The following is a 52,681-nucleotide window of genomic DNA, read 5'->3' as shown; positions in this document are numbered from 1 at the left end:
CCGTCGGCCGCGGGTGCGGCTCAGCGTCCCTCGCGCTTGCGTCCGCCGCGGCGCAACCGGCGCCCGAGCGCGAGCAGCGGGTCGAAGTGGCGGTCGGCGATCCGCTCCTTCATCGGGATGATCGCGTTGTCGGTGATCGTGATGTGCTCGGGACAGACCTCCGTGCAGCACTTGGTGATGTTGCACAGACCGATGCCCTGCTGGTCACGGGCAATCTGCGCCCGGTCCGTCCGGCTGTCCAACGGGTGCATCGCGAGCTCGGCGGCGCGGATGAAGAACCGTGGTCCGGCGAAGGCCTTCTTGTTGTCCTCGTGGTCCCGGATGACGTGGCAGACGTCCTGGCAGAGGAAGCACTCGATGCACTTGCGGAACTCCTGCGAGCGGCCGACGTCGACCTGCTGCATGCGGTACTCCCCCGGCTCCAGTCCCGGCGGGGGCTGGAACGAGGGCAGCTGGCGCGCCTTCTCGTAGTTGTATGACACGTCGGTGACCAGGTCCCGCAGCACGGGGAAGGTCCGCATCGGGGTGACCGTGATGGTGTCCTCGGGCTCGAACAGGTTGAGCCGCGTCATGCACATCAGCCGCGGGTAGCCGTTGATCTCCGCACTGCAGGAGCCGCACTTGCCCGCCTTGCAGTTCCAGCGGACCGCCAGGTCCGGCAACTGGGTCGCCTGCAGTCGGTGGATCGCGTCAAGCACCACCTCGCCCTCGTTGACCTCGACGGTGTAGTCGACCAGCTCGCCTCCCTCGGCGTCTCCCCGCCAGACCCGGAACTTCGCGTCGTAGCTCACCGCTGTCCCTCCTCCGCCTGTGCCTCCGGGCTGGGCGCCGCGGCCCCCTGGCCGTCGGGGGCGCCGAGCGCGGCCATCTCCGTCGGCGTGAGGTACTTGCCGAGCTCGTCCCGCGTGAACAGCGCCAGCAGGTCGGCCCGGATCTCCGGCACCTGCTGGTGCACCAGCTCGACCCGTCCGTCCGCGCCGACCCGGCAGGCGAGGTTGACCTGTCGCCACGCGGGGTCCATCGCTGGGTAGTCCTCGCGGGTGTGCCCGCCACGGCTCTCGGTGCGCTCCAGCGCGGACAGCGCAATGCACTCGCAGACGGCCAGCATGTTGCGCAGGTCCAGGGCGAGGTGCCAGCCGGGGTGGAACCGGCGCTGGCCCTCCACGTGCACCCTCTGCGCGCGGGCCCGCAGCCCCGCGAGCGCGTCGAGCGCGTGACGCATCTCCTCCTCCCGGCGGATGATGCCGACCAGGTCGTTCATCATCTGCTGCAGCTCCTGGTGCAGCCCGTAGGGGTTCTCGCTCTCGGCCCCGTGCTCGTCGAACGGCGCGAGCGCGACCCGCGCCGCGCGGTCGACCTCCTCGTCGGCCAAGTGCGGCCGGCCCCCGGCCGCGCTCGCGTAGGCCGCCGCCCCCGCTCCGGCTCGCCGGCCGAAGACGAGCAGATCGGACAGGGAGTTGCCGCCGAGCCGGTTCGAGCCGTGCATCCCGCCCGACACCTCGCCCGCCGCGAAGAGACCGGGAACGCTCGTGGCTCCGGAGTCCGCATCAACCTCGACGCCGCCCATGACGTAGTGGCACGTCGGGCCGACCTCCATCGGCTCGGCGGTGATGTCGACGTCGGCGAGCTCCTTGAACTGGTGGTGCATCGAGGGCAGGCGGCGCATGATCTCCTCGGCCGGGAGTCGGCTGGAGACGTCGAGGAACACCCCTCCGTGCTCGGTGCCCCGACCGGCCTTGACCTCGTTGTTGATGGCACGGGCCACCTCGTCGCGCGGCAGCAGCTCGGGGGGTCGCTTGTTGTTGTCCGGGTCGTCGTACCACCGGTCCGCCTCCTCCTCGGACTCGGCGTACTGCCCGCGGAAGACGTCGGGGACGTAGTCGAACATGAAGCGCTTGCCCTCGGTGTTGCGCAGCACCCCCCCGTCGCCGCGCACCGACTCGGTCACGAGGATGCCCTTGACCGACGGTGGCCAGATCATCCCGGTGGGGTGGAACTGGACGAACTCCATGTTGATCAGCGAGGCGCCGGCGCGCAGCGCCATCGCATGGCCGTCGCCGGTGTACTCCCACGAGTTGCTGGTCACCTTGAACGACTTGCCGATCCCGCCGGTCGCGAGGACCACTGCCGGAGCCTCCAGCACCACGAACTGCCCGGACTCGCGCCAGTAGCCGAACGCCCCCGCGATGGTGCGGTTGCCGCCGGGTCCGGTGCCGTGCAGCAGGTCGACGATGGTCAGTTCGGGGAAGACCCGGATCCGGGCGTCGAGGTCGCCGAACTCGGCGAGGTCCTCCTGCTGCAGGGAGACGACCTTCTGCTGGAGGGTCCGGATGAGCTCCAGGCCGGTCCGGTCGCCGACGTGCGCCAGCCGGGGGTACTCGTGGCCACCGAAGTTGCGCTGGCTGATCTTGCCCTCGGGTGTGCGGTCGAACAGCGCGCCGTAGGTCTCCAGCTCCCACACCCGCTGTGGTGCCTCCTTGGCGTGCAGCTCCACCATGCGCGGGTTGTTGAGGAACTTGCCGCCGCGCAGGGAGTCGCAGAAGTGGACCATCCAGTTGTCGTGCGGGTTCATGTTGCCCATGGACGCGGCGATGCCGCCCTCGGCCATGACGGTGTGCGCCTTGCCGAACAGCGACTTGCACACCACCGCGGTGCGCAGGCCGTACTCGCGTGCCTCGATCGCCGCGCGCAGGCCGGCTCCCCCGGCGCCCACGACGATGACGTCGAACTCGTGCCGCTCACATTCCGTCATCAGTTGATGAACCTCGGGTCGGGGAACACCCCGGCGGCCACGAACGCGATGTAGGCGTCGGTGACCGCGAGGGACAGCAGGGTGAACCAGGCGAACTGCATGTGGCGGCCGTTCAGGAGGCTCACCTTGCCCCACGCCCAGTAGCGGATCGGGTGCTTGGAGAAGTGGCGCAGCCGCCCCCCGACGATGTTGCGGCAGCTGTGGCACCCCAGCGTGTAGCACCAGAGCAGGATCACGTTGGCGATGAGGATGAGGTTGCCCAGGCCGAAGCCGAAGCCCCCGCCCTTGCCATGGAAGGCGACGGCCGCGTCATAGGAGTTGATGCCGGAGAGGATCACGGCGGCGTAGAAGAACCAGCGGTGGAAGTTCTGCAGGATCAACGGGAAGCGCGTCTCGCCGTGGTAGGTGCGGTGCGGCTCGGCGACTGCGCAGGCCGGCGGCGCGAGGTAGTAGGACCGGTAGTAGGCCTTGCGGTAGTAGTAGCAGGTCAGCCGGAACACCAGCAGGAACGGCAGGCTGAGGATCGCGTAGGGCAGCAGCGGTGGGAAGTTGCCGAACGGCGTGCCCAGGTGGCTGGAGCCGGGCGCGCAGGACGTCGTCAGGCAGGGCGAGTAGAACGGCGACAGGTAGTGGTAGTCCGCCACCCAGTAGTTGCGCTGGAGGGCCGTGCGCACCACGGCGTAGATGACCCACAGCGACAGCCCGGTCACCGTCAGCACGGGCTGGAGCCACCAGCGGTCGCGCCCGCCCCGCAGCGTGCGCACGCCCACCCGGGCACGGCCGACCGCGCCCACGCCCTGGCTGAGGTCCGCGCTGCTCATGTCAGCGCCCCGTGTGCCCGATGCCCTCGTCGTCGGCATCCGCCCACAGCGACGGGTCGTACTCGGTGTCCGGGATGTAGACGACGTCCTGCTGCCCGGTGCCCGGTTGCGGCGGCTGGCCCGGTTGCGGGTGGCCGCGGTGGCCGAGCAGCTCGAGGTCCGCGCCGACCCGGCGCACGTCCTCCTCGAGGCGGCGCACGTCGACCGTGTCGCCCATCGCGTGTCGGAGGCCGGCGGTGATGGTGCGCAGTGCCGCGACGTGCTGGCCGGCCGAGGTGAGGTGCTCGCCTGTGCTCATCGGATCCTCCGAAGGCGTCGGGTGGACGGCGGATGCCGCCACATGCCCGCGTGTCCTGCCTCACACCATAGGGCACCTGCGTCGCCTGCGGCCGGTTGTGCGCCGCTCACCGGGAAGCCGGGTCGTTGCCACGGCCGGTCCAGAGGCACGTCCGGTATGCCGGGACGCCGCGTCCCAGCGCGGCAGTCAGACCCGCACGGCGGGCTTGGTCGACGCCCAGGCGCGGTGCGCCCCGGACACCTCGCGCAGGCGCTGGAGCTGCTCACGCACACGCACGGGTGCCGTGCCACCCTTCGCGTCGCGCGAGGCGAGTGAGCCCTCCACGGTGAGCACACGGCGTACCTCGGGCGTGAGGTGCGGGGAGACGGAGGCGAGGGTCTGGTCGTCGAGGTCCCACAGCTCGCAGCCGCGCTGCTCGCACTCGCGGACGCAGGCCCCGGCGACCTCGTGCGCCTCGCGGAACGGAACGCCCTGCCGGACCAGCCACTCCGCGACGTCGGTGGCGAGTGAGAACCCTTGGGGCGCGAGGGAGGCCAGCCGCTCGGTGTCGAAGGTGAGGGTGGCCACCAGGCCCGTGAACGCGGGCAGCAGCACCTCGAGGGTGTCGACCGCGTCGAACACCGGCTCCTTGTCCTCCTGCAGGTCGCGGTTGTAGGCCAGCGGCAGCGCCTTGAGGGTGGTGAGCAGGCCGGCCAGGTCGCCGACGAGGCGGCCGGCCTTGCCGCGGGCCAGCTCGGCGACGTCGGGGTTCTTCTTCTGCGGCATGATGCTCGACCCGGTCGACCAGGCGTCGGCCAGCCGGACGAAGGAGAACTCCTTGGTCGCCCAGAGGATGACCTCCTCGGCGAGGCGCGAGATGTCGACCGCCGCCATCGCCGCCACGAAGGAGAACTCGGCCACGAAGTCGCGCGAGGCGGTGCCGTCGATGGAGTTCTCCACCGCGCGCTCGAAGCCGAGGTCCGCGGCCACCTGCTCCGGGTCCAGGCCCAGCGAGGAGCCGGCGAGCGCGCCGGAGCCGTAGGGCGAGCTCGCGGTGCGGGCATCCCAGTCCCGCCAGCGCTCGACGTCGCGCACCAGCGCCCAGGCGTGCGCCAGCAGGTGGTGGGCCAGCAGCACCGGTTGGGCGTGCTGCAGGTGGGTGCGTCCCGGCATGGGCGAGTCCTGGTGCTGCTCGGCCTGGACGGCGAGGGCGTCGACGACGTCGAGCACCAGGGCCGCGACGTCGCGGACGTGGTCGCGCAGGTACATCCGGAACAGCGTGGCCACTTGGTCGTTGCGGGACCGTCCGGCGCGGAGGCGGCCGCCGACCTCGGGGCCGACCCGCTCGATCAGGCCTCGCTCCAGGGCGGTGTGCACGTCCTCGTCGCCCGGCGCCGGCTGGAAGGCGCCGGACTCGACGTCGGCAGCGAGGTCGGCCAGCCCCTGCAGCAGGGCCGACAGGGTCGCGTCGTCCAGGAGCCCGGCGCGGTGCAGGACCCGGGCGTGGGCTCGGGACCCGGCGATGTCGTAGGGCGCCAGCCGCCAGTCGAACTGGGTGGACTTCGACAGCGCCGCGAGGGCCGCGGCCGGGCCGCCCGCGAAGCGGCCACCCCACAGGCTGAGCCCGCTGCCCTCGCGCCCGTCGTGGTCGGCGGCGCCGTCTGCCATGGGTGCTGCTCCTTCGGTGTGGCGGTCAGTGGTCGGTGCGGGGCCGGCGAGACGGCCGCTCGTCCTCGGACCCGCTCAGTCCGAGGAGCCGCTCGGCGACGGCCGCACCGTCGTCCGGACCGGCGGTGATCACGAGGATCGTGTCGTCGCCGGCGATGGTGCCGATGATGTCAGGCGCGTTGGCGTGGTCGATCGCCGAGGCGAGGTACTGCGCGGCGCCGGGCGGGGTGCGCGCGACGACCAGGTTCCCCGAGGACTCGGCGGTGACGAGCAGCTCCTCGAGCAGTCGGCTCAGCCGGTCGCTGGGCCCGGTCCCCTGGGCCGCCACCATGCTGCGGTCCCCGCCCTCGCCGGGCACGGCGTAGACCAGCTCCCGCCCACGGCGGACCTTCGCCGCCCCGAGCTCGACGAGGTCGCGCGAGAGGGTCGCCTGCGTGACCTCGAAGCCGTCCCGGGCCAGGTGGTCGAGCAGCTCCAGCTGGGAGCGGACGCTCTCGCGGGTGAGGATCTCGATGATCCGCTGGTGGCGGGCCGCGCGGGTCTGGGCGATCACGACTGCTCGACCAGCCAGGTGAGGACGGCCTTCTGCGCGTGCAGTCGGTTCTCGGCCTGGTCCCACACCACCGACTTCGGGCCGTCGATGACGTCGGCGGTGATCTCCAGCCCGCGGTAGGCCGGGAGGCAGTGCAGCACGATCGCGTCGGCGGCGGCCTTCTCGAGCGCCGCCGCGTTGAGCGAGTACGGGCCGAACAGGCTCTCGGCACCGGTGCGCGCCGAGCTCTCCGCCTCCTGCCCCATCGACACCCAGGTGTCGGTGGCGAGCACGTCGGCCGCCTCGAAGGCGGTGCCCGGGTCGTCGGTCACGAGCACCGACCCGCCCGTCTGGTGCGCGAGCTCGGTGGCCCGCTGCACCACGACGGGGTCGGGCTGGTGTCCCGCCGGTGCGGCGATGCGCACGTTGAGCCCGGCGAGCGCGCCGCCGAGCAGGTAGGAGTGGGCCATGTTGTTGGCGCCGTCACCGGCATACGTCAGGGTGAGTCCGCTGAGCCGGCCCTTGTGCTCGCGGACCGTCATGAGGTCGGCGAGGACCTGGCAGGGGTGGAACTCGTCGGTGAGGGAGTTGATGACCGGCACCGAGCTGACCGAGGTCGCCGCCTCCAGCCGCTCCTGGCCGAACGTGCGCCACACGATGGCGGCGCACTGCCGGTCGAGGACCCGGGTGGTGTCCTCGACCGCCTCACCGCGGCCGAGCTGGCTGGTGACCCCGTCGATGATGACGGGCACGCCCCCGAGCTGGGCGACGCCCACGGTGAACGACAGTCGGGTCCGGGTGGAGGGCTTGTCGAAGACCAGGGCGACGGCGAGCGGTCCGGCGAGCGGCTGCTCGGCGAAGGGGGTGGCCTTCATGGCGAGGGCGCGGTCCAGCAGCGCCGCCTGCTCGGCGGAACTGACGTCGTCGTCGCGCAGGAAGTGGCGGGTCACGGGAGCTCCTCCGATGCGGTCGGGTCCAGCAGCGCAGGGAGCGCCGACACGAACGTCGCGAGCTCCTCGGCCGTGATGATCAGGGGTGGGGCGAGACGCAGCGCCGACGGGGTCACCGGGTTCACCAGGAAGCCCGCCTCCCGGGCGCGCTGGGCGACCGCCGCCGCCCGGTCGTCGGCGAGCTCGATCGCCTGCAGCAGTCCGCGTCCGCGCACGTCGCGGATGGCCGGGTGGCCCAGCTCGCGGACCTGGCGCTGCAGCTCCTCGCCGGTGCGCCGGACGTGGTCGAGCAGGTGGTCGCGCTCGATCGTGTCGAGCACAGCGAGTGCCGCCGCCGCGGCCAGCGGGTTGCCACCGAAGGTGGTCCCGTGCTGCCCGGGCGTCAGCAGCCCGCTGACCCGCGGGCCGTAGGTCAGCAGCGCCCCGATCGGGACGCCCCCGGCCAGTCCCTTGGCCACGGTGACCCCGTCGGGGGTGACGTCGGCGAACTGGTGGGCGAACCATTGCCCGGTGCGCCCGATCCCGGTCTGGATCTCGTCGACGACCATGAGCGCCCCGCGCTCGGCCGTCAGCTCCCGCACCAGCTGGAGGTATGCCGGGTCCGCCACCCGCACGCCCGCCTCACCCTGGATGGGCTCCACCACGACGGCCGCGACGGTCTCGTCGACCGCGGCGCGCACGGCCTCCTTGTCGCCCAGCGGCACGTGGGTGATGCCCGGCAGCAGGGGGAGGAACGGCTCGCGGTAGGCGGGCTTGTGGGTCAGGGCCAGGGCGCCGGTGGAGCGGCCGTGGAAGGCACCCTCCATCGCGACGATGCGGGTCCGGTCGGTGCGCCGCGCGAGCTTGATCGCCGCCTCGACCGCCTCGGTCCCCGAGTTGGTGAGGAAGACCGCCGAGCCCTCCGGCGCGCCGGCCACGGCGAGCAGTCGCTCCGCCAGCTCCACCTGGGGCTGGGTGGTGAAGAAGTTGGAGACGTGGATGGCCCGCGCAGCCTGTTCGCTGATCGCGGTCACGAGCGCCGGGTGCGCGTGCCCGAGGGAGTTCACCGCGATGCCGGCGAGCAGGTCGAGGTAGCACCTGCCGTCGACGTCCCAGACCCGGCAGCCCTCCCCGTGGCTCAGCACGGCGCCGGGGCGGCCGAAGACGCCCAGCAGCGAGGCCTGGTAACGGTCCAGCAGGTCGGCGGAACGGGTCATGCGGATGCTCCTTCGGGTGTCACGACGCCGGCTTCGTCGCCGCCGTCGCGCGTGATCATGGTGCCGACACCGGCGCCGGTGAAGACCTCGAGCAGCAGCGAGTGCGCTGCCCGGCCGTCGATGACGTGGGCCGCGGGGACCCCCGCGCGGACCGCGCGGGTGCAGGCCTCCAGCTTGGGCACCATCCCGGCCTCCACCCGGGTCAGCAGGGACTCGGCCGTCTGGAGGGAGGCGGTGGCGAGCAGGCTCTCCGGGCGTGGCCACTCGGCATACACCCCCTCGACGTCGGTGAGCACGACCAGCTTCCGGGCGCCGAGGGCGACCGCGAGCGCCGAGGCCGCGGAGTCGGCGTTGACGTTGAGCACGGCCCCCGGCTGGTCCAGGTCGGGGGCGACCGTGGACACCACCGGGATGCGGCCGGCGTCGAGCAGGTCCTGCACCGCGGAGGGGTCGACCGTCTCGACGTCGCCGACCAGCCCGAGGTCCACCGGCTCGCCGTCGACGAGCTGCCGGCGGCGCCGGGCGCCGAACAGCCCGGCGTCCTCCCCGGACAGGCCCACGGCCAGCGGCCCGTGGGTGTTGAGCAGGCCGACCAGCTCGCGGCCGACCTGGCCGGTGAGCACCATCCGGACGACGTCCATCACCTCCGGGGTGGTGACCCGCAGCCCGCCCCGGAACTCGCTGGCCAGGCCGAGGCGGTCGAGCATGGCGCCGATCTGCGGACCGCCGCCGTGGACGACGACGGGGCGGAGCCCGGCATACCGGAGGAAGGCGACGTCCTGGGCGAAGGCCGCACGCAGGTCGGGGTCGCCCATGGCGTGGCCGCCGTACTTGACCACGACGAGGCTGCCGCGGAAGCGCTCCAGCCAGGGCAGCGCCTCCACGAGCACGGCCGCCTTCTCGGCCGCGAGGGCGAGCTCGGCGCGGTGACGCGGGGTGCCGGCGGTGCGGGTCCGGGTGCTCATGAGGAGTACGCCGAGTTCTCGTGGACGTAGTCGTGGGTCAGGTCGTTGGTCCACACGGTCGCGCCCTGCTCCCCCGCGTGCAGGTCGACGAGGAGGTGCACGTGCCGTCCGGACAGGTCCACCAGGGACCGGTCCTGCCCCACCGACCCACCGCGACAGACCGGTATGCCGTTCATGGTCACGTCGAGTGCCTCCGGCGCGAACGCCGCCGAGGTGGTGCCGACGGCGGCCAGCACCCGGCCCCAGTTGGGGTCGCCGCCGAACACGGCGCACTTGACCAGGTTGTTGCGCGCGATGCTGCGGGCCACCTCGAGGGCGTCCTCGACGGTGGCGGCCGAGCCGACCTCGACCTCGATGTCGTGCTGGGCGCCCTCCGCGTCGGTGATGAGCTGGCGGGCCAGGTCGGCGCACACCTCGGTGAGGGCGTCGGTGAAGGCGCGCGGGTCCGGGCTGGTTCCCGAGGCGCCCGAGGCCAGCACGACGACGGTGTCGTTGGTCGACTGGCAGCCGTCGGAGTCGACCCGGTCGAACGTCAGGGCGGACGCCTCGCGCAGCGCGGTGTCGAGGGCGGAGGGCTCCACGACGGCGTCGGTGGTGAGCACGACGAGCATGGTCGCGAGCGCGGGGGCGAGCATGCCGGCGCCCTTGGCCATGCCACCCACGCTCCAGCCGTCCCGCTGCACCAGCGCCTGCTTGCTCACCGTGTCGGTGGTCATGATCGCCTCGGCGGCGAGGGGGCCGCCCTCCGCCGCCAGCTCCTTGGCGGCGGCGCTGACCCCGTCGAGGAGCCGCTCCATCGGCAGGAACTCGCCGATCAGGCCGGTGGAGCACACGAGCACGTCGCCCGAGCTGATCCCGAGCCGTTCCGCGGCGTGCTCGGCGGTGGCATGGGTGTCGGCGAAGCCGCGCGGACCGGTGCAGGCGTTCGCGCCGCCGGAGTTCAGGACGACCGCGTCCACGCGAGCGTCGCCGACGACCTGGCGTGACCAGGTCACCGGTGCGGCCACGACCCGGTTGGAGGTGAACACGGCGGCAGCGTGGTGGAGGGGTCCGTCGTTGACGACCAGCGCGACGTCCTTGCGGCCGCTCGGCTTGAGTCCGGCCGCCACGCCGGCGGCACGAAACCCCTGGGGTGCGGTGACGCTCACGGCGCCACCCCCACCGTCGGCAGGCCGAGTGTCTCGGGGAGGCCGAGCGCCAGGTTCGCGCACTGCACCGCCGCGCCCGCGGTGCCCTTGGTGAGGTTGTCGACGGCGGCGACGGCCACGACGCGGCCGGCATGCTCGTCGACGGTCACCTGCACGTGGACGCAGTTGCTGCCGAGCACGTCGGCGGTCCGCGGCCACTGCCCCTCGGGGAGCAGGTGCACGAACGGCTCGCCGGCGTAGGCACGCTGCCAGGCGCCCCGCACGGTGCTGGGGTCGGCTTCCGGCGGGAGCTTGGCGGTGCACGTGGCGAGGATGCCGCGCGGCATGGGGGCCAGGGTCGGGGTGAAGGAGACGGTGACCGGCTGGCCCGCTGCGGCGGTGAGGTTCTGTTCGATCTCGGGACTGTGCCGGTGCTCGCCGCCGACGCCGTAGGGGGACATGGCGCCCATCACCTCCGAGCCGAGCAGGTGCGGCTTGGCCGAGCGCCCGGCGCCGGAGGTGCCGCTCGCCGCGACGATGACCACGTCGTCGGGTTCGAGCAGGCCCGCGGCCAGGCCCGGGGCGAGCGCGAGGGTGCAGGCGGTCGGGTAGCAGCCCGGCACGGCGACGCGCCGCGCGCCGTGCAGCTTCTCGCGTCCCTTGCCACCGGTGGGCAGGGCGAGCTCCGGCAGTCCGTAGGGCCAGGCGCCGGCGTGCGGGGTGCCGTAGAACCGGGTCCACGTGGCGGCGTCGCGGAGCCGGTGGTCGGCACCGCAGTCGAGCACCACGACGTCCTGGGGCAGGACGGCGACGAGGTCACCGGAGGAGCCGTGCGGCAGGGCGAGGATGACGACGTCGTGACCGGCCAGCGCCTCAGGCGTGGTCGGCTGGAGGACGCGGTCGGCGAGAGGGGTCAGGTGGGGATGGGTGCTGCCCAGGGTGGAGCCGGCGTTCGAGGCGGCGGTGAGCGCCCCGACCTCCAGCTCGGGGTGGGCGAGCACGAGCCGCAGGGCCTCGGCTCCGGCATACCCGCTCGCACCCGCGACGGCGACAGTGGTCATGCCGCATAACTATACGCATGTGCGGTTCTTTATGCACGCACCACCCCGCCGATCCCTCCACTGTTGCTGGTGGTCGGCGAGCCGGGGTTCCCAGACCGCCAGCAACAGTCGGCGGGGGTCAGGAGCCGAGGGGATCGTCTGCACCCCAGGGGCGCAGACGCAGGGTGCGGGCCCCTTCCGGCAGCCCCGCGGCGGCCCGGCGCTGGAGCTCCGCGACCGTGTCCACCCCGGCGCGCACCATGCGCCCGGACCAGGCGTCCAGCTCCCCGGAGGCCAGCGCGAGCGCGAGCTCGGCCACCTGCTCCGGGTCGGTCCACTCGGTGCGGTCGTCGTGCACGGGCATCGACGCGGTCATGTCGGTGCGGACGACACCCGGCGCCAGGTCGAACGCGCGGATCCCCCGGTCGAAGCCTGCCAGGTGCGTGCCACCGGTGATCCGCGCCAGGGCGGACTTGCTGGCGGCGTAGGCGGTGTAGTCGGCGCTGTCGCGGGTGCTCGAGCCGGTGTTGATGTTGATCACCCGGCCGCCGCCGCGGGCGATCATGGACGGGACGACGGCGTGAGTAAGCAGGAACGGCCCGCGCACGTTGGTCTGGACCACGTCCCACCACAGCTGCGGGTCGGTCTCCCACAGCACCGTCTCGGTCTCGATGCGCCCGGCGTTGTTGACGAGCAGGTCGACCGGGCCGAGCTCGGCGCGCACCTGCTCGGCGAGGGCCGCCACCTCGTCGGGTGCGGTCACGTCCGCCGGTGCGGCCACGACCTCGCAGCCCTCCTCCTGCAACGGGGCCACTGCTGCGCCCAGGCGGGCGGGGTCCCGGGCGACCATCGCCACCGCCCAGCCGTCGTGGGCCAAGGCGGCGGCGAGCACCTGCCCGATGCCCCGCGAGGCGCCGGTCACCAGCGCCACCGTGCGTGCGCCGGAGCCGGTTGCCCCGCGGCGGCCGGCGCCCTCGGCCGGGCTCGCCACCTCAGTTCCCTCGCAGTTCGGCGCCGGTGCGGCGGGCGGCCTCGGCGACCGCCCGGTCACGCAGCTGGTTGACCTCGTCGGTCGTGAGCGTGCGCCCGGGCGCCCGGAACGTGAAGCGGTAGGCCAGGGAGCGGTGCCCCTCGGCGACCTGGTCGCCCTCGTAGACGTCGAAGAGGGCGACCACCTCGAGCAGCTCTCCCGCACCGTCCCGCAGGGCCTGCTCGACCGCGGCCGCCGGGACGTCGCTGGGCACGACCAGCGCCACGTCGCTGTGTGCCGGAGGACTGGTCACGATCGGGCGGGCCGACACGGGCCGGTCGCTCGCGGCGATCAGCACCTCGAGGTCGACCTCCGCGGCGCAGGTGCGCGCCGGCAGGCCCAGGGCGGAGAGCACCTTGGGGTGCAGCTCGCCGGCGTGGCCGACCTGGGTGCCGTCCGGCAGCGCGAGTCGGGCACAGCGTCCCGGGTGCCACGGCGCGTGGTCGACCGCCGTCACGGTCAGCTCGACCGCCAGCTCACCGGCCAGCCGCCGCACCACGTCGACGGCGTCCGACCACTGGGCGGGCCGACCGGGCCCCCACCAGCCCTTGTGCTCCAGCAGGCCGGTCAGTGCCAGGCCGATGTGCCGCGGCTGGGCCGGCACTGCCGCGTGGATCGCGGCGAGGGTGGCCTCGTCCGGGCGCCGGTCGACGCCCGGGACAGGTGCGGCTCCCACCGGGCCACCCGGCAGGCAGACCAGGCCGACCTCGAAGAGGGCGACATCCTTGAGGCCTCGAGCGACGTTGCGCCGCAACGCCTCCAGCAGCGTCGACACCACGGAGGTCCGCATCAGCGGCGCCTCCTCCGACAGCGGGTTGGCCAGCCGCACCGCCTGCCGGCGGACGTCGTCCTGCGGCAGCCCGAGCTGGTCGAACAGGCCGGCCGAGACGAACGGGTAGGTCACGACCTCCACCAGGCCCGCACCGGCGAGCAGGTCCGCTGCGGTGCGCCGGACCTGCTGGCCGTGGGTCAGACCGCGCCCGCCCGGCGCCTCCGGCAGGACCGACGGGATCTCGTCGTAGCCGTGCAGCCGGGCGACCTCCTCGACGAGGTCGGGGCCGTCGGTGAGGTCCGGCCGCCACGGCGGCGGCAGGACGGTCACCAGCGGCTCCTCGGAGGCGTGGGGGGCCGGCGCCTCGGCCACGTCGCAGCCGAGCGCCTTGAGGCTCGCCACGACCTCCTCCCGCGGGAACGCGATGCCCACGAGGGCACTCGCCAGTGCCGGGTCGAACAGCACCGGCTCGCGGGGAGCGCGGTGGTCCACGTCGGTGACGCCGTCGTCGATCCGTCCTCCGCCGTGCTCGACGAGCAGCTCGGCGGCCCACTGGGCGGCGGCGGCCGACACGTCGGGGTCGACGCCGCGCTCATAGCGCCGGGACGCCTCGGTGGCGAGCTTGTGCCGCCGGGACGAACGGGCGACCGTGGTCGGGTCGAAGTGGGCCGACTCGATCAGCACATTGGTCGTGGTCGCGGACACCTCCGAGGTCTCCCCGCCCATGACCCCGGCGATCGCCAGCGGCACCGCACCGCCGTCGGTGATGAGCAGGTCCTCCGGGTCCAGGTCCCGGTCCACGTCGTCCAGGGTCCGCAGGCGCTCGCCCGGACGCGCCCGGCGCACGACGATCTCGCCGCTGAGCGTGTCCAGGTCGAAGGCGTGCAGTGGCTGCCCGAGCGCCAGCATCACGTAGTTGGTGACGTCGACGGCGAGCGAGATCGGCCGCATCCCGGCCTCGGTGAGCCGCTTGGCCATCCACCGGGGCGAGCGTGCGGCCGCGTCCACCCCGCGCACGACGCGCGCCACGTAGCGGTCGCAGCCGGGCACGCCCCGCAACGGTGCCTCGTCGGCCAGGCGCACGGCATACCCGCTGTCGTTGGGTGCGGGAACCGGCCGGTCGGCCGGGTCAGCTGGATCCCGGTAGGCGGCTCCCGTTGCAAGGGAGTACTCCCGGGCCACGCCCCGCATGCTGAAGCAGTAGCCGCGGTCGGGGGTGATCGTCACCTCGACCGTCTGGTCGGCCAGCCCGAGCAGCTCGATCGCGTCGTCCCCGGGCTGCAGCTTGGCTGCCTCCTGCTCGCCGAGCAGTTCGCTGAGGACGATGATGCCGGCGTGGTCGTCGCCGATGCCGAGCTCGGCCGCGGAGCAGATCATGCCCGCGCTCACGTGCCCGTAGGTCTTGCGGGCGGAGATCTCGAAACCGCCCGGCAGCACGGCGCCGGGGAGCACGACCACCACGAGGTCACCGACGGCGAAGTTGTGGGCCCCGCAGACGATGCCCTGCGGCGTGCCGTCGGTGAGCCGCTGGCCGTTCTCGCCGACGTCGACCCGGCACCAGTTGATCGTCTTGCCGTTCTTCTGCTTCTCGGGCGTGAGCTCGAGCACCCGGCCGACCACCAGCGGGCCCTCGATGTCACCGCCGTGCAGGGCCTCCTCCTCGAGCCCCATCCGCACCAGGCTCGCCGCGACCTGCGCAGCGGTCGCGTCGGCCGGCACGTCGACGTAGTCGCGCAGCCACGACACCGGAACCCGCATCAGATCACCATCCCGAACTGCGTGCTGAAGCGCACGTCTCCTTCGAACATCTCCCGCATGTCACCGACTCCGTTGCGCAGCATGAGCGCTCGCTCGATGCCCATCCCGAAGGCGAAGCCGCTGTAGCGCTCCGGGTCCACCCCGCACGCCCGCAGGACGTTGCGGTTGACCATGCCGCAGCCGCCCCACTCGATCCAGCCGGTGCCGCCGCACGTACGACAGGACACGTCCTGTCCGTCGCAGACGAAGCAGCGGAAGTCCAGCTCCGCGCTGGGCTCGGTGAACGGGAAGTATGACGGCCGCAGCCGCGTCGTGATGCCCTCACCGAACAGCTCGTGCACCATCCGGTCCAGCGTGCCGCGCAGGTGGGCCATGGTCAGCCCCTCGTCGACGGCGAGGCCCTCCACCTGGTGGAACACCGGCGAGTGCGTCGCGTCGAGCTCGTCGGTGCGGAAGACCTTGCCCGGGCAGGCGATGTAGAGCGGCACGTCCCGCTCGAGCAGGCTGCGCACCTGCACCGGCGAGGTGTGCGTGCGCAGCACCAGACCGGCCTCTGGTGGGTCGACGAAGAAGGTGTCCTGCATCTGGCGGGCCGGGTGGTCCGGACCGAGGTTGAGGGCGTCGAAGTTCAGCCACTCCGCCTCCAGCTCCGGCCCCTCGGCGATCTCCCATCCCATCCCGACGAAGATGTCGGCGATCCGCTGCTGCATCAGCTCGATCGGGTGGCGTGCCCCGATCGGGTGGCGCCCGGTGGGCTGGGTGACGTCGACCGTCTCCTCGACGAGGAGCCGCGCGTCGCGCTCGGCCTCCAGCTCGGCCTGCCGGGCGGCGAGCGCGCGGGCCACCCGGCCGCGGGCGGCACCGACCCGCTTGCCGGCGTCGGCGCGGGCGGTCGGCGGCAGGGCGCCGATCTCGCGGTTGGCCAGGGCCAAGGGACTCTTCTCCCCCTGGTGGGCGATGCGCGCCGCCTTGAGCTCCTCCAGACTGGTGGCGGCGGCGAAGGCGGCCAGCGCCGCCTCGACGGCCTGGTCCAGGGCCTGCGGTTCCAGTGTGCTCACCTCGACGGGGTCGTACTGCGTGTTGGGTCCAGACATCGCTCTCACTTCGGTAGCGCCGGACGCCCCGGTGCCGGCACACGTCGACAGTGCGACGGCACGGCGGGGCTCTTGACGATTCTATGAGCCGGTCAGGTGCGTCCGTCGGGCCCTGGTCCTGTCGTCGGACGAGGCGTGCTGGGTCGTCAGAGCAGGCCTTCGGGCACCCCTGCCGGCAACGTAAATCGGAACTCGGCGCCGCCCTGGGGACCCCGGCCGACGGCGATGGTGCCCCCGTGGGCCTCGACCAGCCCCCGGACCACGTAGAGCCCGAGGCCGGTGCCGCCGCGGCGCTCGCCCTGCCAAAACCGACCGAAGACGAGCGAGTAGTTCTCGGGGGCGATCCCCGTGCCCTCGTCACTGATGGTGACCAGCGCGGCGGGGTGCGGCTCGCTCACCGGCTCGAGGCCGACCCGCACACAGCCCTCACCGTGCCGGATCGCGTTCTCGAGGAGGTTGGCGAGGATCTGCTCGATACGGTCGGGGTCGGCCCAGATCTCCGGCAGCTCCTGGTCGTGGACGAGCTCGAAGCGGTCCTCGTCGTGACCGCTGGCGACCATCCGCTCGATCTGGCCCCGCGCGGCCTTGACGAGGTCCACCGGCTGCTTGTGCACGGTGAGCCGGCCGCTGTCGATCCGGGAGATGTCGAGCAACTCGGTGATGAGCCGGGTCACCCGGTCCGCGTCGGTCTCGATGGTCTCGATCATCCACCGCTTCTGCTCGTCACTGAAGCGTTCCCACCGGCGCAGGAGGGTGGAGGAGAAGCCTTTGACCGAGGTCAGCGGCGAGCGCAGCTCGTGGGCCACGGTCGAGATGAGCATCGCGTTGCTCGCCTCGATCCGACGGCGGGTGCCGGCGTCCCGCAGCGCGAGGACGAGGGCCGCCAGCGGCCCGGAGCGGTGGCGGCGGACGTAACGGGCGCTGACCAGCACCTCGTTGCCGTCCGGCATGAGCAGCAGCCGCTCGCGGTGGCCGGTGCGGGTGCGCAGCCCGCCCCAGGGGTTGGTGCAGTCCCACCAGGACCGGCCCTCGGGGTCCTGCAGCGGCAGGGAGTCACGGATGTCGCTGCCGACGAGGCCCCTTCCGGCGGTGCCGAGGATGCGCTCGGCGCGGGGATTGACCTGGAGCACGGTGCCGTCGCCGCTGGCGACGACGCACCCGTCGGGCGCGCTGCGAGCGATCACCCCGGCCCAGCGGCGCAACTCACCGTCGCTGGCGGGCACCCCGTCGGCAGCGAGGTGGCCGGGCGAAGTTCCGTTGAGCGCAGCCGACGCCGCAGTGTCCTGGGCGTGATCCCCTGCGCTCATGGGAGGACTCTAGCGAGGACCGCCGACGTCGTCGCCCCCGCCGGGCGTGTCGACCGGTGCCGGAGCGGTGCCGGCCGCACGGCCGGAGTGGAGCACCCCCGCCGACGCGTAGAGGCACACGGTGGCCGCCATCGCGAGGTTCAGCGACTCCGCCTGCCCGAGGATGGGCACGCTCACCACGTCGTCGCACCGGGCGCGGACCTCCTCGCTCAGCCCCCAGGCCTCGTTGCCCATCACCCACGCGTGCGGCGCGGACAGGTCCGCCTCGGCGAGCGAGCGTTGCCCTCCGCCGTCGGCGGCCAGCAACCGCAGGCCGGCACCGGAGACGGCGTCCAGCAGCTGGGCGAGGGGGACACCCACCGCGATCGGCAGGTGGAAGAGGGATCCGGCGGTGGACCGGACCACCTTGGGCGACTGGACGTCGACGCTGTCCGAACTGAGGAGCACGGCATCGGCTCCGGCGGCGTCAGCGGCGCGGATGACGGTACCGGCGTTGCCGGGGTCGCGCACGTGGGCGAGCACGACGACGCAGCGGGGGGAACCCGTCAGGGCGACGGTCACCTGCACGTCGACCGGGCGGCAGACCGCCACCAGGCCCTGCGGTGTCTGGGCGTCGGCCATGGCGGCCATCACCTCGGCGCTCACCGGGTGCACGGACAGGCCGGCGCGGTGCGCCAGCGCGAGCACCTCCGGATGGCGGTCCGCTGCCTCGGCGACGTGGTAGAGGTCCTCGACCAGGTCCGGACGGTGCCGCACGGCCTCGCGGACCGCCTGCGGACCCTCGGCGAGGAAGCGGCGCTGGCGCACACGCACCGCGCGCCGGCCCAGTGCCCGCACCGCCTTGACCCGGTCCGACCGAGGGTTGGTCAGCATCGGGGAGGCCGGGGGCGTGGGCCGGCGCGCGGAGGCGACGGTGGGTGGCTCGGCCAGCTCAGGCGGCGTCGGTCGTGCCGCTCGTGGCGGGCACGTTGGCCTTGGCCAGCTCGACGAGCGCGGTGAAGGCGGCGGCGTCGGAGACGGCGAGCTCGGCGAGCATGCGGCGGTCGACCTCGACGCCGGCGGCCTTGAGGCCCTGGATGAACCGGTTGTAGGTCATGCCGTTGGCGCGGGCGGCGGCGTTGATCCGCTGGATCCACAGCCGACGGAAGTCACCCTTGCGGGCGCGCCGGTCACGGTAGGCGTACCCGAGGGAGTGGGTGACCTGCTCCTTGGCCTTGCGGTACAGGCGCGAGCGCTGACCGCGGTAACCGCTCGCGCGCTCGAGGACGACCCGGCGCTTCTTCTGGGCGTTGACCGCCCGCTTCACGCGTGCCACGTGAGAACTCCTTGCTGCTCAGTGCTGCACCGGGGGGTCCGGTCGAGGCGGGTGCTCGGGACCGGGCCGCCGGCGCGGGGAACGGATGGGGTGCGGAGGGACCTGTCGGGCTCAGCGACCGAGGAGGCGCTTGACCTTCTGGGTGTCGGCGGGGGCGGTGACGACGTCGTTCACCAGACGCCGTGCCTGGCTGGAGCTGCGCTCCTGGAACTTGTGGACGTGACGGGCGCGCTGCCGCATGACCTTGCCCGTGCCGGTGATCCGGAAGCGCTTCTTGGCGCCGCTGTGGGTCTTCTGCTTCGGCATGGGGCCGATCTCCTTCGTCGTACTGTGGTGGATGGTGCGGGTGCGGGTTCGAGCTGCTTTCCGCCGGTGCCCGGTCCGGTCGACGGCACACGCCGACCCCCAGGCCGACCGTGAACCGGCCTGTTCGTCCAGGCGCCCGGCGGGGCGGTCCTACTCCTCGGCCGCGGAGGTCGCCGCGGCCTCGACCTTCTCGCCGGTGCTGCTGTCCTTGTGCTCGCGCTCGCCGCGCTCCTTGTCGCGGCGGCGGCGCTCCTCGGCCTTGGCCTCGGACTTCTTCTTGGTCGGGGCGAACACCATGACCATGTTGCGGCCGTCCTGCTTCGGGGCGCTCTCGACGTAGCCCAGCTCGGACACGTCGTCGGCGAGCCGCTGCAGCAACCGGAAGCCCAGCTCGGGTCGGGACTGCTCGCGACCGCGGAACATGATCGTCACCTTGACCTTGTCCCCGGCCTTGAGGAACCGCTCGACATGGCCCTTCTTGGTGCCGTAGTCGTGCGGGTCGATCTTCGGCCGGAGCTTGATCTCCTTGATGATCGTGTTGACCTGGTTGCGGCGCGCTTCCCGAGCCTTCATGGCGGCTTCGTACTTGAACTTGCCGAAGTCCATGAGCTTGGCGACCGGCGGACGGGCGGTCGGGGCGACCTCGACGAGGTCGAGGTCCGCCTCGGCGGCGAGGCGGAGCGCGTCCTCGACGCGCACGATGCCCACCTGCTCACCGTTGGGGCCGACCAACCGCACTTCCGGGACCCGGATGCGGTCGTTGATACGAGGATCGCTGATGTGCTGCTCCTTCTGTCGTGGCTGTCGGGTGCGAACCCAGGGACCACGCGGGAGACGAGAAAGGCTCCCCGTCACCTGGGGTGCACGAGGAGCCAGAAATCCGGCGGTCGCCGACGGCAACGTCGAAGACCGGTGGACCCGGCGACCGGGGGTCGACGCGGGTGGAAGCCTGGCTTCTCTTGCACGTCGTGCAACGCTCCCGGACGACGGGATTCTTCCCGTCGCGCGGCCGCTCGGCCCCGGAGGGCGAGACATCACACGACTGGTCCGTCTGCAAGGCTACCAGCGTGAGCGCGCAGACACCCAATTCCCCGGCCGGTTCCCCTCCCCCGGATCCGGACCAGGACGAGCTGACCCAGCAGCTGACCCGCGACATCGCCGAGGTCCCGGCCGTCGAGATCATCACGACCGCGGCGGTGCACCTCATGTCCGCCGCCGCGGTGAAGTGTGGCCTCGGCGAGGGACCGGCCGCCACCGACGAGGTGGACCTGGACGAGGCCCGACGCTTGATCACCGCCCTCGCCGGACTGGTCACGGCGTCGGCGCCGGACATCGGCAGCCAGCATGCGGCGCCGCTGCGGGACGGCTTGAAGTCGCTGCAGCTGGCCTTCCGCGAGGCATCCCCGGTGGCCGACCCGCCCGGGCAGGGCCCCGGGGAGCGCTTCACCGGCTCGGTCGTCTAGCGGGCACCTTCCCCCGCGCCGACACGCTCCGCCAGCGCCGCCACGGTGCGGAGGTTCCGGGACGTCCCCGGGACTCCCAGGGCGCGGCCCAGGCCGACGGCCAGCTTGCTGCGCGCCAGCCCTCCGGCGAAGTCGACGTAGACGTGCCGCGGCGCCAGCTGGAACTGTTCGGCACTCGTGGCGAGCTCCGTCATACGGTCCGCTGCTCCCGCGGCCACGGGACCGGCGAGGAAGACCACCTGGACCTGCTTGGGGTCGCCGTGCGGGTAGGGGTTCGCAGCGAGCACCTCGCCGAGCTCCGCGCCGGAGCGGACCACGACGTCGACGGCGAAGCCGAAACTCTCCTGCAGTGCCGCGGCCAGCTGCGCGGCGAGGACCGGTTCCACCGCCTCGCTGGTCAGCAGCAGGTTGCCGGAGTTGAGGTGCGTGGCCACATCCGTGTAGCCGAGGTCCTCGGCGAGCTCGCGCAGCCGCGCCATCGGCACCCGCCGCCGGCTCCCGAGGTTGATGCCGCGCAGCAGCGCCACCCACCGCCGCGGCACCGGGCGCGCCCTCCCTGCGGTCGTCACGGAGGAAGGGTATGCCGGGCCCGCGCCGGGCGGCGCGACTCGCAGCCCCCACTTTTCTTGACTCGTTCCAGATTGCATGGTTCGGTGGAGACATGGAGACCACCGCCCGACCCGAGGAGCAGCTGCGCAGTGCCTCACTGCGGGTCACCGCGCCTCGCGTGGCGGTCCTCGCGGTCGTCGATGCCCACCCGCACGCCGACGTGGACACCATCGCCACGGCGGTCCGCTCCGAGCTCGGCTCCGTGTCCACTCAGGCCGTCTACGACGTCCTGGGGGCGCTGACCCGGGCGGGACTGGTGCGCCGGATCGAGCCGGCGGGGTCACCCGCGCGGTTCGAGGCGCGGGTCGGCGACAACCACCACCACGTCGTGTGCCGCGTGTGCGGCTCCATGCGTGACGTCGACTGTGCCACCGGGGCCGCGCCCTGCCTCGAGGCCAGCGACGACAGCGGTTTCGTCATCGACGAGGCCGAAGTGACGTACTGGGGGGTCTGCCCCGACTGCCAGTAGCCCCACCGGCTGGCCGTCGGGCACACCTCCCCTGCCCGAACCGCAACAGTGTGAGTTTCACAGATCGGAGAAGAGCAGATGACGCAGCAGACCAACCTCCCGGCGACGGGATCCACCACGGGTGGCGGCGCGCCCGCACCGAGCGACCGCAATTCGCTGAGCGTCGGCTCGAACGGGCCGATCCTGCTCCACGACGTGCACTTCCTGGAGCAGATGGCCCACTTCAACCGCGAGAAGGTGCCGGAGCGCCAGCCCCACGCCAAGGGTGCCGGCGCGTTCGGCGTGCTCGAGGTGACCGAGGACCTCTCGCAGTACACCAAGGCGGCGCTGTTCCAGAAGGGCGCGAGCACCGAGATGCTGCTGCGCTTCTCGACGGTGGCCGGCGAGATGGGCAGCCCCGACACCTGGCGTGACGTGCGGGGCTTCTCGATGAAGTTCTACACGACCGAGGGCAACTACGACATCGTCGGCAACAACACGCCGATCTTCTTCCTGCGCGACCCGATGAAGTTCCCGCACTTCATCCGCAGCCAGAAGCGCCTGCCCGACTCCGGTCTGCGGGACAACAACATGCAGTGGGACTTCTGGACCCTCAACCCGGAGTCGGCCCACCAGGTCACCTACGTCATGGGCGACCGTGGCCTGCCGCGCACCTGGCGGCACATGGAGGGGTACGGCTCGCACACGTTCATGTGGGTCAACGCCGGCGGTGAGAAGTTCTGGGTGAAGTACCACTTCAGGACCAACCAGGGCATGGAGTTCTTCACCAACGCCGAGGCTGCGGCGATGGCCGGCGAGGACGCCGACTTCCACCGTCGCGACCTGTTCGAGTCCATCGCGAAGGGTGACCACCCCAGCTGGACCGTCTACGTGCAGGTCATGCCGTACGCGGACGCCAAGGACTACCGGTTCAACCCGTTCGACCTGACCAAGGTGTGGCCGCACGCGGACTACCCGCTCATCAAGGTCGGCACGATGACCCTGAACAAGAACCCGGAGAACTTCTTCGCCGAGATCGAGCAGGCGGCGTTCTCCCCGGGCAACCTCGTCCCCGGCATCGGCCTGTCCCCCGACAAGATGCTGCTGGGCCGTGCCTTCGCCTACCACGACGCGCAGCGCAACCGGATCGGCACGAACTTCCACCAACTCCCGGTGAACCGGCCGCGTCACGGGATCGAGGTCAACACCTACATGTTCGACGGCCAGATGGCCTTCGAGCACAGTGGCAACGCCCCGGTCTACGCCCCGAACAGCTACGGTCGTGGCTGGTCCGACCAGACCGGCGCCACCGACACCAGCTGGGAGGTCGACGGCGACCTGGTGCGCAGCGCCTACCAGTTGCACTCCGAGGACGACGACTTCGGCCAGCCGGGCGCGCTCGTGCGCGAGGTCATGGACGACGGACAGCGGCAGCGCCTGGTCGACCAGGTCAGCGGCTCGCTGCTGGGCGGGGTCCGCGACGAGGTGCTCCAGCGCGCGCTGGACTACTGGAAGAACATCGACGCCGAGGTCGGCAAGCAGATCGAGTCCAAGGTGACGGGCAAGCAGTCCGTCGCGGAGCCCGCCGAGGGCATGGGCGAGAGCTGACCCCGATTCGCGGGCGGTCCACTGCCGCTGACCCGCACCGCGCGAGCAGGTATGCCGTGCCTCACCGTTGAGGCACGGCATACCTGTGTCTGTGGGCAGGGGGCACGGACGGCTGGCGCGAAGAGCGCACCGCGCGCTCACTGGGGCAGGCCGGGTCGGCGGGCAGTCCTCAGGCGGGGCGCACGGAGAAGGCGATGCCGTCGATGCGGGCGCGGGTCTCGCCGTCGAGGGCGATGCGTTCACCGAGGCGGGTGACCAGGCCCTCGAGCTGCTTGGGACTGAGCCCGGGGCGCAGGTGCAACACCACGCGCAGGGTGCCGACGGGCTCCCCCGGCTCGTTGCGACAGGTGACCACGTCCGGCTCCTCCGCCACCGCCCGCGTCACTGCGTCGGTGACGAAGGGGTCCTCGTGGGCGGGCAACCACTCCCGGCCCATGGCCAGCGCCCACAGCATGCTGGGCCGCAGCGCCCGCTCGTGTGCCGAACGAGGGTCGATCACGAGCACCTGGCACCGCTCCTGCACCGCGGCCTGAGCGGCCCGCGCAGCCGTGACCGGCACGGGTCGCGCGGAGGGGTCCCACTGGTGCAGGGCGTCCGTCCCGCTGAAGATCGGCAGGGCGCGCTGTCCGTCGGGAGCGGTGAGCGTGACGGCGGCCATCTCGGTCGACTTCTCCGCCGTCGTGCCGGTGCCCGCCGCCGTGGTGGTCTCCGCAGCGGTGGCGACGATCGGGACCAGCCACCTCGCGGTGGCGATCGCCGCCAGCAGTGGGCGCTCCCCCGTCGTGTCCTGGTTGCGGATCGCCTCGAGCAGCGCTGGATCGGCCGCTCCGGTGTCGCCGTCGAAACCGGTTCCGCCGAGCTGTCGGCCCTCCCAAGGGATCCCGGCAGTGTCAGTGCCGTCAGCGCCGCTGGGGCCCGTCATGGCCGTCCCGCCGCCTCGAGCGCCTGCGGCAGCGTGAACGCCCCGCGGTAGAGGGCGGAGCCGATGATGGCTCCCTCGACGCCGTCCGGCACCAGCTCACGGATCGCGGTCAGGTCGGCCACCGTGGACACGCCGCCCGAGGCCACGACCGGACGGTCGGTGCGCGCGCACACCGCCCGCAGCAGCTCGAGGTTGGGGCCCTTGAGCATCCCGTCCTTGGCGACGTCGGTGACGACGTAGCGGGAGCAGCCCTCCCGGTCCAGGCGGGCGAGGGTCTCCCAGAGGTCGCCGCCCTCGCGGGTCCAGCCACGTGCCGCCAAGGTGGTGCCGCGGACGTCGAGGCCGACCGCGACGCGGTCCCCGTGCTCGGCGATTGCGGCGGCGGTCCACTCCGGGTCCTCCAGGGCGGCGGTGCCGACGTTGACCCGACGGCACCCGGTCGCAAGCGCCGACCGCAGTGACTCCTCGTCGCGGATGCCGCCGGACAGCTCCACCGCGATGTCGAGCTTGCCGACGATCTCGGCGAGCAGCCCGGCGTTCGAGCCGCGCCCGAAGGCCGCGTCGAGGTCGACCAGGTGCAACCACTCCGCACCCTGCTCCTGCCAATTCAGCGCCGCCGCAAGCGGATCGCCGAACTGGCCGCCGCTGCCGGCGACACCCTGCACCAGTTGCACTGCCTGCCCGTCGGCGACGTCCACGGCCGGCAGCAGCTCCAGCCTCGGCTTGTCAGTCATCGTGTCCTCTCTCAGCTGAGGTGGTCGGTTCGCGGGCCGGCTGCAGTGACCGCACCCAGTTCTCGAGGAGCCGCGCGCCCGCATCGCCCGACTTCTCCGGGTGGAACTGGGTCGCCCACAACGGGCCGTCCTCGACGGCGGCCACGAACGGCCCCCCGTGGTCGGCCCAGCTGACGCAGGCGCCCGGCGGCGGCGAGGGCCAGTGCCGCGCGGCGTAGGAGTGGACGAAGTAGAAGTGCTCCGCGGCCACGCCGGCGAACAGGCGGGAACCCTCCGGCACCTGCACTCGGGACCACCCCATGTGGGGCACCACCGGCGCGGCGAGCCGCTCGACCCGGGCCGGCCACACCGCCAGGCCGGGCTCGGCACCGTCCTCGTTCGGCTCGTCGGACCCGGCGAAGAGCACCTGCATCCCGACACAGATCCCCATGACCGGCCGGCCGGCGGCCAACCGCTCGGCGACCAGCCGCGGTCCGTCGACCGCCCGCAGCCCACGCAGGCACGCGTGGAAGTTACCCACCCCGGGCACGAACAGCCCCTCCGCGGCCAGCGCTCGGTCGGGGTCCGCGGTGAGCTCGACGTGCGCCCCCACCCGCTCGAGCATCCGCACCGCCGAGCGCAGGTTCCCGCTGCCGTAGTCCAGGACGACCACGTCGCAGTGGGTCACAGTCGGTCCTCCAGCTCCGCCCGCATGAACGCCTCGTGGTGCACGGTCCGCTCGAACCGGTCCACGTGCCGCGGCTCCGGCTCGACGAGCGTGCCGACCGCCGCGGCGCCGCGTGCGGCGGCGAGCAGCCGGAACCCGGGCAGCCGCAGCACCTCCATCAGACCCTCCAGCAGGGTGAGCGCGTCGGGGGCGGGGGTCCGCAACGCGTCCCGGACCACCCCCTCGGTGGTCCGCGCAGGGGCGCCGACGGCACGGGCGATGTCCCCCGGTCGGGCCAGGGGCAGGTCGGGCACGCGGGCGACGCCGTGGTCCGGGTGCCACAGCACCCACCGCTGGACCGGTCGCCAGCCGGGCGGGTGGACCGTGACCACGGCGGCCCGGTCGATCACGAAGCAGCCGACCGACGGCCGCATCCGCGAGGCCACCGGGCGCGCCGCGAGGACCCGCAACGACTCGTCATACGGCGGTCGTGCGGCCGAGGGTCCGTCGGGCACGACGGCGACCCACGGCTCCAGCTCGTGCACCCGCACCGGGACGACTCCGCGGCGAGCCCACGAGGTGACGGTCACCGCCGGGCCGCGGCTGAGCAGCAGACCGTGCGAGCGACGTGAGGCGGCGGTGACCACTCAGAGGGCGCCCTTGGTGCTGGGCACCCCGGCGACGCGGGGATCGGGGGCCACCGCCGCGCGCAGCGCACGAGCCACCGCCTTGAACTGGGCCTCCACCAGGTGGTGCGGGTCCCGCCCGGACAGCACCCGCACGTGCAGGGCGATACCGGCGTGGTGGGCGAAGCTCTCGAGCACGTGCCGGGTCAGCGAGCCGGCGTAGTTCCCGCCGATGAGCGCGTAGACCTGACCGTCGGGCTCTCCGGTGTGCACGACGTACGGCCGGCCGGCCACGTCGACCACGGCCTGCACCAGCGCCTCGTCCAGGGGCACCGTCGCGTCACCGAACCGGCTGATCCCCCGCTTGTCGCCGAGGGCCTCGCGGAACGCGTCGCCGAGCACGATCGCCACGTCCTCCACGGTGTGGTGCGCGTCGACCTCGACGTCGCCGCTGGCATCGACCTGCAGGTCGATGAGGCTGTGCTTGGCCAGCGAGGCCAGCATGTGGTCGTAGAACGGCACCCCTGTGCTCACCTCGGCGGCCCCGGTGCCGTCGAGGTCGAGCGACAGGCGCACCGAGCTCTCCGTGGTGGTCCGGTGCAGCGTCGCGGTGCGGTGGGCGCGGGCCGTGCCGTCGCTCGTGGCGGGCCGGGCCCTCACGTCGTCGTCGAGACTCATGCTGGCTGCTCCTGCAGGTGGGTCGGGGTCAGCGCGCGCAGCGCCGCCAGGAAGGTACCGGTCTCCTCCGGGGTACCGGCCGTCACCCGCAGATGGTGCCGCAGACCGACGTCGCGCACCAGCACGCCGTGGTCGAGCAGGGCGGTCCACAGTGCCGTCTCGTCGGCGACACCACCGAACAGGACGAAGTTGGCGTCGCTCGGCACAGGTCGGAAGCCGAGTTCGGTGAGCTCGTCGACGATCCGGTCGCGCTGGGCCTTGATCTGCTCGACCGTCGCCAGCAGCGCGTCGACGTGGTCCAGCGCGGCGCAGGCGATCGCCTGCGTCGGCGCCGACAGGTGGTAGGGCATGCGGACCAGCCGCAGGGCGTCGGTCACGGCCGGGGCCGCGGCAAGGTAGCCGAGCCGGGTGCCGGCGAGCGCGAACGCCTTGCTCATCGTGCGCGTCACGACGAGCCGCTCGCGGCCCTCCAGCAGCGTCAGCGCGCTGGGCGTGCCCGGCCGGGCGAACTCCGCGTAGGCCTCGTCGACGACCACCAGCGCCCGGGGCGCCGCCTCGTAGACGGCCTCCACCACGTCGAGGCCGACGGCCGTGCCCGTCGGGTTGTTCGGCGAGCACAGGAACACCAGCTGCGGGTCGTGCTGCAGCACCTGCCGCACCGCCGAGTCGGCGTCGAGGTCGAACTCGCCCTGTCCCTGCACCCCGCGCAGGCCGTCCACCCACTGGGTGCCGACGGTGCGGGTGATCACGGGGTGCATGGAGTATGCCGGGGTGAAGCCGAGTGCCCGCCGTCCCGGGCCGCCGAAGGCCTGGAGCAGGTGCAGCAGCACCTCGTTGGAGCCGTTGCCGGCCCACACCTGGGCCTCGCCGACCGCGACGCCGGTCACCGTGGTGAGGTAGCTGGCCAGCATGCGGCGCAGCCGGGTGAACTCGCGGTCGGGGTAGCGGTTCAGCTCCTGCGCCACCCCGGCCACCGCCTCGACGACCGCGTCGACGACGACCTGCGGGACGGCATACGCGTTCTCGTTGGTGTTCAGGGCGACCGGCACGTCGAGCTGTGGGGCGCCGTACGGGGTGGAGCCGCGCAGGTCCGGGCGCAGCAGCTCCCCCACGGTCGCGTCGTCGCGGCCGCCCCCCTCGGCGGGGCTCACGCCGATCCGTCCTCGAACCGGGCGGTGACCGCCTCGCCGTGTGCCGGCAGGTCCTCGGCCTGGGCGAGGGCGACGACGTGGTGGGCGACGTCCTGCAGCGCGTCGCGGGTGTAGTCCACGACGTGGATCCCGCGCAGGAAGGACTGCACCGACAGGCCGCTGCTGTGGCAGGCGCAGCCGCCGGTCGGCAGCACGTGGTTGGACCCGGCGCAGTAGTCGCCGAGGCTGACCGGCGCCCACGGGCCGACGAAGATTGCGCCGGCGTTGCGGATCCGGGCCGCGACCGCGGCGGCGTCGCGGGTCTGGATCTCGAGGTGCTCGGCGGCGTAGGCGTCCACGACGCGCACCCCGTCGTCGAGGCTGTCGACGAGCACGATCCCGGACTGTGGGCCGCTCAGCGCCGCGCGGATCCGCTCGGTGTGCTTCGTGGCGGCGACGCGGCGGTCGAGGGCCTGCTCGACCGCGGCGGCGAGCGGCTCGCTGTCGGTGACGAGGACGGAGGCGGCGAGCACGTCGTGCTCGGCCTGGCTGATCAGGTCGGAGGCGAGGTGGTCGGCGTCGGCGGAGTCGTCGGCCAGGATCGCGATCTCGGTCGGTCCCGCCTCGGCGTCGATGCCGATCAGGCCCTTGAGCGCCCGCTTGGCCGCGGTCACCCACACGTTGCCGGGACCGGTCACGAGGTCGGCCGGCTCGCAGACGACAGCGCCGGTGTTGGTGCCCTCCGGGCCGTCCTCGCGGGCGCCGTGGGCGAACATCGCGATCGCCTGGGCGCCGCCGACCGTGTGGACCTCCTCGACACCGAGCAGCGCGCACGCCGCGAGGATCGTCGGGTGCGGGTAGCCGGTGAAGACCCCGGAGTTGTCGCGTTGCGGTGGGCTGGCGACCGCCAGTGACCCCACCTCGGCGAGCTGCGCCGGAACGACATTCATCACCACGCTGCTGGGGTAGACCGCCTGGCCCCCGGGGACGTAGAGGCCGACCCGGCCCACCGGCACCCACCGCTCGGTGACCGTGCCGCCGGGGACGACGTGGGTCGTGACGTCGGTGCGCCGCTGGTCGGCGTGCACCGCGCGAGCGCGTCGGATCGACTCCTCCAGCGCCGCGCGCACAGCCGGGTCGAGCTGCTCGAGGGCGCTGGCGAGCACGTGCGCCGGCACGCGGATCTGCGTGGGCCGCACCCCGTCGAACCGCTCCCCCAGGTCGCGGATGGCCGCGGCGCCCCGCAGGCGCACGTCCTCGATGAGGGGATGGACCGCGGCCAGGGCAGCTTCCACGTCCAGCTCGGCACGGGGCAGCGTCTCCCGCAGGTCGCGCGTCTCGAGCGCGCGGCCTCGCAGGTCGATCCGGGCGGTCACGCCCCCAGTCTAGGTATGCCGGCCGCTCACCTTCCGTCCCGTCTCACGCCGGTGCCCGCTCCCCTGCCGCACGGGCGGTCCGCAGGGGTGGTGACCGCGTGGTTCAGGCGGGTCAGCGCCCGTAGAAGGTCCGCTCCATGACCCGCCGGGCCCGCCGTGCGACCCGGCGGTAGGCCTCGTCGAGCTCCCAGCCGTGCAGGGGGCGGCGCCCGACCAGCCGGCCAACCCCGTCGGCATCGCGCAGGTCGCTGGGCAGCGACTCGACCGGACGGCCGCGCCACAGCACCGAGGCGTTGCGCAGGGCCGCCACCATCTGCCAGGCGTCGATGAGGGCGTGGGCGTCGTCCTCGGTGAGCAGCCCGGCCGCCGCCGCGGCCTCCAGGGCCGGCACCGTGCCGGTGCGGCGCAGCGCCGGCACCTCGTGCGCGTGCTGCATCTGCAGCAGCTGCACGGTCCACTCCACGTCGGACAGCCCGCCGCGGCCGAGCTTGAAGTGGGTCTTGGGGTCGGCGCCGCGGGGCAGCCGCTCGGCCTCCATCCGCGCCTTGAGGGTGCGCACCTCGCGCAGCGCCTCGGCGGACAGGCCCCCGGCGGGCCAGCGCAACGGGTCGATGAGTCGTGCGAAGGCGGCGCCCAGCGTGTCGTCGCCGGCGACCGGGCGGGCGCGCAGGAGCGCCTGGGCCTCCCACGGGGACGACCAGCGGTCGTAGTAGGCGCGGTAGGAGTCCAGCGTCCGGATGATCGGTCCCTGCCGGCCCTCCGGGCGCAGGTCGGCGTCGACGACGAGCGCCGGGTCGGGGCCGCTGCCCTTGAGCAGCTTGGTGAGCTCCTGGGCGATCGAGGTGGCCTGCTGCTGCGCCCGCTGCGGGTCCGCCCCAGGGAGGGGCTCGTGGACGAAGAGCACGTCGGCGTCGCTGGCGTAGCCGAGCTCGCCACCGCCGAGGCGGCCCATGCCGATCACGGCCAGCCGCGTGCCGAGCGCGTCCCCGGTCTCGGCCTCCACCGCCGCGGTCACGGCCTCGAGCACCGCCTGCAGCGTCGCCTCGGTCAGCGCGGTCAGCGCCTCGGCGACACCGGGCACGCCCAGCCCGTCGACGATGTCGGCGATCGCGATGCGCAGCAGCTCCTGTCGGCGCAGCACACGGACCGCCTCCACCGACGCGGCCAGGTCGGCCTGCCGGCCCGCCGCGGCCCGCATGGTGCGCAGCAGCGCGTCCCGGTCGCGCGGTTCCAGGCCGCGGTCGGCGCCCAGCAGGGCCACCGACTCGGGGGCACGCAACAGGAGGTCACCGGCATACCGGCTGCTGGCGAGGACGTGCGCGAGGCGCTCCGCGGCACGGCCCTCGTCGCGCAGCATCTTGAGGTACCAGTGCGTCGTCCCGAGCGCGTCACTGAGCCGGCGGAACGCCAGCAGCCCGGCGTCCGGGTCGGCCTCGTCGGCGAACCAGCCGAGCATGACCGGCAGCAGGGTGCGCTGGATCGCCGCGCGCCGGCTGAGCCCGGTCGTGAGCGACTCCAGGTGCCGCATGGCTCCGGCGGGGTCGCGAAAACCCAAGGCGGACAGGCGTTCTCGTGCCGCTTCCGGCGACAGCCGCACCTCGTCGGTGCTCAGTCCGGCGACGGCCTCGAGCAGCGGCCGGTAGAAGAGCCGCTCATGCAGCCGGCGCACCTCCCGCGCCTGCCGGCGCCACTCGGCGGTCACCCAGCTGGCCGGGTCGGTGCGGTGCCCGAGCGAGCGGCCCAGCCGGCGCAGGTCCTCCTCCCCGGTCGGCACGAGGTGCGTGCGCCGCATGCGGTGCAGCTGGATGCGGTGCTCCAGTGAGCGCAACCACCGGTAGGCGTGGTCCAGCACCGCGGCGTCGTCCCTGCCGACGTACCCGCCGTCCGACAGGGCCGCCAGCGCGTCGAGGGTGGTGCCCGAGCGCAGCGTCTCGTCCGAGCGTCCGTGCACCAGCTGCAGCAGCTGCACGCTGAACTCGATGTCGCGCAGACCACCCCGGCCCAGCTTGAGCTGGCGCTCGGCCTCGGCCGGCGGCACGTGCTCCTCGACCCGGCGCCGCATGGCCTGGACGTCGACGACGAAGTGCTCGCGGCTGGCGGCGCTCCACACCAGCGGGCGCACCGTGTCGAGCCACGCCGCCCCGAGCTGCTCGTCCCCGGCGACGACGCGCGCCTTGAGCAGCGCCTGGAACTCCCAGGTCTTGGCCCACCGCTCGTAGTAGTGCCGGTGGCTGGCGAGGGTGCGCACGAGCGGGCCGTCGCGTCCCTCGGGGCGCAGCGCCGCGTCGACCGCCCACAGGGCCCCCTCTCCGGTCGAGGCGGAGCAGGCGCGCATCAGCGCCGTCGCCAGCTGGGTGGCCACCGAGATCGCCTCGTCCTCGTCGGCTCCCTCCGCCGGCTCGGCGACGAACAGGACGTCGACATCGCTGACGTAGTTGAGCTCCCGGCCCCCGCACTTGCCCATCCCGATGATCGCCAGCCGGCACAGCGCGGCGTCGCCGTCCGCCTCCGTCCGGGCGATCTCCAGGGCGGCGGCCAGGGCCGCGGACGCGAGGTCGGCGAGAGCGGCGGCGGTCTCCGGCATGGTGGCGACCGGGTCCTCCGCCGTGAGGTCCAGTGCCGCGATGCCCAGCAGCTGCTCGCGGTAGCCGATGCGCAGCCGGTCGTATGCCGTGCCGGCACCGTCGGCGTCACCGGTCACCGTCGCAACCAGCGCGTGGCGGCGCTCCTCGGGCGAGCGGGGGCGCGCGTCACGCAGCCGGCGCCAGTGCTCCGGGTGGCGCACGAGGTGGTCGCCCAGGGCCCCGCTGGCGCCGAGCACGGCGAGCAGGCGACGGGTGGTGAGCTCGTCCACGCTGAGGGCCTCGGCGAGCTCGGCCCGGACCGCGTCGTGGCCGCCGTCGAGCAGCGCCTCCTCCAGCCGGACCAGGGTGAGCAGGGCGAGGTCGGGGTCGGCCACGGCGGACAACCGGCCCAGCAGGCGGTCGGTGGCCAGGTCCGGTGCGGCAGACGTCAGCTCGTCCCAGCGCTTGAGTGCGCTGCGGGCGTCGGAGAACCCGTGCCGGGCGAGCGTGCCCGCCGTCACCTGCGCGGACGTCGGCACGGTCAGAGGCTGCGCAGGTAGCGCTCGAGCTCGAACGGGGTGACCTGGCCGCGGTAGTCGTCCCACTCCCGGCGCTTGTTGCGCAGGAAGAAGTCGAAGACGTGCTCCCCCAGCGTCTCAGCGACGAGCTCGCTGCGCTCCATGTTGACCAGGGCCTCGTGCAACGACAGCGGCAGCGGATCGATGCCCATGGCCCGGCGCTCCCCCTCGGTGAGTGACCAGACGTCGTCCTCGGCCTCCGGCGGCAGGTCGTAGCCCTCCTCGATCCCCTTCAGACCCGCGGCAAGGAGCACGGCATACGCGAGGTAGGGATTGCACGCGGAGTCCAGGGTGCGCACCTCGATGCGGGTGCTCTGCCCCTTGAACGGCTTGTACATCGGCACCCGCACCATCGCGCTGCGGTTGTTGTGACCCCAGCAGATGTGCGCCGGCGCCTCACCGCCGCCCCAGAGCCGCTTGTAGGAGTTGACCCACTGGTTGGTCACCGCCGAGATCTCCGGCGCGTGCCGCAGCAGCCCCGCGATGAACTGCCGGCCGACCTTGCTCAGCTTGTAGGGAGCGCCGGCCTCGTGGAACGCGTTGCGGTCCCCCTCGAACAGGGACAGGTGGGTGTGCATGCCCGAACCGGGTTCATCCGCCAGGGGTTTCGGCATGAAGGAGGCGAAGATGTCCTGCTCGAGCGCCACCTCCTTGATCACCGTGCGGAAGGTCATGATGTTGTCCGCCGTGGTCAGCGCGTCGGCATAGCGCAGGTCGATCTCGTTCTGCCCCGGTGCCCCCTCGTGGTGGCTGAACTCGACCGAGATGCCCATGCTCTCGAGCATGGTGATCGCCGCGCGGCGGAAGTCGTGGCCGGTGCCGTGCGGCACGTGGTCGAAGTAGCCGGCCTGGTCCACCGGCACCGGGCGGCGCCCCGGCTCGGTGCCGAGCTCGAAGAGGAAGAACTCGATCTCGGGGTGGGTGTAGAAGGCGAACCCGAGGTCGGCCGCGTGCGACAGTGCCCGCTGCAGCACGTGCCGGCTGTCGGCGAAGCTGGGGGTGCCGTCGGGCATCACGATGTCGCAGAACATCCGCGCGGTGCCCGGGTTGTCACCGCGCCAGGGAAGCAGCTGGAAGGTGCCGGCGTCCGGACGGACCAGCATGTCCGCCTCGAAGACCCGGGCGAACCCCTCGATCGCGCTGCCGTCGAAGCCGATCCCCTCGGCGAAGGCTCCCTCCAGCTCGGCCGGCGCGACAGCCACCGACTTCAGGGTGCCCAGCACGTCGGTGAACCACAGCCGCACGAACCGGATGTCGCGTTCCTCGATGGTCCGGAGCACGAACTCCTGCTGACGATCCATGTGCCGATCCTGCCTCATCGCGTCGGGTGCCGGTGCGGGCCGCCGGTCGTGTCCCGCCGGCTAGCGCTGTCGCTGCAGCACGGCCCGGGCGGCGTTGTGGCCGGGGATGCCGCTCACCCCGCCGCCGCGGCGGGCACCGGCCGCGGACAGCAGCACCCGCTCGTGTGCCGTCTCCACGCCCCAGGTGCCCACCTCGGACTCGGCCTCGGCCCAGGGCCACTGCAGCGACCGGTGGAAGATGTTGCCGCCGGGGAGGCCGACGTCGCCCTCGAGGTCCACCGGGGAGCGCACCTCCAGGCAGGGGTTGCCGTCCGCGTCGCGGAGGAGGACGTCCTCGATCGGCTCGTCGAGGGCGCTGTTGATCGACGCCAGCGTCGCCCGCAACGCCTGCTCCCGACGCGCCTCGTTGTCCTGCCGGAAGAGCCGTGCCGGGGTGTGCAGGCCGAACACGGTGAGCGTCTGCGCCTCCGTCGCGGCGAGTGCCGGCCCGAGGATGGAGCGGTCCGACAGGGTGTGGCAGTAGATCTCGCACGGCAGCAGCTCGGGCAACCGGCCCTGTTCCGCGACCCGCTGCGCCTCCTGCAGCTGTGCGAACGACTCGTTCAGGTGGAAGGTCCCGGAGAAGGCGGCCGCCGGGTCGACCGAGCGGTCCTTGAGCCGCGGCAACCGCGACAGCAGCAGGTTGACCTTCAGCTGCGCGCCCTCGGGCGCCTCCTCGGTGGGCAGCGGCTGGGCGCCGGCGCGCTCGAGCAGGGTGTTGAGGGTGGCCGGGGCGAGCGCCGCGAGCACGGACTGCCCGGTGGCGTCCCGCTGCCGGCCGTCCTCCTGCCAGACCACCGTGCCGGCCGGGTCCACCGACACCACGGTGGCCCCCGTGCGGAGCTCGGCGCCGGCCGCAGCGGCCTTGCGCGCCAACGCCTCCGAGACCGCCCCCATGCCGCCGACCGGCACGTCCCAGTCACCGGTGCCGCCACCGATGAGGTGGTAGAGGAAGCACACGTTCTGCCGCAGGCGGTCGTCGTCGAGGTCGGCGAAGGTGCCGATCAGCCCGTCGGTCGCCACGGTGCCGCGGACCGTGTCGTCGCCGAACGTGGAGCGCAGCACCTCCCCCAGTGGCCGCTCGACCACTGCCTCCCACAGCTCGTCGTCCCCGACCAGGTCACGGACCTCCTTGGCGCTGCGCAGCGGCTCGAGGACGGTGGGGAACACGCGCTCGGCGAGGGACGTCATACGGTCGTAGAAGCGTTGCCACGCTTGGTGATCCGCATCGCTGCCGGTGACCCGACGGAAGGAGCGAGCCGTCGCCTCCGCGTCGCCGTTGTCGACGAGCAGCCCGCGCCCGGGATCCCCGGCCACTGGCGTGAACGAGGAGTACCGGCGGCGCACGAGCCGCAGGTCCAGGTCCAGCTCCTCGATGACCTGCCGTGGCAGCAGCGAGACCAGGTAGCTGTAGCGGGACAGGCGGGCGTCGACCCCCGGGAAGGGCGAGGCGCTCACCGCCGCGCCACCGACGTGGTCGGCCTGCTCGAGGACCAGGACGCGCCGGCCGGCCCGGGCGAGGTAGGCCGCCGCGGTGAGGCCGTTGTGCCCGGCCCCCAGAACGATGTCGTCGTATGCCGTCACAGGCCTGACCCTACGAGGTCAGCCGAGGGCGGCCCGTGCCGGTCAGCGGCCCCGGCGGACCGTCGATAGGCTCCACGGCATGGCTCAGATGCGACTGGCCCTGGCCCAGGTGGACCCCACCGTCGGAGACCTCGCCGGCAACGCGGAGATGGTGCGCGCCTGGAGCCGACGCGCCGCCGAGCAGGGCGCCGACCTCGTGGCCTTCCCGGAGATGGTGCTGACCGGCTACCCGGTGGAGGACCTCGCCCTGCGGCGCTCCTTCGTCGACGCCTCCCGCGCGACGCTGGAGCAGCTCGCCCGGGACCTCGCCGCCGACGGGCTCGGCGCGCTGCCGGTCGTTCTCGGCTACCTCGACGAGGCCCCCGCCGGCACGACCGACACCGACCCCGGCCGGGTGCTGCCGCAGAACTGCGCCGCCGTGCTGCACGACGGTCGGGTCGTGGCCCGCTACGCCAAGCACCATCTGCCCACCTACGGCGTCTTCGACGAGGCCCGCATCTTCGCCCCCGGCACGGAGCTCACGGTGGTCCGCGTCGGCGAGGTGGACGTGGCACTCGCCATCTGCGAGGACCTGTGGCAGGAGGGCGGCCCGGTGGCCCTGACCTGCGAGGCGGGCGCGGAGCTGCTGCTGGTGGTCAACGGGTCGCCCTACGAGCAGGACAAGGACGACGTCCGCTACGAACTGGTCGCCCGCCGCGCCGGGCAGGCCGAGTGCACCCTGGCCTACCTCAACCTGGTCGGCGGCCAGGACGAGCTGGTCTTCGACGGCGACTCCCTGGTGGTCTCCCGCGAGGGCACGGTGCTGGCCCGCGGACCACAGTTCAACGAGGACCTGCTCGTGCTCGACCTCGACCTGGCACCGAGCACCGTCGACCCGGTCGACCCGCCCGCGGGCGTGCAGCACGTGACGCTCGAGTCGGCTCGGTCCGGTGAGCGCGCCGGCGCCCCCTTCGGGACGTATGCCGGGACCCGGGCCGAGCAGGCCCCTCGCCTCGACGGCGTGGGAGAGGTCTATACCGCGGTGACGCTCGGCCTGCGCGACTACGTGCGCAAGAACGGCATGCGCAGCGTCATCGTGGGCCTGTCCGGGGGGATCGACTCGGCCCTCGTCGCCAGCCTCAGCTGCGACGCCCTCGGCGCCGAGAACGTCCACGGCGTCTCGATGCCCAGCGACTACTCCAGCGAGCACTCCCGCTCCGACGCGGCCGAGCTCGCCCGCCGCACCGGGCTGAACTACCGGGTCCAGCCCATCGCCGGGATGGTCAAGGCGTTCCTGGAGCCGCTCGGCCTGACTGGCGTGGCGGAGGAGAACCTGCAGGCTCGGTGCCGCGCCGTCATCCTCATGGGCCTGTCCAACCAGGAGGGCCACCTCGTGCTGGCGCCGGGCAACAAGAGCGAGCTGGCGACCGGCTACTCCACCATCTACGGCGACGCCGCCGGCGGCTACGCACCGCTCAAGGACGTGCCCAAGACCTTGGTGTGGGAGCTGGCGAAGTGGCGCAACGCCGAGGCCGAGCGCCGCGGCGAGACCCCACCCATCCCGGAGAACTCGATCACCAAGGCCCCCTCCGCCGAGCTGCGGCCGGGACAGGTCGACCAGGAGAGCCTGCCGCCCTACGAGGTCCTCGACGCGCTGGTCGACCGCTACGTCGAGCACGCCGACGGTCGCCAGCAGCTGGTCGAGGCCGGCTTCGACCCCGAGGTCGTCGAGCGGGTGACGGCCCTGATCGACCGGGCGGAGTGGAAGCGCCGGCAGTTCGCGCCCGGCCCCAAGATCTCCCCCCTCGCCTTCGGGCGGGACCGCCGGCTGCCGATCACCAACCACTACCGCGGCGAGCAGCCGTCCCGGAGCTGAGCGAGGTGGCCGAGCAGCCCAGTCCCTACGGCGGCACCTCCGCCGGCCCCGACGTGGGGGGCGGACCCACAGGACCGGGGGCCTCCGCCGGCGCGCCACCTCGCCGCGTGCGCATCCCGCACCTGCTGGCGATGAAGGAGGGTGGGCAGCGGTGGGCGATGCTGACCGCCTACGACCAGTACGCCGCCGAGATCTTCGACCAGGCCGGCATACCCGTGCTGCTGGTGGGCGACTCCGCGGGCAACAACGTCCTGGGTTACGACACGACCGTGCCGGTGACCGTCGACGAGCTGGTGCCGTTGGCGCGCGCGGTCGCGGGCGCGGCGCGCCGGGCGCTGGTGGTCGCGGACCTGCCGTTCGGGTCCTACCAGGCCGGGCCCGAGCAGGCGCTGGCCACCGCGACGCGCTTCATGAAGGAGGCGCGCGTGCACGCGGTCAAGCTCGAGGGCGGCGCGCACATGGCACCCGCTGTGGAGCTGTTGACCCGCTCGGGCATCCCGGTCATGGCGCACGTCGGCTTCACCCCGCAGAGCGAGCACACCCTCGGCGGCTACCGGGTGCAGGGCCGCGGCGCCGGTGCCGCGCGGCTGCTCGAGGACGCTCGGGCCCTCGAGGCGGCGGGGGCGTTCGCGCTCGTCATGGAGATGGTCCCGGCCCCGGTCGCGGCCGAGGTGACCCGCGCCGTGCGCATCCCCACGGTCGGCATCGGCGCCGGACCGGACTGCGACGCGCAGGTCCTGGTGTGGACCGACCTGGCGGGCCTGCGGGCAGGACGGATGCCGCGCTTCGTCAAGCAGTATGCCGACCTGCGCACCGTGCTGACCGACGCCGCACGGTCGTATGCCGCCGACGTCGCCTCGGGTGCCTTCCCGGGCCCCGAGCACAGCTTCGACTCCTGACTCACGCTGACCCGCCCGCGACCGGGGAACTCGGGTCAGATGTTGATCGTGACGTGGGCCTTCCGGCGCAGCTGCTGCACCACCTTCTGCGCGGCCTGTTGGCGCTTCTGTGCCTCCAGCTGCTGCGTCAGCTGCGGCCGAATCTTCTGGAACGACGGGGTCTTGGAGCCCTGGCCCTGCTGACTCAGCTGCTGGTAGGCCTGCTTGAGCTCCTGGGTGGTCGGCGTGGTGCTGCCACCCTTCTGGACGATGAGGTGGTTGACCTTCGTCTGCTCCTTGACCTGCGCCATGATCGCGGACTTCTTCTGCCCGTGCTTGGTGAGCTCCCCCACCAGCTGCCGGCCCGACTTCATGCCGTTCTGCTGGGCCAGGTCGGTCAGGGTGTGGTCGACGTCGGCCGAGGACGGCTTGTAGGCGCTCTTGTCGGCGGCCTGCGTCAGCAGGGTCGAGCCCACCATGCTCTGCGCCACCTGCTTCTTGAGCCGGTGCTGGTCCAGCTTCTGCCCGGACATCTGCGACTGCATGGCCAGCTGCTGGAACTGGGAGGTGTAGACCCGGACGAACTGGCCCTTGGAGATCTTCGTGCCGTTGACGGTGGCCACCACGCTCGGGATCCCCGTGAGGTCCGGCTTGGGCATGCTCTGCTTGCCGCCCGGCTGTCCCGCCTTCCCTTGCCCGTCGCTCGCGCTTGCACTCGCCTTGGAGGAGTCCTGGTGGCCCTTGCTCGCGGCCTGGTCCGCACCACAGGCGGACACTCCCACGAGGGCCGCCGCAAGACATACCGCCGGCACCAGTTTGTTCGTCACACACACTCCTTGGTCTGGGGTTCAGCGACCGTATCAACGGGGTCCGAACGACTCCCGCCCCCTGGGCCGTTCCCCCGGGGCCGGTGGTGTGGTCCTCGCCACACCGGTGGGGAAGGGGCGCGGTGTCAGGCGCACTGGCGCAGGGCGAGGAGGGCGTAGACCCGGGCGCAGCGCAACACCTCGGCGACCTCGACCCGCTCGTCCAGCGCATGGGCGCGCCGGATGTCGCCGGGGCCGTACTGCAACGTGGCGACCCCCGCGGCCGCGTAGTGGCGCAGGTCGGAGCCGTACGGCGCCCCACACACCCGCGGCCTGTCGCCACCGAGGTCCGTGACCGCCGTGGTCACCTCGTCGAGCAGCGGGTGCCCGGCCGGCAGTGCGCCGGACGCGAACTCCCCTCCGGGCCAGCTGACCTCGACCGGGTGGTCCCGCAGCCAGGGGTGGCGCTCCCCCGCATCCGCCAGCGCCCGCTCGAAGACGCGGCGGGCCGAGTCGACGCCCTCCCCGACCTGCACGCCGAACCGGCCGTGCGCGACCAGCTTGTCCGGCACCGAGCTCGCCCAGTCCCCGGCGTGCACCATGCCCACCGAGATCGGCCACGCGAGGTCGAGGTGGGCGAACTCCGCTGGCAGTGAAGCGTTTCGGTCGCGCTCGAGGGTGCGGAGGGTGGCGCTCACGTCCTCCAGCAGGTCGATGACGCTGACGCCCTGGCTCCTGGTCGCCCCGTGCGTGGAGCGGCCGGTCAGCTCCAGCCGGAACGTGAGCGAGCCGGCGTTGACGGGGATGATCGTGCCGGCAGTCGGCTCCACGATGACGCAGCTGTCGGCCAGGTGGCCGCGCCGCAGCGTCGCGAAGGCGCCGAACCCGCCGTCCTCCTCACCGCTGACGGTGTGCACGGCGAGCGGGCGACGGAGCGGCACCCCGGCGCGCGCGAGCGCCGAGACCGCGCCGAGGATCGCGGCCAGCCCACCCTTCATGTCGCAGGCGCCGCGGCCGTGCGCCAGCCCGTCGATCACCCGGAGGGTGAAGGGGTCGGCGTCCGGCCAGCTGAGCAGGTCACCGGGAGGCACGACGTCGGTGTGGGCGCACAGGGCGAGGGCCGGCATACCGGCTCCTCCCGACGGGGGCTGGGAGGTGCCGCCGAGCACCCCCACGCAGCCGACCGCGTTCCAGCGCTCGACCTCCACGCCGGGGTGCCCGGGGACCTCGCTGAGCCCGGCGAGGTCGATGTCCCACCGGTCCACGTCGCAACCGAGGTCACCGAGGCGCGCGGCGCACCACTCCTGCGCCTCCGCCTCGGCCGCCGACCCACCCACCGACGGGATGGCCACGAGGTCGCGCAGGTCCTGGACGACCTGGTCGTCGTCGACCGCGCCGAGCACCTCCTGCTCGAGGGAGGACAGGGTCGCCGGCTCGGTCGCGGACGTCGAGGACAGGGACTGGTTCATGGCGGCACGTTCTCACGTCGGCTCCCGGCCGCCACTACGTTGGGGCCATGAGTCTCACCATCGGATACGCCGCGATGCTCGAGCAGTTCCACCCCACCGAGGCGGTCGAGCTCACCGAGCTCGCCGAGCAGCACGGCTTCTCCGGGTGCATGGCGGCCGACCACTTCCAGCCATGGGTCCCCCAGCAGGGCCAGGCCTCCTTCGTCTGGAACGTGCTCACCGCGGTCGCGGAGCGCACGACCGGTGACCTCGGGCCGGGCGTCACGTGCCCGTCCTTCCGGTTCCACCCGGCACTCGTGGCGCAGGCAGCAGCGACGCTGGAGGCGATGTACCCGGGCCGCACCTGGCTCGGGATCGGCGCCGGCGAGGCACTCAACGAGCACGTGGTCGCCGGCTACTGGCCGGAGGCCGGCGAACGCTCCCGCCGGATGTTCGAGGCGATCGACGTGATCAAGGGCCTGTTCGACGCCTCGCTGGCGGGCAAGGACACCAAGCACTCCGGTGAGTTCTTCAAGCACGAGACCACCCGGCTGTGGACCATGCCGGAGTCGGCGCCACCCGTGCTGGTGGCCACGGCCGGTCCCCTGAACGCCAAGCGCACCGGCCGGCACGCCGACGGGATGATCACCGTGGGTGCGCCGCTCGAGAAGATCGACGGGCTGTTCGCCAAGTTCGCCGAGGGGGCCCGCGAGGCCGGCAAGGACCCGGACGCCATGCCGCGGATCCTCCAGCTGCACCTGTCCTGGGCGCCAACCGACGAGGAGGCGCTCGCCAACGCGATGACCGAGTGGCCCAACGGCGGGATGAAGTTCGCCAAGGCCGACATCCGCTCTCCCCACGACTTCGCGGCCATGGCGCGGCTGGTGCGCGCGGAGGACTTCCAGGGACGCATGGTCATCTCGTCGGACCCGGACCTGCACCGCGAGCACATCCAGAAGTTCGTCGACCTCGGCTTCGACCGGGTCTACCTGCACAACGTCGGGCGCAACCAGCGCGAGTGGATCGAGGTGTTCGGCCGGGAGGTCATCCCCAAGGTGCACCGCTGATCGTGGCCTCCCGGGCCGGCGCGGCGGTCCGGGACGGAAACGGGAGAGCGAAAACCCGGGCGCGGCACCGCCGGGACGCGACGTAGGGTCAAGTGGTGGACAACGCGGCACGCATCGAGACGCTCGGACAGCTGCGCGAGGCCGGCTACCGGCCCCGCACCGTCAAGGCCGAGATCCGCGAGAACCTCCTGGAGCGGCTGCGGTCCGGACAGCCTGCGTTCCCCGGCATCGTCGGCTTCGACGACACGGTGCTGCCCGAGCTCGAGACGGCGCTGCTCGCCGGACACGACTTCGTCCTGCTCGGTGAGCGCGGGCAGGGCAAGACACGGGTGATGCGCACGCTGGCCGGACTGCTCGACGAGTGGAGCCCGTCGGTCGCCGGCTGCGAGATCGACGACGAGCCGAGCGCCCCGGTGTGCCTGCGCTGCCGACGCCTCGCCGAGGAGGCCGGCGAGGACCTGCCGATCGTCTGGCGGCACCGCGACGAGCGCTACACGGAGAAGCTCGCCACCCCCGACACCAGCGTCGGCGACCTGGTCGGTGACGTGGACCCGGTCAAGGTGGCCCAGGGCCGCACGCTGGGTGACCCGGAGACCGTCCACTACGGGCTCGTGCCGCGGTCCAACCGGGGCATCTTCGGCCTCAACGAGCTGCCCGACCTCGCCGAGCGGATCCAGGTGGCGCTGTTCAACGTGCTGGAGGAGCGCGACATCCAGGTGCGCGGCTACTCCCTTCGACTGCCGCTGGACGTCCTGCTCGTGGCCACCGCGAACCCGGAGGACTACACCAACCGCGGCCGCATCATCACCCCGCTGAAGGACCGGTTCGGCGCGGAGATCCGCACCCACTACCCGCTCGACGTCGAGGACGAGGTTGAGCTGGTCGGGCAGGAGGCCCAGCCCGTCGCCGAGGTCCCCGAGCACCTCGTCGAGGTCGTGGCCCGCTTCACCCGCGCCCTGCGGGAGTCGCCCTCCGTGGACCAGCGCTCCGGGGTGTCCGCGCGGCTCGCCATCGCGGCCGTCGAGGCCATCGGCGCCTCGGCCCTGCGCCGCTCGGCGCGCACCGCGGACCCAGAGCAGGTCGCCCGTGTCTGCGACGTGCCCGGCGTCATCCCCACCCTGCTCGGCAAGGTGGAGTTCGAGATGGGCGAGGAGGGTCGCGAGCGCGAGGTGCTCGAGCACCTGCTCCGCGTGGCCGTCGCGGAGACCTTCCGCTCCCGGCTCGGCGGGCTCGACCTCGCCGGGTTCACCGACCGGTTCGCCGAGGGAGCCGTCGTCGAGACCGGCGAGCTGGTGCCCGCGGCGGAGCTGCTCGACCAGCTGGGCGGCGTGCCCGGGCTGTCCAAGGTGCTCGACCGGCTCGGCGACGGCGACTCCGCCTCCCGCGGCCACGTCGCCGCGGCCGTGGAGCTGGTGCTCGAGGGGCTGCACCTCACCCGTCGCATCGACAAGCGCAGCGCCGACACCCCCGACGGCCGCGTCGTCTACGAGGCCTGACGTGGCACGGCGCTGGTCCGGGCCGCATTCCGGGCACTCCCCCGACTCTCCCCACGGACGCTTCCGCTACGGCCCGTGGCGCGGTGGTCCGGACCCGCTCGCACCGCCGTATGACGTGCGCGGTGCCCTGGACGAGCTCGGCCGAGACGTCCTCGCCGGCGGCACCATGCGCGACGCCCTGCACGACCTGCTGCGCCGTGGCTTCGACGGGCGTGCGGGCCTGGACGACCTGCGCGAGCGGGTGCGCCGGATGCGGCGCGAGGCACGCCGGCGCGGGGACCTGGGCGGCACGCTCGACCAGGTGCGGGGGCTGCTGGACCAGGCGCTGGCCGCCGAACGGGACACCCTCGCCGCCGAGCCCGGCGAGGACGCCCGCATGGCCGAGATGGAGCTCGCCACGCTGCCCGACCAGGTGGCGAGCGCGGTGCGGGCGCTGGCCGACTACCAGTGGCACTCACCGGAGGCGCGGGCGGCATACGACCAGATCCGGGAGATGCTGCGCACGGAGGTCCTCGACGCACAGTTCGCGGGGCTGAAGCAGGCGCTGTCGGGAGGTGACCCGGAGCTGCTGGAGCGGATCCGGGACATGCTCGCCGACCTCAACTCCCTGCTCGCCGCGCACGCCCGCGGGGAGGACACGACCGACCGGTTCGCGCAGTTCATGGAGCGCTACGGCGACCTCTTCCCCGAGCAGCCCCGGGACGTGGACGAGCTCATCGACGCCCTCGCCCGCCGGCAGGCCGCCGCGGACCGGCTCATGGCGTCGCTGTCCCCCGAGCAGCGCGCGGAGTTGGCGCAGCTGATGAGCGATGCGCTCGCCGACGCCGACCTGGCCTCGGAGATGGCCCAGCTCGCGGACAACCTCCGGGCGCTGCGACCGGGGCTCGGCCGCGGGGCCGTCCCGATGCACGGCGGCCCGTCCCTCGGCTACGGCGAGGCGGTGGAGGCGGTCGCGGAGCTCGCCGACCTGGAGGCCCTCGGGGAGCAGCTCGAGCAGGGGCACGCCTGGTCCACCCTCGACGACGTCGACGTGGAGGCCCTGGAGCGGCGCCTCGGCGCACCCGCGGTCCGCGACCTGGAGGCGCTGCGCCAGCTGGAGCGCGAGCTGGAGCGCCAGGGCTACCTCGAGCGGGGCGAGGAGGGCCTGCGGCTCACGCCGCGGGCGGTCCGCCGGCTCGGGGAGACGGCGCTGCGCCGGGTCTTCGAGCAGCTGCACGCCGCTGGCCACGGCGACCACGACGAGCACCGCACCGGGTCCTCCGATGAGCCCACCGGGCTGACCCGGGCCTGGGAGTTCGGGGACGAGCTGCCCCTCGACGCCGCCCGGACGGTGGGCAACGCGCTGCGCCGCCGCGCCGCCCAGCACCTGGACACGCTCACGGCCGACGGCGGCGGTGGCGTGCAGCTGCTCGTGGAGGACTTCGAGGTCACCGAGACGGAGCGCCGCGTGTCGGCGGCGGTGGCGCTGTGCGTCGACATGTCGTTCTCGATGGTGCAGGAGGGCCGGTGGGGCCCGATGAAGCAGACCGCGCTCGCGCTCTCCCACCTCATCGAGACGCGCTTCCGCGGGGATGCCCTGCAGGTGATCGGCTTCAACCTCGCCGCTCGCCGCCTCTCGCCCGTCCAGCTCGCCGAGGCGGAACCGGAGTGGGTGCAGGGCACAAACCTGCAGCACGCCCTGATGCTGGCCGGCCGGCACGTGCGCCGGCACCCGGGGGCGGAGCCGGTCGTGCTGGTGGTCACCGACGGCGAGCCGACCGCCCACCTGGACGAGAGCGGCCTGCCCGAGTTCAGGTGGCCGACGACGGCGGCCACGCTGCGGGCGACCGTCACCCAGGTGGACGAGCTCGCCCGCTACGGCGTGAGCCTCAACATCTTCATGCTCGGCGACGACCCGGGGCTCGCCCGGTTCGTCGACGCGGTGGCCCGCAGGGCCGGCGGGCGGGTGTTCACCCCGGACCTGGACCGGCTGGGGGAGTACGTCGTCGCCGACTACCTGCGCGCCCGCCGCGGGCGTTGACGCCGCCCGGGCGTGTCCGCCGAGACAATTCGGCCGTTGGGATTGTGCTACCCCTCCCATCGGTGTTGTGCTGGACCCATCGACATCCAGCGCCCGTCGGGCCGAGGCCGACGGGCCGGTCAAGGAGGCGCGATGACGCAGATGACACCCACGGAGGACGAGGTCGAGTCCGCAGGACAGACGACCGTGCAGGCCGCCGACAGCATCGAGGTGAGCCAGTTCGTGGCCCAGCCGCCGGACGCGGTGTGGAAGCGACTGACCCAGCGTGAAGGGATCGAGGCACTCCTCGGCTCCGGCGCGATGCTCGGTGGCAAGGGCGAACCGTGGCACGCGCAGGACGGCACGCACGGCGTCGTCCGCAGCTACCACCCCGGCGAACAGGTGCGGGTGTCCTGGCACGCCGACGCCGACGCCCCCGCCACCCTCGTCGACCTGCAGACCTTCCGGGACGGGGACGGCACACGCATCCAGCTGTCCCACCAGCACCTCGACGGCTCCGTCGACCGGGACCGGCTGCGCAGGCGGTGGGAGGGAGCGCTGCGCGACCTGGTCGGCAGCTAGCGCCACCACGTCCTCGACAACCGGGCGGTCCGCACTCCACGGCGGGCCGCCCGGTCTCGTTCAGGGGGTCAGCTCGCGGTTCGGTCCTCCGGGGGTCAGCCCTGCCCGACCTCAGTCCTCCTCGGCGTCGCCCTGGTTCCAGCGCCGGTCCTCGTCGTCCCAGCGCTCGGTGTTGTCCGCCGCATGCTGCAGGGCCTGCTCGGCATCGGCGTAGGTCTCGTAGGGGCCGAGGAGGTCCTCACCCTTGCTCTTGTTGCTGTCGTCCTCGACCCGACCCCGCGCGACGTTGTACCAGTACGCCATGGGGACGCCTCCCTCCGTCGTCTCCGTGCTCACCTGACTGCCTAGACTCCACCGTATGCCGATCCGCTACGCAACCGTCGCCCCCGGCCACATCAGTGGTCGCCGGGACGTGCCCGCCAGCATCGCGCGCCCGGAGTACGTCGACCGGCCGGCGCCGGAGCGGTTCACCGGCTCTGAGGTGAAGGACCCCGACACCATCGACCGCATGCGGATCGCCTCGAAGATCGCCGCCCAAGCCCTCCAGGCCGCCGGCGCCGTCGTGGCCCCCGGTGTGTCGACCGACGAGATCGACCGCGTGGGACACGAGTTCATGCTGGACCACGGGGCCTACCCGTCCACGCTGGGTTACCGAAACTTCCCCAAGTCCCTGTGCACCAGCGTCAACGAGGTCATCTGCCACGGCATCCCCGACGACCGGGAGCTGCAGGACGGGGACATCGTCAACATCGACATCACCGCCTACATCGACGGGGTGCACGGCGACACCAATGCCACCTTCCTCGTCGGGGACGTGGACGAGGAGTCGCGACTGCTCGTGGAGCGCACCCACGAGGCGATGATGCGCGGCATCCGGGCCGCGGTGCCCGGCCGGCAGATCAACGTCATCGGCAGGGTCATCGCCAGCTACGCCAAGCGGTTCGGCTACGGCGTGGTCCGCGACTTCACCGGCCACGGCATCGGGACGGCCTTCCACTCCGGGCTGGTGATCCCCCACTACGACGCGGCGCCGCAGTACAGCACCGTCATCGAGCCGGGCATGACCTTCACCATCGAGCCGATGCTCAACCTCGGCACCCCGGACTGGGAGATGTGGGACGACGACTGGACCGTCGTCACCGCCGACCGGCGCCGTTCGGCCCAGTTCGAGCACACGATCCTGATCACCGACTCGGGGAACGAGATCCTGACCCTGCCCTGACCCTGCCCGGGTGGCCCTGGGCCGCCACCGAGGACACCGAGGAAGGAGCCCGCGATGACGCGCCTGGTCCTGGGGATCGACGTGGGTGGCAGCGGCATCAAGGGGGCGCCGGTGGACCTCGACCGGGGCGCCTTCGCCGCCGAGCGGCTGCGCCTGCCGACCCCGGAGGGAGCCCGCCCGGCCGAGGTGGCCGACGTGATCGGCCGGATCTGCGCCCACTTCGCCGACGTGCTCGACGGCGACGACGTCCCGGTGGGTGTCACCGTGCCCGGCGTGGTCACCCACGGGGTGGTGCGTTCGGCGGCCAACATCCATCCCAGCTGGGTCGGCACTGACGCCGACCGGCTCTTCTCCGGTCGGCTCGGTCGCCGCGTGGTCGTGGTCAACGACGCGGACGCCGCCGGGCTGGCGGAGCTGCGGCACGGCGCCGCCAAGGGCCACGACGGGCTGGTCATCGTCACCACGCTCGGCACCGGGATCGGCTCGGCCCTGCTGCACCGGGGCGCGCTCGTCCCCAACAGCGAGCTCGGTCACCTGGAGATCGACGGCCACGACGCCGAGAGCCGCGCCGCGGACAGCGCCCGTGAGCGGGAGGACCTGTCCTGGCAGGAGTGGGCACAGCGGCTGCAGCGCTACTACTCGGTGGTCGAGGACCTGTTCTGGCCCGACCTGCTCGTCGTCGGCGGCGGGGTCTCCAAGAAGGCGGACAAGTTCCTGCCGCACCTGCACCTGCGCGCCCCGATCGTGCCGGCCACGTTGCGCAACGCCGCCGGCATCATCGGCGCGGCCCAGCTGGCAGCGGAGAGCTGACGCGAGCAGCCGGTGCGGCCGGGCGCAACCTGCCCGGCCGGCGCTGAGGACCTGCCGGCGCTCAGAACCGGGCCGGCTCCCCACCGGACAGGTCCCGCAGCTCCAGGCCGTCCGGACCGAACCGCTGGACCTGGCTGAGGTACATCCCGCGGCCGACCTCGTTCAGCAGCCCGTCGTGGATCGGCACCACGACGCGCGGGGCGATCCGCTGCACGAAGGCCACCGTCTCCTTCGAGGCGCACCAGGGTGCGTTGAGCGGCAGGGCGAGGACGTCCACCCGACCCGGCTGGGCGTCATACGCGTCGCCGGGGTGGAACAGGGTCGAGCCGCCGTCCACCCGCACCACCACGCCGAGGTTGCCGATGCGGGGCAGCGCCTCGTTGATGACCGCGTGCCGGTCGCCCACCGGCTCGAGGGTCAGGCCGTCACCCACCTGGAGGGACCGGCCACTGCTCATCGTCCGGCAACGAGCGGCGGCGGGGCTGCCCTGCAGCGTCGTGTCCGGCACCGATGGCTCGACGTGGAGGTCCGCATCCGGGTTGGCCTCCAGCAGTGCCGGCAGGCGCTCGGCATCCACGTGGTCGGCGTGCTGGTGCGTCACCACGATCGCGTCCAGGCCGGTGACCCCCTCGAAGCGGGAGAAGACGCCGGGATCGATGAGCACCCGGGTGTCGCCGGACTCGATCAGCAGGCAGGCATGGCCGAGGTGGGTGACGCGCATGGGCCCCAACGTACGCCCGAGCCAGCCCCGGCGCAGCAGCCTCACGGGGGACAGCCGGCGGCCCGACGGTCCGCGGCCGAGGTCCGAAAACCCCCCGTGGGCTCCGTAGGATGGACCCCTGTGAAGTTCCTCAACGACCAGCGTCCCGCGAACGACCTCACGTACGCCGACGTCTTCATGGTCCCCTCCCGCTCCTCCGTGGCCTCCCGCCTCGACGTCGACCTGACGACACCGGATGGCGTCGGCACCACGATCCCCCTGGTGGTCGCCAACATGACGGCCGTCGCGGGTCGCCGGATGGCCGAGACCGTCGCCCGCCGCGGTGGTCTGGCGATCCTCCCCCAGGACATCCCGCTCCGGGCGGTGGACACGACGATCGCCGACGTGAAGTCGCGGCACGCCGTGCTCGAGACGCCCATCACCATCGACCCCGAGGCGCCGGTCGCCGAGGTGCTGCCCCTGCTCGGCAAGCGCGCCCACGGCGCCGCCGTGGTCCTCAAGGGCACCGAGCCGGTCGGCATCGTGACCGACCGCGACTGCCAGGGCGTCGACCGGTTCGCCCGGGTCGCGGACGTCATGACCAGCGACATCGTCACGGTGAGCGCCGACACCGATCCGGCCGCCGTGTTCGAGACGCTGACCAGGCGGCACATCCACCTGGTGCCGGTGCTCGACGGTGACGTGATGGTCGGCGTGCTCACCCGCAAGGGGGTGCTGCGGTCCGCCATCTACCAGCCGTCGCTGGACCGGGAGGGTCGGCTCATGGTCGGTGCCGCGGTCGGCATCAACGGTGACGTGGCCGGTCGTGCGAAGGCGCTGCTGACCAGCGGCGCGGACGTCCTCGTCGTCGACACCGCCCACGGTCACCAGGACAAGATGCTGGCGGTCCTGCCCCGGGTCGTCGCCGAACGCGACGCCCACGAGGCCGCCACCGGGGTGCGCGTCCCGGTGGTCGCGGGCAACGTCGTCTCGGCGGCAGGCGCCCGGGAGCTCGCCGAGGCCGGTGCGGATGTCATCAAGGTGGGCGTCGGACCGGGTGCGATGTGCACGACCCGGATGATGACCGGCGTCGGTCGGCCGCAGTTCTCCGCGGTGCTCGAGTGCGCGGGGGCGGCGCGGGAGGCCGGCGCGACCGTCTGGGCAGACGGTGGCGTGAAGTACCCCCGCGACGTCGCGCTCGGTCTCGCGGCCGGTGCCGCCAGCGTGATGGTCGGGTCGTGGTTCGCGGGCACCTACGAGAGCCCGGGCGACCTGCAGGGCGATGCGGAGGGCCGGCTCTACAAGGAGAGCTTCGGCATGGCCTCCGCCCGCGCGGTGCGGGCCCGGACCAAGGAGCGCAGCGCGTTCGAGCGGGCCCGCTCGGCGCTCTTCGAGGAGGGCATCTCCTCCTCACGGATGTACCTGGACCCGGAGCGGCCGGGCGTCGAGGACCTCCTCGACTCGATCATCTCCGGGGTGCGCAGCTCCTTCACCTATGCCGGGGCGCGCACCATCGCCGAGTTCCAGGAGCGCGCCGTGGTCGGCGTCCAGAGCGCCGCCGGCTACGAGGAAGGGCGCCCGCGTCACACGTCCTGGTGAACCGCCCCGGCCTGCTCGTCGCCTGCCCTGAACTGCTCGGCGGCGAGCGCCTCGGCAGCAGTGCTGGGCTCGTCGTACACGTCGAGGAGGAACGTGCCGTCGGGGAGCTCGGCGCGGAAGCCGATCACGAAGTCACCAGTGATCCGACCCACGAGCACACCCCCGTCGGTCACCGTGTAGTGACCGGCTCGCGTCATCGTCATGGTCATGGACACAGCGTGACCCCGCAGACCCTGCTTTGTTCAAGAGATGGCAAAGATGTCGTCAGCAAATGGTCAAGAGTGCCCGAACGGACGAGGGAGGCGGTCGACCGTTCGGAGGATGCCGTGAGCCCTTGACGGGGCGACCCACCCCTCGAGGGGGTGGGTCGGTCGAAAGGGTGGATGAGTCGGTCGTACGCCGGGTTCTGTCCCGACCACCGTTACCCGTGGTCGGGTGACGGCCATCCATCTCGGACCCGTGTTGCCACGGGCCTCCAGCGACCTACCCGCACGCTCGGACGGGCCGTCCTCGGGCGCGTGCTGTCTGGTCTTGCTCCGGGTGGGGTTTGCCGAGCCACGCCAGTCACCTGACGTGCTGGTGGTCTCTTACACCACCGTTTCACCCTTACCTCGACGTCCCCGGCTCTGCCTCGGCAGCGCCGGCGGCCGTCTGAGGCGGTCTGCTTTCTGTGGCACTGTCCCGCGGGTCACCCCGGGTGGGCGTTACCCACCACCCTGCTCTGTGGAGTCCGGACTTTCCTCGATGCCGGTCACCCGACACCGCGATCGCCTGGCCGACTCACCCGACGTTCCATCCTAGGTGCTCCACGCCGTCCCACCCAATGTCGCCGCCAGGAGGGTGGTACCGGATCAGAGGCCGGAGTTGATCGTCCGGACCAGGATCCGCCCGCATTCCTCACAGCGCAGCACCTCGTCGTCGGGTGCCGCCGCGAAGGTGCGCAGGTCGGCGGCGTTCACCTCGAGCTGACAGCCGGTGCATCGCCGGTTGCGCAACTCCGCGGCGCCCACTCCGCCGTGGCTGGTGCGCAACTTGTCGTAGGTCGCCACCAACGGCTCCGGCAGATCCGCTGCGATCGCAGACCGTTCTTCGGCGTTGGCCGCCAGCTCGCCGTCGATCACGGCGAGCTGTTCGTCGCGGCGCGCGACGACCTCGCCGATCCGGCCCTCCAGCTCGGCGTTGCGGGCAGCAAGATCATCCCGCTCGGCGGCCGCGTTCTCCAGCTGTTCCATCAGCTCCAGTTCGGCGTCCTCAAGATCATTGATCCGTCGTTCCAGGTGCTGGATCTCCTCCACCAGACCGGTCAGTGCCTTGGCGTCGGCGACCGAACCGTCGTCGATCCGCTGTTGGTTGCGGACCCTGCGCTGACGGACCGGCTCCAGATCGGACTCGGCCTGGCGCTGGGCGACTTCAAGATCGGATACCCGGGTCTCGGCGGCCACCAGGTCGGCCGAGGCAGCGGACCGCTCGTCCTCGAGTCGGGCCAATTGGCCGTGCTCGGGAAGGGTCGCCCGGCGGTGCCGCAACTGGGCGATCGCGGTGTCGACCGCCTGCAGGTCGAGCAACCGGAGCTGGATCGCGTGGTCGGCTTTGATGAGTCCGCCCTCCCCTGATCTGATGTGGATTTGTTCTGCAGAGCGTACTCGTCGCCGGCTGCTCCGTACTGCGAGACACCGGCTCGACCGGGATCGGCCGATCGGGCATCATGATCTTGCCGGAACTTCTGACGCATCGGGGGAATGGATCCGCGGTTCCGCGGGTTGGCCCCTGGGCGGTCTTCGACCAGGCCGGTACCTCTGCACCACCTTCTTCGGTCACGGCGTTGTGACCGGTCATCCCGTACGCCCTTTCCTGCTCGAGGACCGCCATGTCCAGCGCTGCTGCGCCTGCCTCCACCCATCTTCCCGGCGACCGCTATGTCGGCAAACGGTACGTCTATCTCGTCCTGCTGTTGGGCGTGCTCACCGCCATCGGGCCGCTCACCGTCGACACCTATCTGCCCGCCCTTCCGGCGCTGTCGGACGAGCTGCACGCCAGTGACGCCGCAGCCCAGCTGACCATGACCGGGCTGATGGCGGGGCTCGGCCTGGGTCAGCTGCTCATCGGGCCACTGTCGGACTCGGTCGGGCGACGCCGCCCGTTGATCTTCGGATTGGCCGGCCATGCCCTGATGTCGCTGCTCTGTGCGGTCGCGCCGAGCATCGAGATGTTGATCATCGCCCGGACGGTCCAGGGTCTGGCCGGTGCGGCGGTCGCCGTGGTGGTGATGGCCATCGTCCGTGACCTGTTCGCCGGCATCAAGGCCGCGCAGCTGCTGTCCCGGCTGGTGCTGGTCACCGGCGTCTCCCCCATCCTGGCGCCGAGCATCGGCAGCGCGCTGCTCGCCCTGACCGACTGGCAGGGGATCTTCGTCGTCCTGGCCGGTTTCGCCCTGCTGAGCATGACCGTGGCGATCATCGCCCTGCCGGAGACCCTGCCGCCGGTGCGGCGCACCCCTGCCGAGCCGGTCCGCTGGCTGGGCGCGTACGCGGTCCTGTTCCGGGATCGCAGCTATCTGATCATGGTGGCCGTCGCGGCGCTGATGTTCGCCGCGCTGATCGCCTACGTCGGCGGCTCGCCGTTCGTGCTGCAACGGATCTACGGCCTGACCCCGAGCGCCTTCGGCGTCGTGTTCGCCCTGAATGCGGCCGGCCTGATCATCTTCGCCCAGCTCAATCCGGTGTTGGCCAAGCGGTTCGGGCCGGAACGGGTGCTCACCGGTGCGGTGATCGTCGGTGTGCTGTCCTCGCTCGGCATGGTCGCCACCGCCGTCTTCGGTCTCGGCCTGGCCGGATTCGTCGTCTCCATCTGGCTGCTGCTGGCCGCCTGCGGGGTGGCGTCGCCGAATGCTGCGGCGATCGCGTTGTCCCGGCACGGTGAGGCAGCAGGTACGGCGTCCGCGCTGCTCGGATCGGCGCAGTTCCTGATGGGCGGGGTGACCACCCCACTGGTCGGCGCGCTGAA

49 protein-coding genes and 1 other RNA gene are annotated in these 52,681 nt (G+C 72.6%); 13 read left to right on the top strand and 37 right to left on the bottom strand.

All coding sequences use genetic code 11. The features are described from left to right. Positions 1 to 20: 20 nt before the first annotated feature. From VFL99_RS10355 to infC, 19 genes are all read right to left on the bottom strand, one after another. Complete coding sequence (locus VFL99_RS10355) at positions 21 to 791, bottom strand: succinate dehydrogenase/fumarate reductase iron-sulfur subunit (protein WP_325106272.1); 771 nt, start codon at positions 789 to 791, stop codon at positions 21 to 23. Next, complete coding sequence (locus VFL99_RS10350) at positions 788 to 2,752, bottom strand: fumarate reductase/succinate dehydrogenase flavoprotein subunit (RefSeq protein ID WP_325106271.1); 1,965 nt, start codon at positions 2,750 to 2,752, stop codon at positions 788 to 790. Before VFL99_RS10350 ends, VFL99_RS10355 begins: the two co-directional genes overlap by 4 nt. Continuing rightward, positions 2,752 to 3,573 (bottom strand): hypothetical protein, encoded by an 822-nt coding sequence (locus VFL99_RS10345; protein WP_325106270.1) that lies wholly within the window; start codon positions 3,571 to 3,573, stop codon positions 2,752 to 2,754. The genes VFL99_RS10350 and VFL99_RS10345 overlap by 1 nt, the downstream gene beginning before the upstream one ends. Before the next feature lies 1 nt (position 3,574). After that, positions 3,575 to 3,871: a hypothetical protein gene (locus VFL99_RS10340; protein ID WP_325106269.1), complete on the bottom strand. Its 297-nt coding sequence runs from the start codon at positions 3,869 to 3,871 to the stop codon at positions 3,575 to 3,577. 186 nt (positions 3,872 to 4,057) lie between these two features. Then, entirely contained in the window at positions 4,058 to 5,518 is a 1,461-nt protein-coding gene (argH, locus tag VFL99_RS10335; protein WP_325106268.1) for an argininosuccinate lyase, read from the bottom strand. A gap of 25 nt (positions 5,519 to 5,543) precedes the next feature. Beyond that, entirely contained in the window at positions 5,544 to 6,071 is a 528-nt protein-coding gene (locus VFL99_RS10330) for an arginine repressor (RefSeq protein ID WP_325106267.1), read from the bottom strand. Then, positions 6,068 to 7,000 carry an ornithine carbamoyltransferase gene (gene argF / locus VFL99_RS10325; RefSeq protein WP_325106266.1) on the bottom strand — a complete coding sequence of 311 codons (933 nt, stop codon included), beginning with the start codon at positions 6,998 to 7,000 and terminating at the stop codon, positions 6,068 to 6,070. Before argF ends, VFL99_RS10330 begins: the two co-directional genes overlap by 4 nt. Further along, positions 6,997 to 8,196: an acetylornithine transaminase gene (locus tag VFL99_RS10320; RefSeq protein WP_325106265.1), complete on the bottom strand. Its 1,200-nt coding sequence runs from the start codon at positions 8,194 to 8,196 to the stop codon at positions 6,997 to 6,999. Before VFL99_RS10320 ends, argF begins: the two co-directional genes overlap by 4 nt. After that, positions 8,193 to 9,161, bottom strand: coding sequence for an acetylglutamate kinase (gene argB, locus VFL99_RS10315; RefSeq protein ID WP_325106264.1), 969 nt, complete (start codon positions 9,159 to 9,161; stop codon positions 8,193 to 8,195). Before argB ends, VFL99_RS10320 begins: the two co-directional genes overlap by 4 nt. Further along, positions 9,158 to 10,309: a bifunctional glutamate N-acetyltransferase/amino-acid acetyltransferase ArgJ gene (argJ, locus tag VFL99_RS10310; protein WP_325106263.1), complete on the bottom strand. Its 1,152-nt coding sequence runs from the start codon at positions 10,307 to 10,309 to the stop codon at positions 9,158 to 9,160. Before argJ ends, argB begins: the two co-directional genes overlap by 4 nt. Beyond that, the gene (gene argC, locus VFL99_RS10305) at positions 10,306 to 11,349 is read right to left on the bottom strand and encodes an N-acetyl-gamma-glutamyl-phosphate reductase (RefSeq protein WP_325106262.1); all 1,044 of its coding nucleotides are present in this window, start codon (positions 11,347 to 11,349) and stop codon (positions 10,306 to 10,308) included. Before argC ends, argJ begins: the two co-directional genes overlap by 4 nt. A 118-nt stretch (positions 11,350 to 11,467) precedes the next feature. Further along, a complete protein-coding gene (locus VFL99_RS10300) occupies positions 11,468 to 12,319 on the bottom strand; it encodes an SDR family NAD(P)-dependent oxidoreductase (protein ID WP_325106261.1) in 852 nt (283 codons plus the stop codon). Between the two features lies 1 nt (position 12,320). Next, positions 12,321 to 14,888: a phenylalanine--tRNA ligase subunit beta gene (pheT, locus tag VFL99_RS10295; RefSeq protein ID WP_325106260.1), complete on the bottom strand. Its 2,568-nt coding sequence runs from the start codon at positions 14,886 to 14,888 to the stop codon at positions 12,321 to 12,323. Beyond that, the gene (gene pheS / locus VFL99_RS10290; RefSeq protein ID WP_325106259.1) at positions 14,888 to 15,982 is read right to left on the bottom strand and encodes a phenylalanine--tRNA ligase subunit alpha; all 1,095 of its coding nucleotides are present in this window, start codon (positions 15,980 to 15,982) and stop codon (positions 14,888 to 14,890) included. Before pheS ends, pheT begins: the two co-directional genes overlap by 1 nt. Positions 15,983 to 16,128: 146 nt before the next feature. Next, a complete protein-coding gene (locus tag VFL99_RS10285) occupies positions 16,129 to 17,289 on the bottom strand; it encodes a sensor histidine kinase (protein ID WP_325106258.1) in 1,161 nt (386 codons plus the stop codon). 9 nt (positions 17,290 to 17,298) lie between these two features. Beyond that, the gene (locus tag VFL99_RS10280) at positions 17,299 to 18,162 is read right to left on the bottom strand and encodes a TrmH family RNA methyltransferase (protein WP_325106257.1); all 864 of its coding nucleotides are present in this window, start codon (positions 18,160 to 18,162) and stop codon (positions 17,299 to 17,301) included. A gap of 58 nt (positions 18,163 to 18,220) precedes the next feature. Further along, positions 18,221 to 18,604 carry a 50S ribosomal protein L20 gene (gene rplT / locus VFL99_RS10275; RefSeq protein WP_325106256.1) on the bottom strand — a complete coding sequence of 128 codons (384 nt, stop codon included), beginning with the start codon at positions 18,602 to 18,604 and terminating at the stop codon, positions 18,221 to 18,223. A 111-nt stretch (positions 18,605 to 18,715) separates the two neighbouring features. Next, a complete protein-coding gene (gene rpmI, locus VFL99_RS10270) occupies positions 18,716 to 18,910 on the bottom strand; it encodes a 50S ribosomal protein L35 (RefSeq protein WP_325106255.1) in 195 nt (64 codons plus the stop codon). Positions 18,911 to 19,060: 150 nt separating this feature from the next. Continuing rightward, a complete protein-coding gene (infC, locus tag VFL99_RS10265; protein WP_325106273.1) occupies positions 19,061 to 19,690 on the bottom strand; it encodes a translation initiation factor IF-3 in 630 nt (209 codons plus the stop codon). A 350-nt stretch (positions 19,691 to 20,040) separates the two neighbouring features. Between infC and VFL99_RS10260 the strand changes: the two genes are divergently transcribed. Beyond that, entirely contained in the window at positions 20,041 to 20,373 is a 333-nt protein-coding gene (locus VFL99_RS10260; protein ID WP_414713738.1) for a DUF1844 domain-containing protein, read from the top strand. On the opposite strand, the gene VFL99_RS10255 is transcribed toward VFL99_RS10260, so the two are convergent. Then, positions 20,370 to 20,942 (bottom strand): DUF1697 domain-containing protein, encoded by a 573-nt coding sequence (locus tag VFL99_RS10255; protein WP_325106253.1) that lies wholly within the window; start codon positions 20,940 to 20,942, stop codon positions 20,370 to 20,372. The genes VFL99_RS10260 and VFL99_RS10255 overlap by 4 nt on opposite strands. A gap of 92 nt (positions 20,943 to 21,034) precedes the next feature. Between VFL99_RS10255 and VFL99_RS10250 the strand changes: the two genes are divergently transcribed. Further along, positions 21,035 to 21,451: a Fur family transcriptional regulator gene (locus VFL99_RS10250; RefSeq protein ID WP_325106252.1), complete on the top strand. Its 417-nt coding sequence runs from the start codon at positions 21,035 to 21,037 to the stop codon at positions 21,449 to 21,451. Between the two features lie 78 nt (positions 21,452 to 21,529). Beyond that, positions 21,530 to 23,038: a catalase gene (locus VFL99_RS10245; RefSeq protein ID WP_325106251.1), complete on the top strand. Its 1,509-nt coding sequence runs from the start codon at positions 21,530 to 21,532 to the stop codon at positions 23,036 to 23,038. A gap of 169 nt (positions 23,039 to 23,207) precedes the next feature. Here VFL99_RS10245 and VFL99_RS10240 read toward each other — a convergent pair whose 3' ends face one another. The 10 genes from VFL99_RS10240 to VFL99_RS10195 all read right to left on the bottom strand — a co-directional run bounded on the left by VFL99_RS10240 (position 23,208) and on the right by VFL99_RS10195 (position 35,216). After that, positions 23,208 to 23,960, bottom strand: coding sequence for an SseB family protein (locus VFL99_RS10240; protein ID WP_325106250.1), 753 nt, complete (start codon positions 23,958 to 23,960; stop codon positions 23,208 to 23,210). Next, positions 23,957 to 24,694 carry a bifunctional 1-(5-phosphoribosyl)-5-((5-phosphoribosylamino)methylideneamino)imidazole-4-carboxamide isomerase/phosphoribosylanthranilate isomerase PriA gene (priA, locus tag VFL99_RS10235; RefSeq protein WP_325106249.1) on the bottom strand — a complete coding sequence of 246 codons (738 nt, stop codon included), beginning with the start codon at positions 24,692 to 24,694 and terminating at the stop codon, positions 23,957 to 23,959. The genes VFL99_RS10240 and priA overlap by 4 nt, the downstream gene beginning before the upstream one ends. Continuing rightward, complete coding sequence (gene hisH / locus VFL99_RS10230; protein ID WP_325106248.1) at positions 24,687 to 25,361, bottom strand: imidazole glycerol phosphate synthase subunit HisH; 675 nt, start codon at positions 25,359 to 25,361, stop codon at positions 24,687 to 24,689. The genes priA and hisH overlap by 8 nt, the downstream gene beginning before the upstream one ends. Continuing rightward, complete coding sequence (locus tag VFL99_RS10225) at positions 25,358 to 25,987, bottom strand: hypothetical protein (RefSeq protein ID WP_325106247.1); 630 nt, start codon at positions 25,985 to 25,987, stop codon at positions 25,358 to 25,360. The genes hisH and VFL99_RS10225 overlap by 4 nt, the downstream gene beginning before the upstream one ends. Then, on the bottom strand, positions 25,988 to 26,644 hold the full coding sequence (hisB, locus tag VFL99_RS10220; protein WP_325106246.1) for an imidazoleglycerol-phosphate dehydratase HisB: 657 nt from the start codon (positions 26,642 to 26,644) through the stop codon (positions 25,988 to 25,990). It abuts the gene before it with no gap. Further along, positions 26,641 to 27,795 (bottom strand): histidinol-phosphate transaminase, encoded by a 1,155-nt coding sequence (locus tag VFL99_RS10215; RefSeq protein WP_325106245.1) that lies wholly within the window; start codon positions 27,793 to 27,795, stop codon positions 26,641 to 26,643. Before VFL99_RS10215 ends, hisB begins: the two co-directional genes overlap by 4 nt. Then, positions 27,792 to 29,150, bottom strand: a complete 1,359-nt coding sequence (hisD, locus tag VFL99_RS10210) for a histidinol dehydrogenase (protein ID WP_325106244.1) — start codon at positions 29,148 to 29,150, stop codon at positions 27,792 to 27,794. Before hisD ends, VFL99_RS10215 begins: the two co-directional genes overlap by 4 nt. A gap of 112 nt (positions 29,151 to 29,262) precedes the next feature. Beyond that, the gene (locus VFL99_RS10205) at positions 29,263 to 32,253 is read right to left on the bottom strand and encodes a bifunctional [glutamine synthetase] adenylyltransferase/[glutamine synthetase]-adenylyl-L-tyrosine phosphorylase (protein WP_325106243.1); all 2,991 of its coding nucleotides are present in this window, start codon (positions 32,251 to 32,253) and stop codon (positions 29,263 to 29,265) included. A 2-nt stretch (positions 32,254 to 32,255) separates the two neighbouring features. Beyond that, positions 32,256 to 33,593, bottom strand: coding sequence for a type I glutamate--ammonia ligase (gene glnA, locus VFL99_RS10200; protein ID WP_325106242.1), 1,338 nt, complete (start codon positions 33,591 to 33,593; stop codon positions 32,256 to 32,258). Positions 33,594 to 33,653: 60 nt separating this feature from the next. Further along, positions 33,654 to 35,216, bottom strand: coding sequence for a phytoene desaturase family protein (locus VFL99_RS10195; RefSeq protein WP_325106241.1), 1,563 nt, complete (start codon positions 35,214 to 35,216; stop codon positions 33,654 to 33,656). 79 nt (positions 35,217 to 35,295) lie between these two features. Here VFL99_RS10195 and VFL99_RS10190 point away from each other — a divergent pair, with 79 nt between their 5' ends. Both VFL99_RS10190 and panB read left to right on the top strand, forming a co-directional pair. Then, entirely contained in the window at positions 35,296 to 37,071 is a 1,776-nt protein-coding gene (locus tag VFL99_RS10190; protein WP_325106240.1) for an NAD+ synthase, read from the top strand. Between the two features lie 5 nt (positions 37,072 to 37,076). Next, positions 37,077 to 37,970, top strand: coding sequence for a 3-methyl-2-oxobutanoate hydroxymethyltransferase (gene panB, locus VFL99_RS10185; protein ID WP_325106239.1), 894 nt, complete (start codon positions 37,077 to 37,079; stop codon positions 37,968 to 37,970). Positions 37,971 to 38,005: 35 nt separating this feature from the next. Here panB and VFL99_RS10180 read toward each other — a convergent pair whose 3' ends face one another. Both VFL99_RS10180 and VFL99_RS10175 read right to left on the bottom strand, forming a co-directional pair. Next, positions 38,006 to 38,776: a SurA N-terminal domain-containing protein gene (locus VFL99_RS10180; protein ID WP_325106238.1), complete on the bottom strand. Its 771-nt coding sequence runs from the start codon at positions 38,774 to 38,776 to the stop codon at positions 38,006 to 38,008. A gap of 125 nt (positions 38,777 to 38,901) precedes the next feature. Further along, on the bottom strand, positions 38,902 to 40,224 hold the full coding sequence (locus VFL99_RS10175; RefSeq protein WP_325106237.1) for an ArgE/DapE family deacylase: 1,323 nt from the start codon (positions 40,222 to 40,224) through the stop codon (positions 38,902 to 38,904). A gap of 47 nt (positions 40,225 to 40,271) precedes the next feature. Here VFL99_RS10175 and VFL99_RS10170 point away from each other — a divergent pair, with 47 nt between their 5' ends. The 4 genes from VFL99_RS10170 to VFL99_RS10155 all read left to right on the top strand — a co-directional run bounded on the left by VFL99_RS10170 (position 40,272) and on the right by VFL99_RS10155 (position 45,347). Continuing rightward, complete coding sequence (locus tag VFL99_RS10170) at positions 40,272 to 41,270, top strand: TIGR03557 family F420-dependent LLM class oxidoreductase (RefSeq protein ID WP_325106236.1); 999 nt, start codon at positions 40,272 to 40,274, stop codon at positions 41,268 to 41,270. Between the two features lie 95 nt (positions 41,271 to 41,365). Continuing rightward, positions 41,366 to 42,766 carry a sigma 54-interacting transcriptional regulator gene (locus VFL99_RS10165; RefSeq protein ID WP_325106235.1) on the top strand — a complete coding sequence of 467 codons (1,401 nt, stop codon included), beginning with the start codon at positions 41,366 to 41,368 and terminating at the stop codon, positions 42,764 to 42,766. Position 42,767: 1 nt separating this feature from the next. Next, the gene (locus VFL99_RS10160) at positions 42,768 to 44,786 is read left to right on the top strand and encodes a hypothetical protein (RefSeq protein WP_325106234.1); all 2,019 of its coding nucleotides are present in this window, start codon (positions 42,768 to 42,770) and stop codon (positions 44,784 to 44,786) included. 132 nt (positions 44,787 to 44,918) lie between these two features. Next, a complete protein-coding gene (locus VFL99_RS10155) occupies positions 44,919 to 45,347 on the top strand; it encodes an SRPBCC family protein (RefSeq protein ID WP_325106233.1) in 429 nt (142 codons plus the stop codon). Between the two features lie 111 nt (positions 45,348 to 45,458). Here VFL99_RS10155 and VFL99_RS10150 read toward each other — a convergent pair whose 3' ends face one another. Continuing rightward, complete coding sequence (locus VFL99_RS10150) at positions 45,459 to 45,683, bottom strand: methionine aminopeptidase (protein WP_325106232.1); 225 nt, start codon at positions 45,681 to 45,683, stop codon at positions 45,459 to 45,461. A gap of 22 nt (positions 45,684 to 45,705) precedes the next feature. Between VFL99_RS10150 and map the strand changes: the two genes are divergently transcribed. Beyond that, a complete protein-coding gene (gene map, locus VFL99_RS10145) occupies positions 45,706 to 46,569 on the top strand; it encodes a type I methionyl aminopeptidase (protein ID WP_325106231.1) in 864 nt (287 codons plus the stop codon). Positions 46,570 to 46,623: 54 nt separating this feature from the next. Continuing rightward, positions 46,624 to 47,379 (top strand): polyphosphate--glucose phosphotransferase, encoded by a 756-nt coding sequence (gene ppgK / locus VFL99_RS10140; RefSeq protein WP_325106230.1) that lies wholly within the window; start codon positions 46,624 to 46,626, stop codon positions 47,377 to 47,379. A gap of 61 nt (positions 47,380 to 47,440) precedes the next feature. Here ppgK and VFL99_RS10135 read toward each other — a convergent pair whose 3' ends face one another. Then, on the bottom strand, positions 47,441 to 48,100 hold the full coding sequence (locus tag VFL99_RS10135) for an MBL fold metallo-hydrolase (RefSeq protein ID WP_325106229.1): 660 nt from the start codon (positions 48,098 to 48,100) through the stop codon (positions 47,441 to 47,443). A 120-nt stretch (positions 48,101 to 48,220) separates the two neighbouring features. Here VFL99_RS10135 and VFL99_RS10130 point away from each other — a divergent pair, with 120 nt between their 5' ends. Further along, complete coding sequence (locus VFL99_RS10130) at positions 48,221 to 49,678, top strand: GuaB1 family IMP dehydrogenase-related protein (RefSeq protein ID WP_325106228.1); 1,458 nt, start codon at positions 48,221 to 48,223, stop codon at positions 49,676 to 49,678. Here the strand turns inward: VFL99_RS10130 and VFL99_RS10125 are convergent. The 3 genes from VFL99_RS10125 to VFL99_RS10115 form a co-directional block, all read right to left on the bottom strand. Further along, positions 49,663 to 49,887: a hypothetical protein gene (locus VFL99_RS10125; protein ID WP_325106227.1), complete on the bottom strand. Its 225-nt coding sequence runs from the start codon at positions 49,885 to 49,887 to the stop codon at positions 49,663 to 49,665. The genes VFL99_RS10130 and VFL99_RS10125 overlap by 16 nt on opposite strands. A gap of 171 nt (positions 49,888 to 50,058) precedes the next feature. Further along, positions 50,059 to 50,461: RNase P RNA component class A (rnpB, locus tag VFL99_RS10120), an RNA gene on the bottom strand. Positions 50,462 to 50,529: 68 nt separating this feature from the next. Continuing rightward, positions 50,530 to 51,243, bottom strand: coding sequence for a zinc ribbon domain-containing protein (locus VFL99_RS10115; RefSeq protein WP_325106226.1), 714 nt, complete (start codon positions 51,241 to 51,243; stop codon positions 50,530 to 50,532). 302 nt (positions 51,244 to 51,545) lie between these two features. Between VFL99_RS10115 and VFL99_RS10110 the strand changes: the two genes are divergently transcribed. Beyond that, on the top strand, positions 51,546 to 52,681 hold a 1,136-nt coding region (locus VFL99_RS10110; protein ID WP_325106225.1), incomplete at its 3' end, for a multidrug effflux MFS transporter.

This window comes from Segeticoccus sp., from assembly GCF_035708005.1.
Note: the sequence above shows the minus strand (reverse complement) of the source record. Positions and strands in the feature narration are given on the sequence as shown.

What these genes read in the sequence shown, in the direction of transcription:
- VFL99_RS10350 (WP_325106271.1), bottom strand. Translation starts at nt 2,752, where the DNA reads ATGACGGAATGTGAGCGGCACGAGTTCGACGTCATCGTCGTGGGCGCC.
- VFL99_RS10345 (WP_325106270.1), bottom strand. Translation starts at nt 3,573, where the DNA reads ATGAGCAGCGCGGACCTCAGCCAGGGCGTGGGCGCGGTCGGCCGTGCC.
- VFL99_RS10340 (WP_325106269.1), bottom strand. Translation starts at nt 3,871, where the DNA reads ATGAGCACAGGCGAGCACCTCACCTCGGCCGGCCAGCACGTCGCGGCA.
- argH (WP_325106268.1), bottom strand. Translation starts at nt 5,518, where the DNA reads ATGGCAGACGGCGCCGCCGACCACGACGGGCGCGAGGGCAGCGGGCTC.
- VFL99_RS10320 (WP_325106265.1), bottom strand. Translation starts at nt 8,196, where the DNA reads ATGACCCGTTCCGCCGACCTGCTGGACCGTTACCAGGCCTCGCTGCTG.
- argB (WP_325106264.1), bottom strand. Translation starts at nt 9,161, where the DNA reads ATGAGCACCCGGACCCGCACCGCCGGCACCCCGCGTCACCGCGCCGAG.
- argC (WP_325106262.1), bottom strand. Translation starts at nt 11,349, where the DNA reads ATGACCACTGTCGCCGTCGCGGGTGCGAGCGGGTATGCCGGAGCCGAG.
- pheT (WP_325106260.1), bottom strand. Translation starts at nt 14,888, where the DNA reads ATGCGGGTTCCGGTGTCGTGGCTGCGCGACTACGTCGACGTGCCGGCC.
- pheS (WP_325106259.1), bottom strand. Translation starts at nt 15,982, where the DNA reads ATGTCTGGACCCAACACGCAGTACGACCCCGTCGAGGTGAGCACACTG.
- VFL99_RS10285 (WP_325106258.1), bottom strand. Translation starts at nt 17,289, where the DNA reads ATGAGCGCAGGGGATCACGCCCAGGACACTGCGGCGTCGGCTGCGCTC.
- VFL99_RS10280 (WP_325106257.1), bottom strand. Translation starts at nt 18,162, where the DNA reads ATGCTGACCAACCCTCGGTCGGACCGGGTCAAGGCGGTGCGGGCACTG.
- rpmI (WP_325106255.1), bottom strand. Translation starts at nt 18,910, where the DNA reads ATGCCGAAGCAGAAGACCCACAGCGGCGCCAAGAAGCGCTTCCGGATC.
- VFL99_RS10250 (WP_325106252.1), top strand. Translation starts at nt 21,035, where the DNA reads ATGGAGACCACCGCCCGACCCGAGGAGCAGCTGCGCAGTGCCTCACTG.
- VFL99_RS10245 (WP_325106251.1), top strand. Translation starts at nt 21,530, where the DNA reads ATGACGCAGCAGACCAACCTCCCGGCGACGGGATCCACCACGGGTGGC.
- VFL99_RS10240 (WP_325106250.1), bottom strand. Translation starts at nt 23,960, where the DNA reads ATGACGGGCCCCAGCGGCGCTGACGGCACTGACACTGCCGGGATCCCT.
- priA (WP_325106249.1), bottom strand. Translation starts at nt 24,694, where the DNA reads ATGACTGACAAGCCGAGGCTGGAGCTGCTGCCGGCCGTGGACGTCGCC.
- hisB (WP_325106246.1), bottom strand. Translation starts at nt 26,644, where the DNA reads ATGAGTCTCGACGACGACGTGAGGGCCCGGCCCGCCACGAGCGACGGC.
- glnA (WP_325106242.1), bottom strand. Translation starts at nt 33,593, where the DNA reads ATGGATCGTCAGCAGGAGTTCGTGCTCCGGACCATCGAGGAACGCGAC.
- VFL99_RS10190 (WP_325106240.1), top strand. Translation starts at nt 35,296, where the DNA reads ATGGCTCAGATGCGACTGGCCCTGGCCCAGGTGGACCCCACCGTCGGA.
- VFL99_RS10175 (WP_325106237.1), bottom strand. Translation starts at nt 40,224, where the DNA reads ATGAACCAGTCCCTGTCCTCGACGTCCGCGACCGAGCCGGCGACCCTG.
- VFL99_RS10170 (WP_325106236.1), top strand. Translation starts at nt 40,272, where the DNA reads ATGAGTCTCACCATCGGATACGCCGCGATGCTCGAGCAGTTCCACCCC.
- VFL99_RS10155 (WP_325106233.1), top strand. Translation starts at nt 44,919, where the DNA reads ATGACGCAGATGACACCCACGGAGGACGAGGTCGAGTCCGCAGGACAG.
- map (WP_325106231.1), top strand. Translation starts at nt 45,706, where the DNA reads ATGCCGATCCGCTACGCAACCGTCGCCCCCGGCCACATCAGTGGTCGC.
- ppgK (WP_325106230.1), top strand. Translation starts at nt 46,624, where the DNA reads ATGACGCGCCTGGTCCTGGGGATCGACGTGGGTGGCAGCGGCATCAAG.
- VFL99_RS10135 (WP_325106229.1), bottom strand. Translation starts at nt 48,100, where the DNA reads ATGCGCGTCACCCACCTCGGCCATGCCTGCCTGCTGATCGAGTCCGGC.
- VFL99_RS10125 (WP_325106227.1), bottom strand. Translation starts at nt 49,887, where the DNA reads ATGACCATGACGATGACGCGAGCCGGTCACTACACGGTGACCGACGGG.